Annotated in this window: 55 protein-coding genes and 1 pseudogene (1 of these 56 cut by a window edge); 28 read left to right on the top strand and 28 right to left on the bottom strand. The window is 61.9% G+C overall.

Annotation, left to right across the window (positions count from 1 at the left end; all coding sequences use genetic code 11):
* Positions 1-35: the 3' portion of a purine-cytosine permease family protein gene (locus H7995_RS20785; protein WP_185818793.1), read on the top strand. Its footprint begins 1,291 nt before the window's first position; 35 of the gene's 1,326 nt are visible here — the last part of the coding sequence; its start codon lies beyond the left edge, outside the window; it ends in the stop codon at positions 33-35.
* Between the two features lie 75 nt (positions 36-110).
* On the opposite strand, the gene H7995_RS20780 is transcribed toward H7995_RS20785, so the two are convergent.
* On the bottom strand, positions 111-1,133 hold the full coding sequence (locus tag H7995_RS20780) for a transporter (protein ID WP_166589162.1): 1,023 nt from the start codon (positions 1,131-1,133) through the stop codon (positions 111-113).
* A 206-nt stretch (positions 1,134-1,339) separates the two neighbouring features.
* Between H7995_RS20780 and H7995_RS28890 the strand changes: the two are divergent.
* Together H7995_RS28890 and H7995_RS28885 are read left to right on the top strand one after the other, a co-directional pair.
* Positions 1,340-2,047 (top strand): annotated as a pseudogene (locus tag H7995_RS28890) (methyl-accepting chemotaxis protein); the annotation flags it as partial.
* A complete protein-coding gene (locus tag H7995_RS28885) occupies positions 2,042-2,980 on the top strand; it encodes a methyl-accepting chemotaxis protein (protein ID WP_371927808.1) in 939 nt (312 codons plus the stop codon). The pseudogene H7995_RS28890 and the gene H7995_RS28885, both read left to right, overlap by 6 nt.
* Positions 2,981-2,992: 12 nt before the next feature.
* Here H7995_RS28885 and H7995_RS20770 read toward each other — a convergent pair whose 3' ends face one another.
* A complete protein-coding gene (locus tag H7995_RS20770; RefSeq protein ID WP_166589160.1) occupies positions 2,993-4,177 on the bottom strand; it encodes a GAF domain-containing sensor histidine kinase in 1,185 nt (394 codons plus the stop codon).
* 143 nt (positions 4,178-4,320) lie between these two features.
* Entirely contained in the window at positions 4,321-4,641 is a 321-nt protein-coding gene (locus H7995_RS20765; protein ID WP_166589159.1) for a PepSY domain-containing protein, read from the bottom strand.
* A 153-nt stretch (positions 4,642-4,794) separates the two neighbouring features.
* Between H7995_RS20765 and H7995_RS20760 the strand changes: the two genes are divergently transcribed.
* On the top strand, positions 4,795-5,682 hold the full coding sequence (locus H7995_RS20760; RefSeq protein ID WP_166589158.1) for a sterol desaturase family protein: 888 nt from the start codon (positions 4,795-4,797) through the stop codon (positions 5,680-5,682).
* A 4-nt stretch (positions 5,683-5,686) separates the two neighbouring features.
* Here the strand turns inward: H7995_RS20760 and H7995_RS20755 are convergent, their stop codons facing one another.
* Both H7995_RS20755 and H7995_RS20750 read right to left on the bottom strand, forming a co-directional pair.
* Positions 5,687-6,370, bottom strand: a complete 684-nt coding sequence (locus H7995_RS20755; protein WP_185818792.1) for a helix-turn-helix domain-containing protein — start codon at positions 6,368-6,370, stop codon at positions 5,687-5,689.
* Positions 6,371-7,498, bottom strand: coding sequence for a glycerophosphodiester phosphodiesterase (locus H7995_RS20750; protein WP_166589156.1), 1,128 nt, complete (start codon positions 7,496-7,498; stop codon positions 6,371-6,373).
* A 237-nt stretch (positions 7,499-7,735) separates the two neighbouring features.
* Here H7995_RS20750 and H7995_RS20745 point away from each other — a divergent pair, with 237 nt between their 5' ends.
* On the top strand, positions 7,736-8,062 hold the full coding sequence (locus H7995_RS20745) for a DUF2025 family protein (protein ID WP_166589155.1): 327 nt from the start codon (positions 7,736-7,738) through the stop codon (positions 8,060-8,062).
* Here H7995_RS20745 and H7995_RS20740 read toward each other — a convergent pair.
* A complete protein-coding gene (locus H7995_RS20740; RefSeq protein WP_185818791.1) occupies positions 8,059-8,382 on the bottom strand; it encodes an antibiotic biosynthesis monooxygenase family protein in 324 nt (107 codons plus the stop codon). The two genes, H7995_RS20745 and H7995_RS20740, sit on opposite strands and share 4 nt — an antisense overlap.
* Positions 8,379-9,089: a CTP synthase C-terminal region-related (seleno)protein gene (locus tag H7995_RS20735; protein WP_185818790.1), complete on the bottom strand. Its 711-nt coding sequence runs from the start codon at positions 9,087-9,089 to the stop codon at positions 8,379-8,381. The genes H7995_RS20740 and H7995_RS20735 overlap by 4 nt, the downstream gene beginning before the upstream one ends.
* 14 nt (positions 9,090-9,103) lie before the next feature.
* Here H7995_RS20735 and H7995_RS20730 point away from each other — a divergent pair, with 14 nt between their 5' ends.
* A complete protein-coding gene (locus H7995_RS20730) occupies positions 9,104-10,054 on the top strand; it encodes a LysR family transcriptional regulator (protein WP_182341905.1) in 951 nt (316 codons plus the stop codon).
* 6 nt (positions 10,055-10,060) lie between these two features.
* Here the strand turns inward: H7995_RS20730 and H7995_RS20725 are convergent, their stop codons facing one another.
* The 3 genes from H7995_RS20725 to H7995_RS20715 form a co-directional block, all read right to left on the bottom strand.
* A complete protein-coding gene (locus H7995_RS20725; RefSeq protein WP_166589151.1) occupies positions 10,061-10,600 on the bottom strand; it encodes a DUF1003 domain-containing protein in 540 nt (179 codons plus the stop codon).
* Between the two features lie 57 nt (positions 10,601-10,657).
* Positions 10,658-11,716, bottom strand: coding sequence for a diguanylate cyclase (locus tag H7995_RS20720; RefSeq protein WP_185818789.1), 1,059 nt, complete (start codon positions 11,714-11,716; stop codon positions 10,658-10,660).
* A 188-nt stretch (positions 11,717-11,904) separates the two neighbouring features.
* Positions 11,905-12,513 (bottom strand): TetR/AcrR family transcriptional regulator, encoded by a 609-nt coding sequence (locus H7995_RS20715; protein WP_166589149.1) that lies wholly within the window; start codon positions 12,511-12,513, stop codon positions 11,905-11,907.
* A gap of 203 nt (positions 12,514-12,716) precedes the next feature.
* Here H7995_RS20715 and H7995_RS20710 point away from each other — a divergent pair, with 203 nt between their 5' ends.
* Entirely contained in the window at positions 12,717-13,772 is a 1,056-nt protein-coding gene (locus H7995_RS20710; RefSeq protein WP_166589148.1) for an MBL fold metallo-hydrolase, read from the top strand.
* Between the two features lie 21 nt (positions 13,773-13,793).
* On the opposite strand, the gene H7995_RS20705 is transcribed toward H7995_RS20710, so the two are convergent.
* The 5 genes from H7995_RS20705 to ygfZ all read right to left on the bottom strand — a co-directional run bounded on the left by H7995_RS20705 (position 13,794) and on the right by ygfZ (position 18,943).
* Complete coding sequence (locus tag H7995_RS20705; RefSeq protein ID WP_166589147.1) at positions 13,794-14,111, bottom strand: helix-turn-helix domain-containing protein; 318 nt, start codon at positions 14,109-14,111, stop codon at positions 13,794-13,796.
* Between the two features lie 164 nt (positions 14,112-14,275).
* Positions 14,276-15,235, bottom strand: coding sequence for a hypothetical protein (locus H7995_RS20700; RefSeq protein ID WP_182341897.1), 960 nt, complete (start codon positions 15,233-15,235; stop codon positions 14,276-14,278).
* 207 nt (positions 15,236-15,442) lie between these two features.
* Positions 15,443-16,690, bottom strand: coding sequence for a ribonucleotide-diphosphate reductase subunit beta (locus H7995_RS20695; RefSeq protein WP_166589145.1), 1,248 nt, complete (start codon positions 16,688-16,690; stop codon positions 15,443-15,445).
* Between the two features lie 453 nt (positions 16,691-17,143).
* A complete protein-coding gene (locus H7995_RS20690) occupies positions 17,144-17,965 on the bottom strand; it encodes an HDOD domain-containing protein (protein ID WP_182341894.1) in 822 nt (273 codons plus the stop codon).
* A 36-nt stretch (positions 17,966-18,001) separates the two neighbouring features.
* Complete coding sequence (ygfZ, locus tag H7995_RS20685; RefSeq protein WP_182341891.1) at positions 18,002-18,943, bottom strand: CAF17-like 4Fe-4S cluster assembly/insertion protein YgfZ; 942 nt, start codon at positions 18,941-18,943, stop codon at positions 18,002-18,004.
* Between the two features lie 149 nt (positions 18,944-19,092).
* On the opposite strand from ygfZ, the gene H7995_RS20680 reads away from it, so the two are divergent.
* Both H7995_RS20680 and H7995_RS20675 read left to right on the top strand, forming a co-directional pair.
* The gene (locus tag H7995_RS20680; protein ID WP_095169761.1) at positions 19,093-19,347 is read left to right on the top strand and encodes an FAD assembly factor SdhE; all 255 of its coding nucleotides are present in this window, start codon (positions 19,093-19,095) and stop codon (positions 19,345-19,347) included.
* Entirely contained in the window at positions 19,331-19,780 is a 450-nt protein-coding gene (locus H7995_RS20675; RefSeq protein ID WP_166589142.1) for a protein YgfX, read from the top strand. Before H7995_RS20680 ends, H7995_RS20675 begins: the two co-directional genes overlap by 17 nt.
* Here the strand turns inward: H7995_RS20675 and nadB are convergent.
* A complete protein-coding gene (gene nadB / locus H7995_RS20670; RefSeq protein ID WP_185818788.1) occupies positions 19,749-21,365 on the bottom strand; it encodes an L-aspartate oxidase in 1,617 nt (538 codons plus the stop codon). The genes H7995_RS20675 and nadB overlap by 32 nt on opposite strands.
* Positions 21,366-21,922: 557 nt before the next feature.
* Here nadB and rpoE point away from each other — a divergent pair.
* The 4 genes from rpoE to H7995_RS20650 all read left to right on the top strand — a co-directional run bounded on the left by rpoE (position 21,923) and on the right by H7995_RS20650 (position 25,771).
* Positions 21,923-22,504, top strand: coding sequence for an RNA polymerase sigma factor RpoE/AlgU (gene rpoE, locus H7995_RS20665; RefSeq protein ID WP_003172477.1), 582 nt, complete (start codon positions 21,923-21,925; stop codon positions 22,502-22,504).
* 31 nt (positions 22,505-22,535) lie between these two features.
* The gene (locus tag H7995_RS20660) at positions 22,536-23,123 is read left to right on the top strand and encodes a sigma-E factor negative regulatory protein (RefSeq protein WP_166589140.1); all 588 of its coding nucleotides are present in this window, start codon (positions 22,536-22,538) and stop codon (positions 23,121-23,123) included.
* A gap of 8 nt (positions 23,124-23,131) precedes the next feature.
* Positions 23,132-24,091, top strand: a complete 960-nt coding sequence (locus H7995_RS20655) for a MucB/RseB C-terminal domain-containing protein (protein ID WP_166589139.1) — start codon at positions 23,132-23,134, stop codon at positions 24,089-24,091.
* A 249-nt stretch (positions 24,092-24,340) separates the two neighbouring features.
* Positions 24,341-25,771 (top strand): DegQ family serine endoprotease, encoded by a 1,431-nt coding sequence (locus H7995_RS20650; protein WP_166589138.1) that lies wholly within the window; start codon positions 24,341-24,343, stop codon positions 25,769-25,771.
* Between the two features lie 208 nt (positions 25,772-25,979).
* Here H7995_RS20650 and H7995_RS20645 read toward each other — a convergent pair whose 3' ends face one another.
* On the bottom strand, positions 25,980-28,874 hold the full coding sequence (locus tag H7995_RS20645) for a ribonucleoside-diphosphate reductase subunit alpha (RefSeq protein WP_185818787.1): 2,895 nt from the start codon (positions 28,872-28,874) through the stop codon (positions 25,980-25,982).
* 732 nt (positions 28,875-29,606) lie between these two features.
* Between H7995_RS20645 and H7995_RS20640 the strand changes: the two genes are divergently transcribed.
* Both H7995_RS20640 and H7995_RS20635 read left to right on the top strand, forming a co-directional pair.
* Positions 29,607-30,332 (top strand): response regulator, encoded by a 726-nt coding sequence (locus H7995_RS20640; RefSeq protein ID WP_166589136.1) that lies wholly within the window; start codon positions 29,607-29,609, stop codon positions 30,330-30,332.
* Positions 30,329-31,945, top strand: coding sequence for an ATP-binding protein (locus tag H7995_RS20635; protein WP_166589135.1), 1,617 nt, complete (start codon positions 30,329-30,331; stop codon positions 31,943-31,945). Before H7995_RS20640 ends, H7995_RS20635 begins: the two co-directional genes overlap by 4 nt.
* Positions 31,946-31,961: 16 nt before the next feature.
* Here H7995_RS20635 and H7995_RS20630 read toward each other — a convergent pair whose 3' ends face one another.
* Positions 31,962-32,687, bottom strand: a complete 726-nt coding sequence (locus H7995_RS20630; protein WP_182341879.1) for a 4'-phosphopantetheinyl transferase family protein — start codon at positions 32,685-32,687, stop codon at positions 31,962-31,964.
* 155 nt (positions 32,688-32,842) lie between these two features.
* Between H7995_RS20630 and H7995_RS20625 the strand changes: the two genes are divergently transcribed.
* The 3 genes from H7995_RS20625 (at position 32,843) to H7995_RS20615 (ending at position 35,574) form a co-directional block, all read left to right on the top strand.
* Entirely contained in the window at positions 32,843-33,442 is a 600-nt protein-coding gene (locus H7995_RS20625) for a hypothetical protein (protein WP_166589133.1), read from the top strand.
* A 111-nt stretch (positions 33,443-33,553) separates the two neighbouring features.
* Entirely contained in the window at positions 33,554-34,231 is a 678-nt protein-coding gene (locus tag H7995_RS20620) for a response regulator (RefSeq protein ID WP_166589132.1), read from the top strand.
* Positions 34,228-35,574, top strand: coding sequence for an ATP-binding protein (locus tag H7995_RS20615; protein ID WP_182341877.1), 1,347 nt, complete (start codon positions 34,228-34,230; stop codon positions 35,572-35,574). The genes H7995_RS20620 and H7995_RS20615 overlap by 4 nt, the downstream gene beginning before the upstream one ends.
* Before the next feature lie 9 nt (positions 35,575-35,583).
* Here H7995_RS20615 and H7995_RS20610 read toward each other — a convergent pair whose 3' ends face one another.
* On the bottom strand, positions 35,584-36,582 hold the full coding sequence (locus tag H7995_RS20610; RefSeq protein ID WP_166589130.1) for an AraC family transcriptional regulator: 999 nt from the start codon (positions 36,580-36,582) through the stop codon (positions 35,584-35,586).
* A 336-nt stretch (positions 36,583-36,918) separates the two neighbouring features.
* Here H7995_RS20610 and H7995_RS20605 point away from each other — a divergent pair, with 336 nt between their 5' ends.
* Together H7995_RS20605 and H7995_RS20600 are read left to right on the top strand one after the other, a co-directional pair.
* Complete coding sequence (locus H7995_RS20605) at positions 36,919-38,253, top strand: dicarboxylate/amino acid:cation symporter (protein WP_166589129.1); 1,335 nt, start codon at positions 36,919-36,921, stop codon at positions 38,251-38,253.
* A gap of 176 nt (positions 38,254-38,429) precedes the next feature.
* The gene (locus H7995_RS20600) at positions 38,430-39,611 is read left to right on the top strand and encodes a CaiB/BaiF CoA transferase family protein (protein ID WP_185818786.1); all 1,182 of its coding nucleotides are present in this window, start codon (positions 38,430-38,432) and stop codon (positions 39,609-39,611) included.
* Between the two features lie 78 nt (positions 39,612-39,689).
* Here the strand turns inward: H7995_RS20600 and H7995_RS20595 are convergent, their stop codons facing one another.
* Positions 39,690-40,184 (bottom strand): SprT family zinc-dependent metalloprotease, encoded by a 495-nt coding sequence (locus H7995_RS20595; protein ID WP_166589127.1) that lies wholly within the window; start codon positions 40,182-40,184, stop codon positions 39,690-39,692.
* A 182-nt stretch (positions 40,185-40,366) separates the two neighbouring features.
* A complete protein-coding gene (locus tag H7995_RS20590; protein ID WP_095169745.1) occupies positions 40,367-40,969 on the bottom strand; it encodes a Yip1 family protein in 603 nt (200 codons plus the stop codon).
* 299 nt (positions 40,970-41,268) lie between these two features.
* Between H7995_RS20590 and ttcA the strand changes: the two genes are divergently transcribed.
* Together ttcA and H7995_RS20580 are read left to right on the top strand one after the other, a co-directional pair.
* Positions 41,269-42,093 carry a tRNA 2-thiocytidine(32) synthetase TtcA gene (gene ttcA, locus H7995_RS20585; RefSeq protein WP_166589174.1) on the top strand — a complete coding sequence of 275 codons (825 nt, stop codon included), beginning with the start codon at positions 41,269-41,271 and terminating at the stop codon, positions 42,091-42,093.
* 67 nt (positions 42,094-42,160) lie between these two features.
* Positions 42,161-42,832: a DNA-3-methyladenine glycosylase I gene (locus H7995_RS20580; protein WP_185818785.1), complete on the top strand. Its 672-nt coding sequence runs from the start codon at positions 42,161-42,163 to the stop codon at positions 42,830-42,832.
* A 133-nt stretch (positions 42,833-42,965) separates the two neighbouring features.
* Here H7995_RS20580 and H7995_RS20575 read toward each other — a convergent pair whose 3' ends face one another.
* From H7995_RS20575 to arsC, 3 genes are read right to left on the bottom strand one after another with little or no spacing between them, the layout of a single operon-like run.
* Positions 42,966-43,391, bottom strand: coding sequence for a DUF2069 domain-containing protein (locus H7995_RS20575; RefSeq protein WP_166589125.1), 426 nt, complete (start codon positions 43,389-43,391; stop codon positions 42,966-42,968).
* Complete coding sequence (gene wrbA, locus H7995_RS20570; protein WP_166589124.1) at positions 43,384-44,007, bottom strand: NAD(P)H:quinone oxidoreductase; 624 nt, start codon at positions 44,005-44,007, stop codon at positions 43,384-43,386. The genes H7995_RS20575 and wrbA overlap by 8 nt, the downstream gene beginning before the upstream one ends.
* A complete protein-coding gene (gene arsC / locus H7995_RS20565) occupies positions 44,004-44,357 on the bottom strand; it encodes an arsenate reductase (glutaredoxin) (protein ID WP_166589123.1) in 354 nt (117 codons plus the stop codon). The genes wrbA and arsC overlap by 4 nt, the downstream gene beginning before the upstream one ends.
* Positions 44,358-44,473: 116 nt before the next feature.
* On the opposite strand from arsC, the gene H7995_RS20560 reads away from it, so the two are divergent.
* Positions 44,474-44,941 carry a TlpA family protein disulfide reductase gene (locus tag H7995_RS20560; protein ID WP_166589122.1) on the top strand — a complete coding sequence of 156 codons (468 nt, stop codon included), beginning with the start codon at positions 44,474-44,476 and terminating at the stop codon, positions 44,939-44,941.
* A 58-nt stretch (positions 44,942-44,999) separates the two neighbouring features.
* Here the strand turns inward: H7995_RS20560 and H7995_RS20555 are convergent, their stop codons facing one another.
* The 4 genes from H7995_RS20555 to H7995_RS20540 all read right to left on the bottom strand — a co-directional run bounded on the left by H7995_RS20555 (position 45,000) and on the right by H7995_RS20540 (position 49,865).
* Positions 45,000-45,404: an META domain-containing protein gene (locus H7995_RS20555; protein ID WP_166589121.1), complete on the bottom strand. Its 405-nt coding sequence runs from the start codon at positions 45,402-45,404 to the stop codon at positions 45,000-45,002.
* A complete protein-coding gene (locus H7995_RS20550; protein ID WP_166589120.1) occupies positions 45,404-45,838 on the bottom strand; it encodes a hypothetical protein in 435 nt (144 codons plus the stop codon). The genes H7995_RS20555 and H7995_RS20550 overlap by 1 nt, the downstream gene beginning before the upstream one ends.
* An 81-nt stretch (positions 45,839-45,919) precedes the next feature.
* Complete coding sequence (locus H7995_RS20545) at positions 45,920-46,909, bottom strand: 2-hydroxyacid dehydrogenase (RefSeq protein ID WP_166589119.1); 990 nt, start codon at positions 46,907-46,909, stop codon at positions 45,920-45,922.
* Positions 46,910-47,114: 205 nt separating this feature from the next.
* Positions 47,115-49,865 (bottom strand): response regulator, encoded by a 2,751-nt coding sequence (locus H7995_RS20540; protein WP_185818784.1) that lies wholly within the window; start codon positions 49,863-49,865, stop codon positions 47,115-47,117.
* A 207-nt stretch (positions 49,866-50,072) separates the two neighbouring features.
* Between H7995_RS20540 and H7995_RS20535 the strand changes: the two genes are divergently transcribed.
* The 5 genes from H7995_RS20535 to H7995_RS20515 form a co-directional block, all read left to right on the top strand.
* Positions 50,073-50,795, top strand: coding sequence for a response regulator transcription factor (locus H7995_RS20535; RefSeq protein WP_166589117.1), 723 nt, complete (start codon positions 50,073-50,075; stop codon positions 50,793-50,795).
* On the top strand, positions 50,782-52,143 hold the full coding sequence (locus tag H7995_RS20530) for a sensor histidine kinase (protein ID WP_166589116.1): 1,362 nt from the start codon (positions 50,782-50,784) through the stop codon (positions 52,141-52,143). Before H7995_RS20535 ends, H7995_RS20530 begins: the two co-directional genes overlap by 14 nt.
* Positions 52,144-52,261: 118 nt before the next feature.
* Positions 52,262-53,164 carry a cysteine synthase CysM gene (cysM, locus tag H7995_RS20525; protein ID WP_166589115.1) on the top strand — a complete coding sequence of 301 codons (903 nt, stop codon included), beginning with the start codon at positions 52,262-52,264 and terminating at the stop codon, positions 53,162-53,164.
* Positions 53,164-54,516, top strand: a complete 1,353-nt coding sequence (gene rlmD, locus H7995_RS20520) for a 23S rRNA (uracil(1939)-C(5))-methyltransferase RlmD (protein WP_185818783.1) — start codon at positions 53,164-53,166, stop codon at positions 54,514-54,516. Before cysM ends, rlmD begins: the two co-directional genes overlap by 1 nt.
* Before the next feature lie 122 nt (positions 54,517-54,638).
* Positions 54,639-55,864 (top strand): RelA/SpoT family protein (locus H7995_RS20515; protein ID WP_185818782.1); only part of this gene is annotated, 1,226 nt, incomplete at its 3' end.

Raw genomic sequence — 55,864 nt, 5'->3', positions numbered from 1 at the left:
GGCAGGCGGCAAGCGTGGTGAGCCCAACCCGGTAGCCGCTGCTGGGTGTTCAGAACGCTGGGGGTGAGCCGCCCATAGGGGCGGCTCGATCAGGGCAGGCGTCAGGTGGCTCAGTAATCTGCGCGCTTGCGAAACGCCCAGCGTCCGGCAATCAGCGTGAAGGTGGCGACCAGTGCCACCAGCACCCAGAACCCGTGGGGGTCACCGGACAGCGGTACGCCGCCGACATTCATGCCGAAGAAGCCGGCAATGATGTTGATCGGCAGGGCCAGTACGGTGACCACGGTCAGGGTGAACAGGGTGCGGTTGCTCTGTTCGTTGAGGTTGGCGGCGATTTCTTCCTGCAGCAGTTTGATCCGCTCACCCAGGGCCGTGAGGTCGTTGATGATCAGCGCAAATTCTTCGGTGGATTTGCGCAGCTCCTTGACGTCTTCCTTCTGCAACCACTGCGGCGGGCGGTTGAGCAGGCGCAGCAGGGAGCCGGGTTCCAGGGCCAGCAGGCGTTGCAGGCGCACCAGCACCCGGCGGTTGGCGCCCAGTTCGGCGCGGTTGGTCGACAGCCGCGAGGACAGCAACTGGTCCTCGACCTGGTCCACGCTGAGGCTGGTCTTGCGCACGATCTGGGTCAGTACTTCCCCTTGGTCGCGGAGCAGATGCACCAGCAACTCCAGGGGCGAGCGGAAACACTCGCCGGCCTTGACCGAGGAGCGCAGTTTGTCCACCGAGTGCAACGGTTGCAGGCGTGCGCTGATGATCAGTCGACTGCGGACGCAGACCCACAGGGTCGAGACATCCGAGGACACCAGGTTGCTGAGGTTGAACACCACATCGTTGACCACTGCCAGCAGGGCCGAGTCGACGTGCTCGATGCGGGTCGAACGCGAGCCCTCGTGCAGGGCTTCGAAGAATTCTTCGGGTAAGGCCAGGTGCGTTTTCATCCAGCGTTCGCAGGCCGCGTGGGCCAGGTTCAGGTGCAGCCAGAGAAACTCATCGGCGCTGTCGGGCCGGTGCAGGCGCTGCAGGGCCTGGGCTGAGGTGATTTCCCGACCGGGTTCGCCGGGGCGGAAGCTGAACCCGTAGAGCAGGCCAAAAAGATCGGCGTCGCGGTGGCGTTGGTCGATGCTGTGGTTCATGGCGTCTCGCTGGCGGGAGCGCCCGCCATGCAATTCACAGCGGCGCTTGAGCGGCATCATGGCAAGCCAATCTGACCGTTTTGTGACACCTTTTCGAGCGACAGCGAGGCCTCTAAACCGCTGGTCAGCGCGACTCAAGAAATTCTTGTCAGGGCCGATGACGGCTAGGCTGGTCTGCGCACTTCGGTGTCCGCCTTATTCCTGTCATGAGATATCACTCGATGTTTTTGCAAAAATCCCTGAGAGCCAAACTCCTCGCGTTGCTGAGCGGTAGCCTGTTGGCCATGTTGTTGATCGCACTGGCCAGCTTTCACTTCCTCTCGGCCGGGGTGCAGAGTTACCGCAACCTGATTGAAGGGCCTTTGCATACTTCCCAGTTGATTGACGAGGCCAACCTGCAATTCAAGGTGCAGGTCCAGGAATGGAAAAACGTGTTGTTGCGCGGCAAGCAGCCGGCGGAAGGGGACAAGTACTGGGCGCAGTTCCAGGCGCGCCAGGGCGAGGTGCAGAACATCCTGGGCGAACTGGTGCGCCAGCCTGGCATCGAGCCTGCGCTGAAGGCGCGCATCGACAGCCTGCGCGAAGCCCATCGAGTCCTGGGCAGCGCCTACCAGCAAGGTCGCGCGGCCTATCTGGCGGCCGGTGCCGATCCGGCCGCCGGCGACGCGGCGGTCAAGGGGGTGGACCGTGCCACCAGCGAGCAGATGAGCGAGTTGGTCAGCGAGTTGCGCAAGCGCGGCAACGCGCAATCGCTGCAGATCAGTGCCAGCGCCGATCGCACCGTGCTGCTGGGGATGGTGGTGATGTTGGTGTCGGCGCTGCTGATCGGGCTGTTGAGCCTGTGGCTGGTCAACCGTCATTTGGTGGAGCCGATCCGTCAGTTGATCGACTACGTCGCCCAGTTGAGCATGGGCCGTTTCAGCGCCCGGGTCGCCAATGACCGTCAGGATGAGTTGGGGCGTCTGGCGGTTGCCGCCAACACCTTGCGCGATTTCCTCGCCGAAACCTTTGCCGGCCTGCAGCGCAGTGCCACGGACCTGGACAGCGCCAGCGGCGAACTCAATTCCATTGCTGGGCTGATGTCCCAGGGCACCAACGAGCAGTTCAGCCGCACCGATCAGGTGGCGACCGCGATGAACGAAATGTCCGCCACCGCCCAGGAAGTCGCGCGCCATGCAGCCGCTGCCGCGCGGGCGGCCGATGATGCGGACCAGTCGGCCCAGCAGGGGGAACTGGTGATGCAGAGCACCATCGATTCGATTACCCAGATGCGCGGGGAAATTGCCAACACTGCCACCGTGATCCGCCGCCTGGAAACCGACAGCGGGCGCATCGGCAAGGTCCTGGAAGTGATCCGCGGCATTGCTGAGCAGACCAATCTGCTGGCGCTCAACGCGGCCATCGAAGCGGCGCGTGCCGGTGAAGCCGGGCGCGGTTTTGCCGTGGTCGCCGATGAGGTACGCAGCCTGGCCCAACGCACGGCGGCTTCGATCATCGAGATCAACCAGATCATCCAGAGCGTGCAGACCGGTGCCGTGGACGCGGCGCTGGCGATTGAAAGCGGTCAGTCGCGCAGCAACGAGAGCGTCGAGCAGGTGACTCAGGCCGGGCTGATGCTGGAACGCATCACCGAGTCGGTGGAGGCGATTCGCGACATGAACCGCCAGATCGCCACCGCCGCCGAAGAGCAAACCTCGGTGGCCGAGGATATTTCACGCAACCTGACTGAAATCACCAGTATTGCCAGCACCAACCTGGACAACGTGCAGCGCACGGAAGCGGCAAGCAGTAACCTGCACGGCCTGTCCGGCCAACTCAATGCCGTGACGGCGCGCTTGAGTGCCTGAGGCGCTGGCCGCTCAGTGTTGGGCGGCGAGCGGCAGGCTGAAGGTGAACAGGGTGCCGTCCTGTCTGGAGGACGTCACCACCAGGTTGCCGGCATGGGCGCGGGCGATCTGGCTGGCAATGTACAAGCCCAGGCCGAGGCCGGCTTGCGGCGTACCGCTGGCCGGCCTTGAGTAGGGCTGGAACAACTGCGGCAGGACTGATTCGGCAATCTCGCCCTGGTTTTTTACCCGAAGCACAAAACACCCCTGTTCGACCTGGGCGCTGACTTCGACGGTGCCATCGGCGGCGCCATGGACGACCGCGTTGGCCACTAGGTTGGAGAGCAGTTGCGCGACTCTTTCGCGGTCGCAGTGAATGGCCGTCAGTTCGCCAAAACGGGCGATGATCTGGCGCTCCGGGTGCACGCTGCGCACTTCGCTGATCACCTGCTGCAGGGTTTGCTCGAGGTCCGGGCAGGCGGCGATCACCACCGGGATCCCACCCCCCAGGCGCCCACGGGCGAAGTCGAGGATGTCTTCGACCAGTTGCGAGGCCCGGCGTCCGCTGTTGAGTATGTGCTGGAGCAAGGTGTCCGTGGTCGGGTTGGGGTGTTTGAGCAACACGCGTTCGGCAGCCATGGTGATGGCAAACAGCGGGTTGCGCAGGTCATGGCCGAGCACGGCGATGAACTGTTCACGCAACTCGGCCAAGTGGCGTTCCTCGCGCAGTTGGGCCTCGGTGTGCTGCAGGTTCTCTTCGGCCTCGATCTGCAACGACAGCAGGCGGGCGAAAGATTCCACGGTGTTCTGGAGGGTGCTGGACCTGAGCTCGGCGGGATTGGGGTCGAGTGCGCAAATGGTGCCGAAGAAACGTCCGTCGGTGCGGAACACCGGCACCGAGATGTAGCTTTCAAAGTGGTAGAGCCTGGGGGTGTGGTGCTGGCAATACAGGGGATCGTCACTGGCCTTGTCGATCACCACTGGCTCGTGGCTGGCGCGAACTTCGTGGCACAGGGTGGTGGCGATCTCCAGTTCGCCCCCCACCTGCAGGCCGAAATCCAGCTCGTCGAGCACCGCACAGGCGGTCCAGGAGGTACCGGTGACCCGCGCCACGGCGGCGAAACGCAGGCCGGTCATGTCCCGAATGACCTGGAGCATGGCGGGCACTGCACTGATGCGGCCGATGGTCGCGATGTCGGCTGCCACTGTTGGACTCATGGGCCAAGGGTCTCTGCAATAAAGGGGCTGGACGAAGTCTAGCCAACCAGCGTACGCCTTGTGCGGTTTTGCGGTGTGGCTATTTCGTCCACGTAAAAAAGCCGCACATCCCCAAGGTTGTGCGGCTTTTTTACAGCGTGTTTTTACTTGTCTTGCACGTTGCTCAGGACTGCGCCGGTCTTGGCGTCGAGCTTGACGTCCCACTGGACATTCTTGGCATCACGGATTTCCACTTCGTAGACATAGACGCCGGTGGTGGCGTTCTGGTCCAGCTCGGTGTCGGTGATGTTGGCCGCCGTGGTGCCTGGGTGCTGGGCCAGGGCGGCCTGGTTGAGTTTTTCAAAGTCCATGATGGTGCCGGCCTTGAGCAGCCCCGGGATCTGGTCCGGGCGCACGTCAGCCATGGCAAAACCGGCGGTCAGGGTCAGAGCAGCAGCGGTGAACAGGGTGGTCAACTTCTTCATGGGGTCATTCCTTGGTTGAGCTGTTTAAGTGGGATCAGGTTAACCGGCGCAACTTAATTGATCCTTAATCCACACCGGCCGCGCTTTGCGCCATTTGTTCAATCCTCGCACATCAAAGCGTTTCATGCTGGGCCCAAGTCAAGGGAGGCTCATATGAAACGCTGGTTAACAACGCTGTATGCCCCGCTATTCCTGGGCGGATTCCTCGCGCTGGGTATCGCTGTGGTCGGTGTGGCAGGCCGTTCGCCCGGGTGGCTTGCGGTGATTTTTCTCTGCGCCCTGCTGGTGTCGTTCGTGGCCGAACGGGCGCTGCCGTATGAACCGCAGTGGAACCACAATCAGGGGGATGGCTGGCGCGATGTGGCCCATGCCCTGGTCAATGAAGCCTGCAATGGGCTGGCGTTGCTGATCCTGCCGGGGCTGGTGGCGCTGCTGTCGTTCGAGGGCCTGTGGCCCGGCAGTTGGCCGTTGTGGGGGCAGGTGCTGCTAGCGATCGGGATTGCCGATGCGGGCATCAGCCTGACCCATTACGTCAGTCACCACGTGCCCTGGATGTGGCGGTTGCATGCGGTGCATCACAGTGTCCAGCGGCTATATGGCTTCAACGGTTTGATGAAACACCCACTGCACCAGATGCTCGAGGCGGCGGTGGGGTTCCTGCCCTTGATCGTGCTCGGTGTTCCGCTGGACGTGGCATTGCTGCTGGCGTTCGCCATCAGCCTGCAGTTGCTGTTGCAACACTCCAACGTCGACATGACCCCGGGGGTGTTGTCCCATGTATTCGCCTGGGCGCCGGTCCACCGCTTGCACCATATGAAGTACGGTGCCGCGGGCAACGTGAACTTCGGCCTGTTTTTCAATCTGTGGGACCGTTTGCTGGGCACTGCCTTGCACGCCGGCGCCTATTCGATCAGGCAGGGTGAATTGGGGATTGGCAATCGCGCGGATTTCCCCCAGGGGTATGTCGAGCAACTGCTGGAGCCGTTCCGGCCCGAGCAATTCACTGACGAGCCGCAGGTGCCGGAGGCGTTGCGCCGCTAAGGGCTCAGTCGAGCAGGCGGATGTGCATGCCGTTCAGGCCGTGGCTGGCGGTCACCCCGAAGATTTTCTTCAGGCTGCGCGACAGGTGCGCGGCATCGGCGAACCCGGCAGCGTGGGCGGCCTCCGTGAGATTGCTGCCAGACAGCATCAGTGCCATGGCCAGGCGCAGACGGCGCCAGAGCACCAGGCGCCGAACGGGCAGGCCGACCTGGCGGGTGAACAGCCGTTCCAGTTGGCTCAGGGATACATGGGCCTGCGCGGCCAGGGACGCCGCCGAGACCTTGCCGGCCAGCAAGCTGTCCAGGGCCTGCAGGGCGCGGCCGATACGTGGGTCGGTGAGGGGGCGCCGTGGACACTGCAGCAAGGCCTGGGCAATGGCCGGCAAGGACGGCTCGACGTCGGCCAGACAGTCCTGCAGGGCCTGGGCCTCGAACATCAAGGGCTCGGCGTAGATACACAGGACGTTGTCCGAGCCTTGCATGATGGCGTGGTTGCGCAGCGATTCGATAAACAGCCGGTCGGTGACCTGCGGGGTACCTTCCAGGCTGACCTGCAGCGGTTGACCGCCAGCGATCATTACCTGATGGGCGTAATGTGCATGAGGCGCGGTGCGCCCCAGTTTGCCGTGGACCAGGCCATAGTCGCGGCCCAGCCACAGTTGGCCCTTCCACTCGTGCTCGTTGCTCACTCAGTAGCCGTTGCGTTCAAGCAACTGGGCCACACTGCCGGTTGTCGGGCGCTGGTAGTACTTGAGCAGTTCGCTGGCGCGGTTGGTGAAGATGCCGTCGACGCCAGCGTCCATGACCTTCTTGAAGTCGACGTTTTCGTCGATGGTGTAGGCATGCACCAGCAGGCCCTGGTCGTGGGTGTACTGGTTCATCCAGGGCTGTACCAGGTTGGCGTAACTCTGGTCGCCGAGGTGGGTCAGGGTCGCGGAGGGGCCCGTGCCGATCGCACCCAGGGCCTTGGCGTCGTTGACCCATTGCTCGAAGGCGGCGTTGTCCTTGGGTTGTTGCCGGGCATAGAAGGTGGCCTTGTCCTTGTCTCCGGACTCGGCGAACTTGACCTTGGACTTGGGCTCAATGCTGCCCTCGGCGATCCACAGCAGCAGGATCTTGGGCACCTGGGGCATTTCCTTGTGCAGCATCTGCAGGCTGTTCTTGTCGAAGGTCTGCAGCACCACCTTGCCTTTGCCCTGGCCCACGCTCAGTTCGCTCTTGGCCAGCTTGGAGCCGGCGGGACTCAGCCAGCCGCGGTCTTGCAGCTTGTCCTTGAGGTCACGCTCGATCCCCGGGAATTGCTGGGGCTCCTTGGTCTCGATGTACAGGCCGGGCTTGTGCAGTGGGTTGCCCTGGGCGATGTCGATGACTTCGTCCAGCGTGAGGATTTTCAGGCCTGCGTACGCAGGGCGGGCGCGATCCGGGTAGGCGCTGTTGAACCAGCTGCCGGCATCGAGGGTTTTCAGCTCGGCGAGGGTGAAGGCGTTGGCCGGGCTGTCCTTGCGTTCAGGGAATTTGCTGGCGACGTCGGTGGTGCGTTGCAGGTTGTCGTCGTGCAGGGCGAACAGCACGCCGTCCTTGCTGCGTTGCAGGTCCAGCTCCAGGTAGTCGGCCCCCAGGTCGCGTGCCAGTTTATAGGCGGCGGCGGTGGATTCCGGGGCATCGAAGGAGGCGCCGCGGTGGGCGATCACGGCCGGGTGCGGGATGCCGTTGGCGGTGGCCAGCGCGTTCGGGCCGGGCTGGCTGAGAGCCTGTGCCTGGCCGACGCTGAGCATCAGGCTCAGCAGCAGGGCGCTGTGGGTGAAGTTGACAGGCATGGTCGAAGTCCTTTCGTCAGTCGTTTTGCAAAGGACTACCTTTTAACAACTGAGCGACAGTTGTGCTATCGCAGGACCGACATAAACCCCGCCGCAGACGGTTTTTTCCGCGCTTTTGTGCGCGACTTTGCAGTACTCTTGGCCCCGGCAGTTTCCCCGGCAGAGGGAAACCCGGAGGCTTGCCCTGCGTGTAAACCATTGATCAGCGGTCCATTGGGACCTTTCGTGAGGTTTATCATGCGCATCACTTCGCAACTCATCTGCCAGGCTGCCGACCAACTCCACGGCTTTGTTGGCCTCAACCGCAAGACCGGCCAGTACATCGTGCGTTTCAGCGAAGACTCGTTCGGCATGGATGTCGCCGACGACGGCATCATTCCCACCAGCGAGTTCGTCTGGGCCCCTGGTCCTGCGCAGGCCATGACCCTCAAGCGTCAACTGATCCAACTGTTGCTGGATCAGAACATCGACGAGCGAATCAATATCAGCGAACCTTTGCGGGTGTATATGCGCCGCGCCGATATGCCGGAGATTTCGGCGCTGCGCGAGCGGGTGCCGGGTTAGGTTGCGAAGGCATACGAGCGCTCGACCCTGCACACTCGCGTGTGAAACCCCTGGTACCAGATCGCGCGACCTTGCTCGCGGATGGCGCTGTGTTCGGCGTGGCGCTTCCACGCGAGGATCGCCGCTTCGTCGCGCCAGTAGGAAACCGTGATGCCCAGGCCATCTTCACCGCGCGCCGATTCCACGCCGAGAAACCCCGGTTGCTCGCGGGCCAGTTCGACCATGCGCTGTGCCGCCTGGTCGTAGCCGTGATCGCCCGCCGTGCGCAGCGAGGTAAAGATCACCGCGTAGTAGGGGGCCGTTGGGGTGCTGGCGATCATCGCGGGTTCCTCGCGCAGGCCTCGACAAAGGCGTTGACCAAGGGCGGCAGCCGGCCCTCGAGCGCTGCCCGTTCGGGTTGAAACAGGCTGGCGACGAAGAACGGATGGCCCTGTAATTCGATGGCCCGCGGATCACCGTCAGCATCGTGGCCTGTGGTACGCAGGCCATGGGTCTGCAGGGCGTCGGCGAACTCGGGGTTGATCCCGTAGCGGCAGCGGTAGCCTTCGCGGATGTGCTGGCAGGCGTAGGCAGCGGCAATCCGTGAGCCGTCGCGCAACTCGATAGTGTCGACGGCTTCGACCAAGGCGCAGCTCAGGGGCGTGATCACGGCGCGCGTGGCCTCAGGCGAGGTTTCGCCATGCTCGGCGTCGGTCCAGCCCAGGACATGCCGCGCGAACTCCAGCACCGCGTGTTGAAACCCACCGCAGGTACCGAGGAACGGCCGCAGCTGTTGCCGGGCAAACTGAATCGCCCGTAACGCACCGTCGGTGTTGCGGTAAGGGCTGGCGGGCACGCACCAGAAGCCGTCGAAGTCGGTGAATCGGGTCTGGGCGTCGATCCGCTCGGTGGCCAGCCACTGCGACTGCACGTCCCGCCCCGTGTGCTGGGCGGCCAGGTTCAGGGCCAGGGGAATGGCCTGGTGGGCGAGGACCTGGGGGGCGTAGTCGCCGATCAGGGCTATGCGCAGTGGGGCTGGATTGGACATGGCGTCTCCAAGACTTGTCGGTTGTTGGAGGGCACTATAGATTGGCGTTCACGCAATCAATATTGGCGTTTACCCAAGTGTTCAATGCAGCGACGCACTATCAACTGGACTACCCCGACCTGGTGCTGATCCTGGCGTTGGTCCGCGGCGGTTCTCTGGCCCGGGCCGCAGCGTTGCTCAAGGTTGATGTCTCGACGGTGTTTCGTGCGGTCCGGCGCCTGGAAGCCGGTTTGGGCCAGGCGCTGTTCGAGAAAAGCCGCGCCGGCTACTTGCCCACCAGCCTGGCGCACACCCTGGCCGAACAGGCCGAACGTGCCGAACAGGCACTGGATGCTGCGCGGGTCGGGGTGGAGCAGGGCGGTGAAGTCATCAGCGGCACGGTGCGCCTGACCTGTACGGACTCGGTCCTGCATGCCTTGTTGCTGCCGGCCCTGGCGCAGTTCATGCCGGGCTATCCGGCGTTGACCCTGGAGCTGAGCACCTCCAACGATTTTGCCAACCTCAGCCGCCGCGATGCCGACATAGCCCTGCGCCTGACCCAGGCGCCACCGGAGCATCTGGTGGGCCGTCGCCTGGCGACTGTGTCCTACCGGGTGTGCGCCAGCGTGAATTACCTGCAGTCGGTCGATCCGGGCGAGCTCGCGCGCCAGAGTTGGATCGCGCCGGATGACTTCCTGCCGGACCATCCCACCGTCACCTGGCGACGCCAGCAACTGCCGGGCGTACAGCCGAGCTACCGCTGCAACAGCATGCTCGCGGTGACTGAGTTGGTGCGTGCCGGGCTTGGGGTGGCGGCCTTGCCGGACTTTCTGATCGACCCTGGCCAGGGGCTGCGCCCGTTGAGCGAACCCTTGTTGGGTTACGACACCAGCCTGTGGTTGCTGACCCGCCCGGACTGCCGCGCGCTGCGCTCGGTAGTGACCCTGTTTGATGAGTTGGCGCGAGCCATTCGTTTGCCCGCCTAGGACGCGTCAGGCCTGTGGGGGTGGGGTGCCCAGGACGTGCTGATGCACCTGTGAGGTGAGGTTTTCGATGCGCTCGGTCAGAGTCTTGGTCATTTCCGTGAGTCGGGTGTTCTGCTCCAGCAGTTGCAGCAGTTGGGCGGCATTCTGCGCCGCTTGCGCCTGGCGTTCGGCATTGGCCACGGCCAGGGCCTCACGGTGTTGCGCGTCGGCATCGGACTGGGCCTTGTCGCGCGCGGCCTGACGGGTTTGCGCGAGCAGGATCAACGGAGCGGCGTAGGCTGCCTGGAGGCTGAATGCCAGGTTGAGCAGGATGAACGGGTAGACATCGAAGGAGGTCACGCCGGTGGTGTTGAGGGCGATCCAGATGGCGACGATCAGGGTTTGAGCACCGAGAAAGGTCGGCGTGCCGAAAAAACGCGCAAAGGCCTCGGCTTTCAGGGCGAAGGTGTCGTTGCCGAAGGTCGCGGCCAGATGCGCGTGGGGACGGTGAAAGCGCAGGTGGTCGACCGGGGCTGCGGGAGGTGTGGGCGTTTTGGTTGGGTTCATGAGGGTCTCTGCAGGGCCGGGGGACTGAGGCTCACTATACTCCCCACGGCACTGCACTCATGCCGGATCTGGTGTGCTGACCCGTGCGCTGCTGATTCTGTTGCGGCCATTGCTCTTGGCACTGTACAGCGCCTTGTCGGCAGCTTCGAGCCACTGCCCGGCATCGCTGAAATGCGCTTGATAGGTGGCCAGGCCAATGCTCAGGCTGACCTTCAATTGCGCGATGGCAGGGTGGCGATAATCGGCGAAGACCAGGCGTAGACGCTCCATCACCTCGGTGGCCTGGTCCAGTGACAGGTTCGGCAGGATCACACAGAACTCATCACCGCCGTAGCGTCCCGCCAGGTCGTTTTGCCGCAGGTTGCGCTTGAGTTCGGTGCTGAGCTGGCGCAACACGCTGTCGCCAACGATGTGTCCGTAGGTGTCATTGATGGCCTTGAAGTGATCGATGTCGATCAGGCCAATGGTGGCCTGGACCTGCTGCTGTTGGCACTCGCGGAAGCTGACGTGCAGCAGGTCTTTCCAGGCGCCATGATTGAGCAGGCCGGTCAGGCTGTCGGTGCGGCTCAAGGCACTCAGTGCGCGTTTGTGCTCGGACAGCTTGATCGCCAGTCGATAGCAGACCATGCCCACCGCGAGTGGGTAGAGCGTCAGCATTGGTAGGCAGGCATACACCTGGAGCTGGCTGACCTGCGGTGAGAAACCGGCCCCCAGCAGCGCCCATGAAATGCCGATGCCCAGCAGTTGGGCGAGGATGCCCTGGACCAATAGGCGCAACCCGCCGGCGGCCACGTTGTTCATGGCCATCATCGAGAGGATGGTCACGGTGGCCAGGGGATTGAAATGCATGGTCGCGGCCCAGAAACCGCCCAGCAACGAGTCGATCAGCAGGTTGCGGCGTTCCGCCTGGTAGGGGGACGCCGAGCGGGTCGCCAGTTGATAGGCCAGGTGCGCCCAGCACACGGCATTGAAGCCCAGCAGGGCCCAGACCCAGGTCGGCACCCCCAGGGGATACAGCGCCGCAGCGACACTGATGCAGCCAATGCCCAGGCCAATGATCCGCGGCTTATAGATACGCTTGGCAAACGACAGGCCTTTACCGGGGTGATTTTGCATAGCTCACTGCGCTCATATCGCCCTGAAACACTTTGTTGTGTTTTATCCAGGGCTGCGATCCATCGAACAAACAGGTCAATAGTGTCATTTATTGCAGGCTTGAACATCAGGTAGATGATAGCCCGGTACAGGCTCCGGGCACTGGCCTGCGGCATGACAGCTTAGCTCAGGGGCACTGGCGTGACGGATCAGCGCTGATAGCAGGCCAGGAACATGTCCAGCGCCGACTCGATGACAGTGCTCTGCATCTCGGCGGACAGCGTCGGCTGGTTCATGGAGATCTGTGGCCAGAAGGCGAAGGCCTTGAGCATCCCATGCAACTGCTGCGCGGCGAACTCGGGATCGACCGGCTTGAGTGCGCCGTCAGCCTGGGCCGCACGAATCCAGGCGGTCAGGGCTTCCTCGCGCTCGCCGATGCGCAGGACCATGTCCTGGGCACGCTCGGGTGAATGGATGGTGGCGGCGATAGCCACTCGGGCCAGGTCGAGGAAGCTGTTGTCCGCCAACAGCGCCAGCTTGTCGCGCAGCAACTGCCTGAGCTGCTCGCGCAGCGGTTGCCCGGGGCTGTAGACGCTGTCTTCCTGGGCGCAAATGTTGGTCCACAAACGGTGGAGAATTTCGGCGAACAACTCTTCCTTGCTGGCAAAGTGGTTGTACACGGTGCGCTTGGATACCCCCGCCGTTGCGGCAATCTTGTCCATGCTGGTGATATCGAAACCGTTGCTACGGAATTCGCTGATCGCCGCCTGGACAATGGCTTCGCGTTTACGGTCGGTCAGGCGCTGGGGAGCTGTCATAAATACGCTTCGGCAGAGAGGGTGAGCACTTACACTCAGCAGTTTACTTATTCCAGGGTTTGTTGCAATCTAGAAACTACACCGTGCAGTGTAGTTGTGCGGTGAACAATCAGAGTCTTCGGCTGACGCGTGCGTGCATTGGCCCTTTATTGTCCAAAAAAGAAAATCACCGGCTACAGCGGTTTTTCTGGAGTCATTTGAACATGGCCACTTTCTCTTACCAGGCGGACAGCGCCACAGAATTGAAAACCTCACGCCAGGAGCAGGGCCGCTACCGCAACCCTGCCGCGGTACGCCAACCTGGCTTGCGCAAAACGGTGCAGATCTTCTGGAACATGTTGTTCAACAAGCCGCGCAATACCCGGCCAGCTGGAGCGATTCCGGTGCAGGGCCTGACTCGCGAGCAGTTGCACAGTGCCCCTAATCACAGCGTGTTCCGGCTAGGGCACTCCACTGTCCTGCTGAAACTGCGCGATAAGTACTGGCTGACCGACCCGGTCTTCGCCGAGCGTGCTTCCCCGGTACAGTGGGCCGGCCCCAAGCGCTTTCATCAGCCGCCGATCAGTCTTGATGAGTTGCCTGAGATCGAAGCGGTGATCTTGTCCCACGACCACTACGATCACCTCGACTATCAGACCGTCCTCAAACTGGCAGACAAGACCCGCCACTTCATCACACCGTTGGGCGTGGGTGAGACCTTGATCAAGTGGGGCGTCGATGCCAGCAAGGTGCGTCAACTCGACTGGTGGGAAGGCACGCAGATCAATGGGATTCATTTCATCGCCACTCCGTCCCAACACTTTTCCGGTCGTGGTCTGTTCGATGGCAACAGCACCCTCTGGGCTTCATGGGTCGTGATCGACAGCGACAAGCGCATCTTCTTCAGCGGTGACACCGGCTACTTCGACGGCTTCAAGGCGATCGGCGAACAGTTCGGGCCCTTCGACCTGACCCTGATGGAAACCGGTGCCTACAACGTCGAATGGCCACTGATCCACATGCAACCGGAACAAACCCTGCAAGCTCACATCGACCTCAAGGGGCGTTGGCTGTTGCCGATCCACAATGGCACCTTCGATTTGTCGATGCACGCCTGGCACGAACCCTTCGACCGTATCCTGGCCCTGGCCTGGGATCACAATGTGTCCATCACCACCCCGCAAATGGGTGAAGCCTTCAACCTCAACCAGCCGCTACACGGGCAGGCGTGGTGGCTTGAGGTTGAAGGGCAGGGTGAGCAGGCGGTTGCCAATGGTTAAGGTGGGCAACCGTTGAGTTGATCACTCGATCATCGCGAAATCCGCCCGCCCCACCGGATCCGGTGCCGACCCCCTGACGCCCATGCCCCGACCCGGGGCAAAGCCGGGAAAGAACACCAGGCCCTCGGCCTCCAACCGGTAGGCCAAGGCCAGGCGGGTGACGTCGAGCACTTCGGCGCCGGCTTCGAACCGCGCTATCGCGTCTACGCTGACCCCGGACTCGCGGGATAATTGCTCCAATGACCAATCCAGCATCGCACGGGCCTGTGCGCTGTGTTTGGGGGTGAACTGGAACAGGGCGATACGTTCAAGGGTGATTTTCATCGCAAGAGAGGCCATGGGTTTCTCCGGGCTCGAGAGTGGCAAAGCAATAAGTACTGTGTTTTTGTACAGTTGTTTTGCGCCCGGATCAAACTCATTTTTTGATTGATGCGATATCGCGCGGTCAAGGCAGGCGTTGGACGCCTGTCCCCGTACTCGATGCATTGCGCGTCACGGCGCGATCACTTGGCGTGCAACTGCGGCGCTTGCCGAATGATGAAGTGATCCAGATTCTCGATGTTGGCACTGAATACCCCGAATGTCTGGTCGGGGTTTTTCTTGCTCGGCACCTGCTTCAACTCCGGCGTCACGCCGTAGAAAAAGCAATACAGTTCCTGCTCGCTCTCGATGGCGTGCTTGATCTCCTCGAGGAACGCCTTGCGCTTGCGGTAGCTGTCGATCAGCTTCTTGCCCAGGTACAGGGTCACCGTGTAGGGCTTTTTCTCGAGCCAGGCCTTTTTCTCGAAGTCGATGCGAAAGCTCTGGGTGTAGTCCTTGATCTCCTTGATCCTGCCCCAGTAAATCAGGCCCTTGTTGTCCTGCAGGTATTCGATCTTCTTGAAGAACAAGGCGTAGGACGCCGTGTGCTCGCCAATCTTCAGGGGCATGCGCTTGAGCAGGTCCTTGTTCTCGAAATTGGATACGAAACACTCCACCGGATGGGCAAATACGCTGGTCTTGTCTGGCGCGGACTCTGCTGGCGGGTGCTCGACCTGGCGGATGGCCGGAGCCACTGGCAGCTGATCCTGCCCCCTGTCGGCAGGCACCTCGGCGCTGTCGGGATTGCGCACATACTGACGCCGGGTCAGTAGCAGTTCTGACGGAAAATGCTCCTCAACCCCGTCATCCGATTCCACTCCCTCGGCACTTGACGTCTTGAGGCTGACATACGGACAACCCTCCATATGCCGGGTGCTGGGCACATTCTTGAAGTGCGGCGTGCGGATGTAATTCACGCTCTTGGCATTGATCGTCCCCAACACATTGGCGGTGCCAAAGGCCGAACGACAGGCATCGTTGGGGCACTGGAAGTGTTCTTTCGCAGAGTCGAACGCCATCGTCTCGTCAAAATTCAGATCCCGCACGTCATAGATCGACAGCTTGGTGTCGAGGCTGAGGCAGTAGGCGAGGTCGAATTTCATGGCGGCTCGGGTCCTGGAGGGGAGGGGTATTAATAGCGGGATGCCCTGATGGTTTTCAACCCTGGTGCAGCGATGTCGGAGCGTGGCTTGCCCGCGATTGCGATTATCCGTGAAGCAATCAGGAATGGGCGCACAAAAAAGCCCTGGAGGCATTACGCATCCAGGGCTCTTTCAGATCATCGACTCAGCAGTGATGAGCGTCAGGAATCAATCCCAGCTCAACGCCCCGCCGGTCTGATACTCAATTACCCGAGTCTCGAAGAAGTTCTTCTCTTTCTTCAAGTCCATGATCTCGCTCATCCATGGGAATGGGTTAGTGGTACCTGGGTACTCTTCCTTCAAGCCGATCTGCGACAGACGACGGTTGGCGATGAACTTGAGGTAGTCCTCCATCATCGCGGCGTTCATGCCCAGTACGCCGCGCGGCATGGTGTCGCGTGCGTATTCGATTTCCAGTTGGGTGCCCTGCAGGATCATCTGGCTGGCTTCTTCCTTCATTTCGGCATCCCACAGGTGTGGGTTTTCGATCTTGATCTGGTTGATCACGTCGATGCCGAAGTTCAGGTGCATGGATTCGTCGCGCAGGATGTACTGGAACTGCTCGGCGACGCCGGTCATTTTGTTGCGTCGGCCCATGGAGAGGATCTGGGTGAAGCCGCAGTAGAAGAAGATGCCTTCCAGAACGCAGTAGTAGGCGATCAGGTTGCGCAGCAGCTCTTTGTCGGTTTCGACGGTGCCGGTTTCGAACTTTGGATCGGAGATCGAACGGGTGTACTTCAGGCCCCAGGTGGCTTTCTTCGCGACCGACGGGATCTCGTGGTACATGTTGAAGATCTCGCCTTCATCCATGGCCAGCGATTCGATGCAGTACTGGTAGGCGTGGGTATGGATCGCCTCTTCGAACGCCTGGCGCAGGATGTACTGGCGGCATTCCGGGTTGGTGATCAGGCGGTACACGGCCAGTACCAGGTTGTTGGCAACCAGGGAGTCGGCGGTGGAGAAGAAGCCCAGGTTGCGCATCACGATGCGGCGCTCGTCGTCGGTCAGACCTTCCGGGTTTTTCCAGAGGGCGATGTCGGCGGTCATGTTGACTTCTTGCGGCATCCAGTGGTTCGCGCAACCGTCCAGGTACTTCTGCCAGGCCCAGTCGTATTTGAACGGGACGAGTTGGTTGAGGTCGGCGCGGCAGTTGATCATGCGCTTCTCGTCGACCGCAACGCGGGCAGAGGCGCCTTCGAGTTCGGCCAGGCCTTCGGCGACGTCGAGTGTGTCGAGGGCGGCCTTGGCGCGAATGATCGCGGCCGAGTCGCTGGCGGTTACGGCGCGCGCTTCCAGCGCAGCAGCACCACCGGCGCTGTCGAGGCGGTCCATGTTGGCTTCTGTTGCGTGGCCAGCATTGGCGCCTTTGGCGACAACTTCGCCGTCTTCTTTATCGAATTCGTCCCAGCTCAGCATGACGTGTCGTCTCCTGCGTGAGGGCCAGTTGCCCGTGTGAAAACTCTGAAGGTCGGTTATTCACACGGCCTGGTGGCCGCGGTGGATCTAAAGGAATCGTTTGTTGCAGCGGTACGCAGGCAAAAAACAGAAATGTCTACGGGTGTCCTGAAGTCGCTGAAGGGCGGAGTCGACATGGTCAGCATCCGGCGATGGCTTCAGCATGGCTTTCACCCTCGTGTAAGGAGGTGTTGCAGGCCCGATTTACCGGCGCATTATAGGTGTTTTTTACGGCTTGTGGTGCGACGAAGTAGCCCAGTAAGCAGCCATGAGGTCTGCTTTTTCGGACAGAGCGAGAGTTTATGGGGCTTTGGCCGGCATAGATTTTTTTTGCCGGGTATCGGTAAATTTTTGCCAACAACAGTCAGCTGTCCCGCAAGCTCCGCGCAAAGCCCGCCGGGGCGGGTGTGCGGCTCAATAAAACATTGTGCGCGAGTCTTCCAGTTCGGCGCAGGGGATGGGCTTGTTCGGGTTGATCCCCAGCCGCTTGAAGGCGGGCAGGCTGCTGATATCGATCTGGGCCAGTGGGTGGTGGGTGCCCTGGTGGGCATGCACGGTTGCCACTTGCACCAGGTCGACGTAGTCGACAGCCGCGGGCTGGCGCTTGAGGTCCAGGTACTGGCCCGGCAGGTGGACCAGCATTTCCGGAAACTCCCAGACCTGCAGCAGCTTGTCGCCGAGCAGTGGGTGGATGCGCTCGATCACATGGTTGAGGCTGACCGGGTCCGAGAGCAGGTCGTAGTGGTCTTGGGCGTAGGTCAGGATCGGCAGCACGCCGATCTGGTGCACCAGGCCACCCAGCGCCGCCTGGTCGGGCTTGAGCTGGGTATGGCTGCGGCACAATGAATAGCTGATGCCGGCAATCTCCTGGCTCTTGCGCCAGACGTCGCGCATTTTCTGGCCGACCACATCGGAGCGGGCATGGAAGATCTGCTCGATGACCAGGCCGATGGCCAGGTTGCTGCTGTAGTTGATGCCCAGCCGGGTAATGGCCGTGTACAGGTCGGTGACTTCCTGGGCACCGCGCAGTAGGGGGCTGTTGACCACTTTGATCAGGCGCGCCGACAGGGCGGTGTCGCGGCCGATGACTTTACTCAGGGTGGTGACGCTGATATCCGGGTCTTCGGCGGCCCGGCGAATCTGCAGGGCCACTTCCGGTAACGTTGGCAGAACCAGGTCATCGTTATCGATGGCCTCAACCAAATCCTGTTGGACCTTTTCCGCCAGCTTGCTCATTTCTGTTCTCTAGGTGTTGCGACAAAATGCTGCAGATTAACGCTGGATCTCGCGATCGCGATCCAGTTGGTAAGGCAGGTCGAGCAGGTGCAGGGCCGGGCCTTCGGGCGCGCCCAAGTGCAGGTCGGCGCCTTCGGCGGCTTCGGCTTGCAGCACGGCCAGCAGTTCGATGCCTTGTTCGGCATGGGCGGCGAGGACCACTTCACCGATGGAGCTGCCGTGGGTCGGCGCGAACAGGGGGGTGCCTGGCTCGGGTAGTTCGCTGGCGTCCAGTTGCAGGCGATACAGGCGGCGCTTGAGTTTGCCCAGGTACTGCATGCGCGCGACGATTTCCTGGCCGGTGTAGCAGCCTTTCTTGAAGCTCACGCCGCCTACCGCCTGCAGGTTGAGCATTTGCGGAATGAACAGCTCGCGAGTGGCGGGCATTACCTGGCCGATGCCGGCGCGGATCTGGCCGAGCAGCCAATTGTTGAGGTTGCCTTGGGCGAGGGTGGTCGAGAGTTGCGTCGCCAGGTTCTGTGCCTGTGCGGCCGGGACCCAGAGCTCAGCGCGGCCAGGGGAGACCCGGATGGCGACCAGGCCGTCGTGGCGGGCGACCGAGTCGGTGTCTGGCGGCAGGTCGAGTCCCAGGGCCGTCAGTGCGGCATCGGCCTCGACCAGGCCAAAGCGAACCCAGGCGGCGCTTTCATCGGTGAGTTTGGACTTGGAGAACACGGCGTACTTTTTAAGGTCGGCCAGTTGCGGCTCCAGCAACTCGCTGGCCATTGCCAGCAACACCCCATCACCCTCCAGCACGATACGGAAGCTCGACTGCATGCGGCCCTTTTGGGTGCAGCGCGCGCCGAGGCTCGCCTGGGTGTCGCTCAGGTAGTTGAGGTTGCAGGTCAATTGGCCCTGAAGAAACTTGCTGGCATCGCTGCCGCGGACGGCGAGCACGCCTTCATGGGACAAGGTGCAGAAAAAAGCGGAATCAGCCATGGGTCATCGCAGGGTAAAAAGTCTGGAGGACATCATAAGGGGGCGCTCTGGAAATGGGTAGTTTACAAAAGCCTGGAGGTGCCCGACCAAAGCCGACTGTTCGACCGGGGCCGGGGCTGTATACTTGCGCTCTATTTGAGGAGCGCTCCATGGTCGAAGATGTTGAACTCAATCGCCTCTACTGGCACAGCCGCCGCGGCATGCTTGAACTTGACGTGTTGCTGGTGCCCTTTGTCAAAGAGGTTTATGCGCACCTGAACCAGGTCGATCGCGACTGCTACGTCAGGTTGCTCGAATGCGAAGACCAGGACATGTTTGGCTGGTTCATGGAGCGTTCCGAATCGGAAGATCCCGAGCTGCAGCGCATGGTCCGGATGATTCTGGATCGTGTCCAGCCCAAGTAGTTTCGAATGCCGCTGGCAGGCCTCACGGCAACTGCTGGCGGCCTATCTCCTGGCCCAGCTGTTCGCGCTGGGCTCGCTGTTTCTACTCGATATTCCCCTATGGCCCCGTCTGGCGGGTGTCTTGCTGTGCCTGGCGCACGGCGCCTGGGTGCTGCCGCGGCAGATTCTCCTGAACCATCCCTCAGCCTTCAGTGGCTTGCGTCGCGATGCCGATGGCTGGCAATTGTGGAGTCGGGCCGGTGGCTGGCAGGCAGTGCAGTTGCGCCCCGACAGCCTGGCCTTGCCGGCGATTGTGGTGCTGCGCTTTCGTTTGCGTGGCGAGTGGTGGCTGCGCTCGATCTGTGTGCCGCGCGATGCCCTGGCGCCGGATGTTCACCGGCGCCTGCGGGTACGGCTCAAGTTCAGTCGGCGTAGGTGGGCGGCACCAGGATAGTGTCCAGGGCTTGTGGCAACAGGTCCGGATAATCGAGGGTGTAGTGCAGGCCGCGGCTTTCCTTGCGTTCCATGGCTGACTGGATCATCAGTTCGGCTACCTGGGCCAGGTTGCGCAGCTCGATCAGGTCGCGGCTGACTTTATAGTTACTGTAGAACTCGTCGATCTCGTCCAGCAGCAGGCGCACGCGGTGCTGGGCGCGCTGCAGGCGCTTGTTGGTGCGCACGATGCCGACGTAGTCCCACATGAACCGACGCAGTTCATCCCAGTTGTGGGCGATGATCACGTCTTCGTCGGAGTCGGTGACCTGGCTGGCGTCCCAGATGGGCAGGGCGTTGGGGATCGACACCTGGGGCAGTTGCGCAAGGATGTCCGCGGCTGCCGAGCGGGCGTAGACGAAGCATTCGAGCAGCGAGTTGCTGGCCATGCGGTTGGCACCGTGCAGGCCGGTGAAGCTGGTTTCGCCAATGGCATAGAGGCCGGGGACGTCGGTGCGCCCCTGCTGGTCGACCATCACTCCGCCACAGGTGTAGTGCGCCGCCGGGACGACCGGGATCGGCTGGCGGGTAATGTCGATGGAGAACTCCAGGCAGCGCTCATAGACCGTCGGGAAGTGACTCTTGATGAAGGCTTCGGGTTTGTGGCTGATGTCCAGGTAGACGCAGTCGATCCCCAGGCGCTTCATTTCGTGGTCGATGGCCCGGGCCACGATGTCCCGTGGTGCCAGCTCGGCCCGTGGGTCGAAGCGCTGCATGAAACGCTCGCCGTTGGGCAGCTTGAGGTGCGCTCCCTCGCCGCGCAAGGCTTCGGTGATGAGGAAACTCTTGGCTTGCGGGTGGTACAGGCAGGTCGGGTGGAACTGGTTGAACTCCAGGTTGGCCACGCGGCAGCCCGAGCGCCAGGCCATGGCGATGCCGTCGCCACAAGCGCCGTCGGGGTTGCTGGTATAGAGGTAGACCTTGGCCGCGCCACCGGAGGCAAGGATCACGAACCGCGCGCCGTAGGTGTCGACCTGGCCGGTGCCGCGATTGAGCACATAAGCGCCAAGGCAGCGATCGCCTTCCAGGCCGAGGCGTTTTTCGGTGATCAGGTCAACGGCGACCCGTTGTTCCAGCAGTTCGATGTTCGGACGTAGCCGCGCTTGCGCCAGCAAGGTGTTGAAGATTGCAGCGCCGGTGGCATCGGCCGCGTGAATGATACGCCGATGGCTATGGCCACCCTCACGGGTCAGGTGGAATTCAAAACCGCCGTCTTCGGTGCCGGACTGTTCGTCGCGGGTGAAGGGCACGCCCTGGTCGATCAGCCACTGAATGGCTTCGCGGCTGTGCTCCACGGTGAACCGCACCGCGTCTTCGTGACACAAGCCACCGCCCGCGTTGAGGGTGTCATCGACATGGGATTCAACGGTGTCGGTGTCGTCCAGCACGGCGGCGACACCGCCCTGGGCCCAGTAGGTGGAACCGTTGGCGAGGTTGCCTTTGCTCAATACCGCAATGCGCAAATGATCAGGCAACGTCAGTGCCAGACTCAGACCGGCAGCGCCGCTGCCAATCACCAGAACATCGTGTTGAAACTGTTGGCTCATTTCAGGATTCCGCTCAAAGCGACCCGGGACGGGGTTGGCGCAAGACACCTGAATCGGCGAGTCGAGACAGCCACACAGCGCACTAGTATATAGAGGGGTGGATCGGCACAATAGCCGAGCCTTCGTGGCAATGTGAAACTACTGTGACGGAAAAGACGGATGTCTGTGTCGGGTGTTTTACCTCGTGAGGAGGCAAAATGCTTGGTTTTTCGGCGACAGAGCCTGCTTTTTCGCCTCGTGGTTGCACATTGTTGGTTTCGCCCGGCTATAAAGATTTGGAACTTTTGCCTAGGCTCCAAACTCAATAGAAGGTTGCCTGAAACAAGGGACGACGTCGGTTTCACGCAGGATCTGTGTTCCGGTCATTGCGTATGGATTCGACAACAAGATTATTCGCGCAGCCGGTCAAGCCGTGCTGCGTTTTTCGTGTGTGCCAAATCAGCGCGCGCCGGAAACTTGCTTGGAGGGGGAGAACTTTTGCGAAAAGCCCGAGTCTATGTTTGCAAGCCTGAACGATTAGCCATGCAAGCCTCCTCCGAGCTTATCGAGGAGTGTTCATGCTAACCCAGGAAGAGGATCAGCAGCTGGTCGAACGCGTTCAGCGCGGCGACAAGCGTGCTTTCGATCTGCTAGTGCTGAAATACCAGCACAAAATTCTCGGGTTGATCGTGCGTTTTGTGCACGACACCCATGAAGCCCAGGATGTTGCACAAGAGGCCTTTATCAAGGCTTACCGTGCGCTTGGAAATTTTCGCGGGGACAGCGCGTTTTATACGTGGCTTTACCGCATTGCCATCAACACGGCGAAGAACTATCTGGTTTCACGCGGCCGCCGGCCGCCGGATAGCGATGTCAGTTCTGAAGATGCGGAGTTCTACGACGGCGATCACGGCCTCAAGGATCTCGAGTCACCGGAACGCGCATTGCTGCGGGATGAGATCGAAGGCACCGTCCATCGAACCATTCAGCAATTGCCAGAAGATTTACGTACTGCGCTAACTTTACGTGAGTTTGATGGTCTGAGTTACGAGGACATTGCGAGCGTCATGCAATGTCCGGTGGGTACCGTGCGCTCCCGGATCTTTCGCGCTCGGGAGGCCATCGATAAAGCCCTGCAACCCCTGTTGCAGGAAAACTAAAGACAGCGGCGACAGCCAAGAGAGGAACGCCATGAGTCGGGAAGCCCTGCAGGAATCGCTGTCCGCAGTGATGGATAACGAAGCGGACGAACTGGAATTGCGTCGGGTGCTGAATGCCTTCGACGATGTTGAAACCCGCGAAACCTGGGCGCGTTACCAGATTGCCCGGGCAGTGATGCACAAGGACTTGCTGATCCCCCGTCTGGACCTGGCTTCGGCCGTCTCGCAAGCGCTGGCTGATGAAGCCGTGCCAGCGAAAGTCAGCCGTGGACCGTGGCGTAGCTTGGGCCGCCTGGCCGTTGCGGCATCCGTGACTGTTGCGGTGCTGGCAGGTGTGCGTCTGTACAACCAGGATGAGATCGCTGGCGTCGAATTGGCTCAGCAAAACACTCAACCGGGTCTGACCGTTCCTCAAGTCAAGGGCCCAGCCGTTTTGGCAGGCTACAATGAGAGTTCGCAAGCCACAGGGCCTATGGCCAATGGTGTCTTGCAAGGTCAGCCAGGCTGGCACGATCAGCGCCTGCCGGGTTATCTGCGTCAACATGCTCAACAAGCTGCACTCAAAGGTACTGAAAGTGCCCTGCCTTATGCTCGTGCAGCGAGCCAGGAAACCCGTTAAGGAGGATCATGCGCGCCATCCCTCTACTTACGCTTTTACTCAGTGGCTGGTTCGTTGTTCCAGCCCATGCCGATGAGGCTCAAGACTGGTTGAACCGTCTGAGCCAGGCCGAGCAACAGCAGAGCTTTCAAGGCACTTTCATTTACGAGCGTAACGGTAGTTTTTCTACCCACAACATCTGGCATCGTGTCCAGGATGGCAAAGTCCGCGAGCGTTTGCTGCAGCTCGACGGCTCGGCCCAGGAAGTCGTGCGTATTGATGGACGTACTCAATGCGTGAGCGGCAGCCTGGTGGCAGGGCTGGAGGACACTCCCGACTCGTCCGCTCGAGCACTTGACCCTCAAAAGCTGAAGAATTGGTACGAACTTGCCGTCATCGGCAAGTCGCGCGTGGCTGGACGGCCGGCGGTGATTGTTTCGCTGACGCCCCGTGACCAGCACCGTTACGGTTTTGAATTGCATCTGGATCGGGAATCCGGTCTGCCGCTCAAGTCCTTGCTGCTCAATGAAAAAGGCCAGTTGCTGGAGCGCTTCCAGTTTACCCGCCTGGACACTGCTGACGTGCCGGACGACCAGGACCTGCAGGCCAGTGACGAGTGCAAGATCGTGGCCCTGGACAGCAATAAGGCATCGGCGGCGAAGACGGCCCAGGCCTGGCACTCCGATTGGTTGCCGCCGGGGTTCGAGTTGACCAGCAGTAGCACCCACAAGGATCCGCAGACCAAGGTTCAGGTCAGTAGCCTGATGTATGACGACGGCCTGGCGCGTTTCTCGGTGTTCCTCGAGCCGCTCAATGGCGAAGTGGTCACGGATACCCGCACCCAGCTTGGCCCCACCGTAGCTGTTTCACGGCGCTTGACCACACCCGATGGTGAGATGATGGTGACCGTGGTGGGTGAGATTCCGATCGGCACCGCTGAACGGATCGCGCTGTCCATGCGCAGCGCCCCATCGACATCCAAGCAGTAATTCGATCCAGTGCCGCTCATCGAACGACGGGTGGGTTGGGGTAAAGGTCGATCATGGCTGGTTTCACAATCGAGATGTCGAAATGTTTGGTGAGCATTTCAGTTTGCAAAACTTCTTAAAATTTTCTATAGGTCAGAGCCCCTCGGCTCTGGCCTTGTATAGTTGTTCCCGGAACAAAAGTACCGATGGCTGTTCCCTGGTGTTTCTTGTTCCCTATCGCTTAACCATGCTCGTTGTAACGGGAGCCGTATGTCGATACCACGTTTAAAATCCTACCTGACTATTTTTGCCACCGTGTTGGTGCTGGGTCAGACCGTAGCTGCCCAGGCAGCCGAACTACCGGACTTCACCCAACTGGTCGAGCAGGCATCGCCTGCTGTGGTGAACATCAGTACCTCGCAAAAGCTGCCGGACCGCAAAGTGTCCAACCAGCAGATGCCTGACCTGGAAGGCTTGCCACCGATGCTGCGCGAGTTTTTCGAGCGCGGCATGCCGCCACAGCAGCGTTCCCCTGGCGGTGGCCGCCAGCGTGAAGCGCAATCCCTGGGGTCGGGCTTCATCATCTCCCCGGACGGCTACATCCTGACCAACAACCATGTGATCGCCGATGCCGACGAAATCCTCGTGCGCCTGGCGGACCGCAGTGAGCTCAAGGCCAAGTTGATCGGTACTGACCCACGTTCCGACGTGGCGCTGTTGAAAATCGAAGGCAAGGACCTGCCGGTGCTGAAACTGGGTAAATCCCAGGACCTCAAGGCCGGGCAATGGGTCGTCGCCATCGGTTCGCCGTTCGGCTTTGACCATACCGTGACCCAAGGCATCGTCAGCGCCATCGGCCGTAGCCTGCCGAACGAGAACTACGTACCGTTCATCCAGACCGACGTGCCGATCAACCCGGGTAACTCCGGTGGTCCGTTGTTCAACCTGGCGGGTGAAGTGGTAGGGATCAACTCCCAGATCTACACCCGCTCCGGCGGTTTCATGGGTGTCTCGTTCGCCATTCCGATCGATGTGGCCATGGACGTCTCCAACCAACTGAAAAACGGTGGCAAAGTCAGCCGTGGCTGGTTGGGTGTGGTGATCCAGGAAGTGAACAAGGATCTTGCCGAGTCCTTCGGTCTGGACAAGCCGGCCGGCGCGCTGGTGGCCCAGATCCAGGACGACGGTCCGGCAGCCAAGGGTGGCTTGCAGGTGGGTGACGTGATTCTGAGCATGAACGATCAGCCGATCGTCATGTCGGCGGACCTGCCGCACCTGGTGGGCGCCCTCAAGGCCGGCGCCAAGGCGAATCTTGAAGTGATTCGTGACGGCAAGCGCAAAAACGTCGAGCTGACGGTTGGCGCGATTCCGGAAGAGGGCAAGGAGCTGGATGCACTGGCCAAAAATGGTGTCGAGCGCAGCAGCAACCGCTTGGGCGTGGCCGTGATCGAGCTCAGCGATGAGCAGAAGAAAGCGTTCGACCTCAAGGGCGGCGTGGTGATCAAGGAAGTCCAGGACGGTCCTGCTTCGTTGATCGGCCTGCAGCCAGGCGATGTGATCACGCACCTGAACAATCAGGCGATCGTATCGGCCAAGGAGTTCACGGAGATCGCCAAGGCACTGCCGAAGAATCGTTCGGTGTCGATGCGGGTCCTGCGCCAAGGGCGGGCCAGCTTCATTACCTTCAAGCTGGCTGAATAAGTCGGTTGCAGCAGCACAAAGAACCGCCTCGATTGAGGCGGTTTTTTTCGTCTGGAGAATGCACCCCAGCCAACAATGCGCCGCCCATTGGCTGATCGCGTGCTTGCTTGGCTCCTGCGGTTTGCGCAGGCAAAAGAAAACCCCCGGCAAGTCCACAGGACCTGGCGGGGGTTTTGGGTAAGCGCCGGTTGGCGCCTACGGGCTCAGCTTATTGGCAAGCTTCGCAATCCGGCTCGTCGATGGCGCAAGCCTTCGGTACTGGAGCGGGGCCAGCAGGAGCCGCCAGGGCCGAGTCTTCACCGTGGTTGCCGCCGCTGGAAACAGCGTTCAGCTTGCCGGTGTTGATGGTCGACTTCTCGGTGCTGGTCGCGGCCAGGGCACGGAGGTAGTACGTGGTTTTCAGACCGCGGTACCAGGCCATGCGGTAGGTCACGTCAAGCTTCTTGCCCGATGCGCCAGCGATGTACAGGTTCAGCGATTGGGCCTGGTCGATCCACTTCTGACGACGGCTGGCCGCGTCAACGATCCACTTGGTATCCACTTCGAAGGCCGTCGCGTAGAGCTCTTTGAGTTCTTGCGGGATGCGCTCGATCTGCTGCACGGAGCCGTCGTAGTACTTCAGGTCGTTGATCATGACCGAGTCCCACAGGTCGCGCGCCTTGAGGTCGCGAACCAGGTACGGGTTGATCACGGTGAATTCGCCCGACAGGTTCGATTTCACATAGAGGTTCTGGTAGGTCGGTTCGATCGACTGCGATACGCCAGTGATGTTGGCGATGGTCGCGGTCGGTGCGATGGCCATGATGTTGGAGTTACGAATGCCTTTTTGTACACGGGCACGTACCGGTGCCCAGTCCAGGGATTCGTTCAGGTCAACGTCGATGTACTTCTGGCCACGGGCTTCGATCAGGATCTGTTGCGAGTCCAGAGGCAGGATGCCTTTGGACCACAGCGAACCCTGGAACGTCTCGTAGGCGCCACGCTCGTCGGCCAGGTCGCAGGAAGCCTGGATCGCATAGTAGCTGACCGCTTCCATCGACTTGTCGGCGAACTCGACGGCAGCGTCGGAGCCGTAAGGGATGTGCTGCAGGTACAAGGCGTCCTGGAAGCCCATGATGCCCAGGCCGACCGGACGGTGCTTGAAGTTGGAGTTCTGCGCTTGTGGCACCGAGTAGTAGTTGATGTCGATAACGTTATCGAGCATGCGAACGGCGGTGTTCACGGTGCGTTCCAGCTTGGCGGTGTCCAGCTTGCCGTTGACGATGTGGTTCGGCAGGTTGATCGAGCCCAGGTTGCAAACGGCGATCTCGTCCTTGTTGGTGTTCAAGGTGATCTCGGTGCACAGGTTCGAGCTGTGGACCACGCCCACGTGCTGCTGCGGGCTGCGCAGGTTGCACGGGTCTTTGAAGGTCAGCCATGGGTGGCCGGTTTCAAACAGCATGGAGAGCATTTTGCGCCACAGGTCTTTGGCCTGGATGGTCTTGAACAGCTTGACCTTGCCTGGGTACTCGGTCAGGGCTTCGTAGTACTCGTAGCGCTCTTCGAAGGCCTTGCCGGTCAGGTCGTGCAGGTCCGGAACTTCGGATGGCGAGAACAGGGTCCACTTGCCGTCGTCGAAGACACGCTTCATGAACAGGTCAGGGATCCAGTTGGCGGTGTTCATGTCGTGGGTACGACGACGGTCATCACCGGTGTTCTTGCGCAGCTCGATGAACTCTTCGATGTCCATGTGCCAGGTTTCCAGGTAGGCACACACAGCGCCTTTGCGCTTGCCACCCTGGTTGACGGCAACGGCGGTGTCGTTCACTACCTTGAGGAACGGAACCACGCCTTGGGACTTGCCGTTGGTGCCCTTGATGTACGAACCCAGTGCACGTACCGGAGTCCAGTCGTTGCCCAGGCCGCCGGCGAATTTCGACAGCATGGCGTTGTCGTGGATCGCGTGGTAGATGCCCGACAGGTCATCCGGCACGGTGGTCAGGTAGCAGCTCGACAGCTGAGGACGCAGGGTACCGGCGTTGAACAGGGTCGGGGTCGACGACATGTAGTCGAAGGACGACAGCAGGTTGTAGAACTCGATCGCACGGTCTTCTTTGTGCTTCTCTTCGATCGCCAGGCCCATGGCCACGCGCATGAAGAAGATCTGTGGCAGCTCGAAGCGCACGCCATCCTTGTGGATGAAGTAGCGGTCGTACAGGGTTTGCAGGCCCAGGTAGGTGAACTGCTGGTCGCGCTCGTGGTTGATCGCCTTGCCCAGTTTTTCCAGGTCGAAGGTGGCCAGGATCGGGTTCAGCAATTCGAATTCGATACCCTTGGCGATGTAGGCCGGCAGTGCCTTGGCGTACAGGTCGACCATTTCGTGGTGGGTCGCGCTTTCGGCGACGCCGAGGAAACCCAGGCCTTCGGCACGCAGGGTGTCCATCAGCAGGCGGGCGGTGACGAACGAGTAGTTCGGCTCACGCTCGACCAGGGTCCGCGCGGTCATCACCAGGGCGGTGTTGACGTCGGTCAGGGCCACGCCGTCGTACAGGTTCTTCAGGGTTTCGCGCTGGATCAGGTCGCCGTCGACTTCTTCCAGGCCTTCGCAGGCCTCGGTCACGATGGTGTTCAGGCGGCCCATGTCCAGCGGTGCGAAAGTGCCATCAGCGCGGGTGATGCGGATCGAAGGGTGAGCCTGCACTGCGTCTTCGGCCGGGGCGCGGACTGCGCGCTCCTTGGAGCGGGCGTCACGGTAGATCACGTAGTCGCGAGCCACTTTCTGCTCGCCGGCACGCATGAGGGCCAGTTCGACCTGGTCCTGGATTTCTTCGATATGGATAGTGCCGCCCGATGGCATGCGGCGCTTGAAGGTCGCAGTGACCTGTTCGGTCAGGCGCGCAACGGTGTCGTGGATTCGCGACGAGGCGGCAGCGGTGCCGCCTTCAACTGCGAGAAACGCTTTGGTGATGGCGACGGTGATCTTGTCATCGGTGTAAGGAACGACAGTGCCGTTACGCTTGATCACGCGCAGTTGGCCTGGCGCAGTGGCGGACAGATCGGAGCTCGAATCTGCGCCCTGCGGCAAGGTGCCCTGCGGGTTCTCGCGAGTTGTGTCGGTTTGCATGGGTGTCTCCACATTCTCTATGTTTGTTTGGGCACCATGAAGGTGCCCACCGTTCCGTCCTGAAGCACTACAACCGGCAAGCGCCGGGCATAACAACTTCGGGACAGTAGGAAGGGGCCATCGGGCGCCGCTTCCATGCCGAAGTCTTTGGTTTCAAGCCAGGAGGCTGGAAACCGAATTCCGTTGGGGTGACAGTGAACGACTGCAACACCCGTACCGTTTTTACCGTTTTGAGCGGAAAAACAGTTGCCAACCGCGGGAGCGGTTTGGGCTTCTGAAAAAGAGTTTGGTTCAACCAAATACATGCAAGAAAAGCGCTTGAGTTTCTTGTCTGATTTGTGTTTGGTTTTTGCCTCAAAACCCTATATGTAGGGTTTTTCTGAGCGCGAGCTACAAGATAATGCGTTTCAGGGGGTGATTGCAACGTACTACCTGTGGATAAAGCTGTGCGTAAAATGTGTATGAAACAGCCAATCGTCGTGTAGGCCGCGACCCTGCTGGGGTCGACCGTTTGTCACTGTTTATTACCCAGAAAAATAGCCTGGGGGGATTTTTGCGGGCGCGAACCCTATCACAAAAAATCCCGGTTACCGAGCGCATTTGCCTGCTTGTGCTCTCAAGGGTGGGCGTTGCTACAATCGGGCGCTGTGTAAGCAGTCTTATCCACTCCAATGATGACAAAAAGATGGGTGGAGCCTTCCTTAATAGTGTTCTGGCAAGCAGAGGTCACCCGTGGAGCAAGAAGCCTGGCAGGTATTGATTGTCGAGGACGACCAGCGCCTGGCTGAGTTGACTCGTGAGTACCTGGAAAGCAATGGATTGCAGGTAACGATCGAAGGCAATGGTGCATTGGCGGCGGCGCGGATCATTGCCGAGCAGCCGGACCTGGTGATCCTTGACCTGATGCTGCCCGGTGAAGACGGGCTGACCATCTGCCGCAAGGTTCGTGACCACTACGAGGGGCCGATCCTGATGCTCACGGCGCGTACGGACGACATGGATCAGATCCAGGGCCTGGACATGGGCGCCGATGACTACGTGTGCAAGCCGGTGCGCCCACGCCTGCTGTTGGCGCGCATCCAGGCCCTGCTGCGGCGCAGCGAGGCGCCGGAACCGGCCGCACCGGAAAAACTGCGGCGCCTGCAGTTCGGCCCGCTGGTGGTCGACAACGCCCTGCGCGAAGCCTGGCTGCATGATCAGGGCATCGAATTGACCAGTGCCGAATTCGACCTGCTCTGGCTGCTGGTGGCCAATGCCGGGCGGATTTTGTCTCGCGAGGAAATTTTCACCGCGTTGCGCGGCATCGGCTATGACGGCCAGGATCGCTCCATCGATGTGCGCATTTCGCGCATCCGCCCGAAAATCGGCGATGACCCGGACCACCCGCGCCTGATCAAGACCATCCGCAGCAAAGGCTACCTGTTCGTTCCTGAAGCCTGCGTAGACCAGTCGCTGTGAACTCGATCTTCCTGCGAATCTATGGCGGCATGTGTGCGGCGCTGATTCTGGTGGCGGTCCTCGGGGTGCTGGCCTTGCACCTGCTCAACGAAGTACGCAGCGAGCAATACCGCGAGCGCCTGGCGCACGGTACGTTTTCCCTGATGGCCGACAACTTGCAACCCATGAACCCGACCGAGCGCCGGCGTGCGCTATTGGTGTGGGAGCGCTTGCTGGGTATTCCCCTGAACCTGCAGACCTTCAGCCAGACCGGCCTCGATCTGGGCGAACGCACGCGGGTACTGCGTGGCCAGGCACTGGTGCAGCAGACCGGGCCCCATGCAGCAAAGGTCTACCGGCTGGTCAGCGAACAGGAACAGTTGGTGCTGACGGGGGAAGTGCAGCAGATCAGCGAGCAACTGGCACGGGCGACTATTTATCTGTTGGCCGATGAGCTGGTGCGCTACCCGGTGGCCGAGCAGCCCAAGCGCCTGGCGGCCCTGAAAAAGGACAAGGGGTTTGGCTTCGAACTGCAACTGGTCACGGTGGACCAGGCAGACATGGACGAAGACCAGAGCCGCCGGGTATCCGAGGGCGATACCGTGATGGCGCTGGGCAAGGAGGGCGATTCGATCCGGGTGTTTGCCGGGATGGTGGGCACGCCATGGGTGCTGGAAATCGGCCCCCTGTATCAGATGAATCCATATCCGCCGCAGTGGCTGGTGCTGATTGCGGCCCTCGGGTTGAGCCTGATCGGCTTGATCGTCTACCTACTGGTGCGCCAGCTGGAGCGGCGCCTCAGCGGCCTGGAGTCGGCCGCCACGCGCATCGCCAAGGGCAGCTTGGAAACCCGCGTGCCAACCCGGGGGGCGGACTCGGTAGGGCGGCTGGCGGCGGCATTCAACGGCATGGCCGAGCACTTGCAGCAATTGCTGGCGATCCAGCGCGAACTGGTGCGTGCGGTCTCCCATGAGCTGCGTACGCCGGTGGCGCGCTTGCGGTTTGGCCTGGAGATGATCAGCACGGCGACCACCGTGCAGGCGCGGGACAAGTACCTCGAAGGCATGGACCACGACATCCAGGACCTCGATGGCCTGGTGGATGAGATGCTCACCTATGCACGGCTGGAGCAGGGGTCGCCGGCGCTGAATTTTCAGCGAGTCGACCTGGATGCCCTGGTCAATCAGGTGATCAGCGAGCTGGCACCGCTACGCGCCGAGATCCGGGTGCAGCGCGGGTTGTGCCTGTCGGCAGCCGATTGCGACGGGGCCTGGGTCGAGGCCGAGCCGCGATACCTGCACCGGGCGCTGCAGAACCTGGTGGGCAATGCCATGCGCCACGCCCAGGGGCAGGTCGCGATCAGCTATCAGGTCGGGCAGCAGCGCTGCCGGGTGGATGTCGAGGACGACGGCCCGGGAGTACCGGAAAGTGCCTGGGAAAAAATCTTCACACCCTTTCTGCGCCTGGACGACAGCCGCACCCGAGCTTCGGGGGGGCATGGCCTGGGGTTGTCCATCGTGCGCCGGATCGTGCACTGGCACGGCGGGCGGGCGTTGATCAGCAAGAGCAAGAACCTGGGCGGGGCCTGTTTCAGCCTGAGCTGGCCACGCAACCAGGAAAAACCCGAGCGCTGAGCCCGAGGAAGGCCAATCAGGCCCTGATACTCACCAGGCTCAGCAACTGCCCCTCTTTCACCGCGAACTGCGCGTCCAGTTCGCTACCATTGCGCCATTCGCTGGACAGGTCCGTCAGTAGGCGCAGGCGCACCTGCCCGCGATCGGTCCATTCCAGCACTTCGGCATGTTCGAAATAGAAACGTTGCTGGACGATGGGGTACAGGGCCTTGAACAGGCTCTCCTTGACCGAGAACGTCAGGGTCACCGTCAAGGCCCGTTGCTCACGCCGGCCGGCCGCCATGCGTTTGAGCTCCGCCGGGGTGAGTATCTCGCCGGCCAGGCGTTCGGCGCGCTCGGCGTTGAGCAGGTTTTCCAAGTCCATGCCCAGGCCGCGCCAGTCTGCCTTTTGCGCAACGATGGCGGCGGCGTGCCCGGTGCTGTGGGTGATCGAGCCGCAGATGCCTGATGGCCAGACCGGTGCACGGTCTTCGCCAATTGCCGGACTGCAGTCCAAGCCCTGCAATTGAAGCAACGCAGCGCGTGCACACAGTCGCCCCGCGAGAAACTCGGCCTGACGCTTGGCCACCGAGCGCTGGACGCTCGGAGGTGGCTCAATCTGGCTGCGACGGAAATCGTCGGGCACCAGTAATGAGGGATCGAAGCGCGTACTGAGCAGGACCGTGTCGGGCAGTGCATCAGGCAACGGCCAGTGGTCGTCGAGGGGCGTGCAGCAGGCGGGCAGGGCGGGGAGCGGATTCATAGCGGCATTTTGCCGATTAGTCGCGAGGCTGGGTAGTGCTCAGGCGTGTCGAGCTTGTTCAGCCAGGGTTCAGCGTGTGTTCAGGGGGAGTTCAGTGGGGGGTGGTTAACCTGAGCGCATCACCCAAAAGCACATTGCGAACGAGGAATCTCAACATGACTCACTTCAAAAAGCTCATTCTGGCCATGACTGTCCTGGGCGCCAGCGCCGTGGTTCACGCTGCTGATGATAACTTCGCCAGCCTGACCCTGGGGCAAACCAGCGACAAGGTAAAAAAATCCAGCCTGCTGAACAGCAACCTCGATCACCCGAACGCCAATGGCGTGATTGGCAAGGACACCACCTGGGGTGCGCGTCTCGGTCAGCAGAACAATGACCGTCGTTACTACGCCACCTACGACAACGTTTCCGGCAGCCACAACGGCATCAAGCTGCGCCAGGAAAACCTCCTCGGCAGTTACGACCTGTTCCTGCCCGTGACCAGCAGCACCAAGCTGTTCGGTGGCGCTAGCGCCGGCTTGACCAAGCTCACCCAGGATTCTCCGGGCTACAGCCGCGACAGCGACATCGGTTATGCCCTGGGCGTGCAGGGCGGCGTCCTGCAACAGGTTTCCAAGAACGCCTCGGTGGAATTGGGATACCGTTACCTGCGCAGCAATGCCAGCACTGAAATGAGTGCCCAGGGCACCAAGCGGGGCTCGTTGAGCCTGGACAGCAGCGCCCAGACCTACCTGTCCGCCAACTACGCTTTCTAATCAGCAAGCAGGACCTGAGCCGGATCGGCCCCAGAGGTGATCCGGCGCAGGCATGTCTGTAAGCTGGGTGCATGGCACCCGTGGAGTGGTTAATTTGCCTGGGAGAGCGTTATGAAATTACTGGTCGTCGAAGACGAGGCGCTGTTGCGCCATCACCTGCATACCCGTCTGACTGAAAATGGCCATGTGGTCGAGGCCGTGGCCAACGCTGAAGAGGCCTTGTACCAGTCCGGTCAGTACAACCATGACCTCGCGGTGATCGATCTCGGGCTGCCGGGCATGGGTGGGCTGGACCTGATTCGCCAGTTGCGATCGCAGGGCAAGACCTTCCCGATCCTGATCCTCACCGCACGCGGCAACTGGCAGGACAAGGTCGAAGGCCTGGCCGCCGGTGCCGACGATTACGTGGTCAAGCCGTTCCAGTTCGAAGAGCTGGATGCGCGCCTGAATGCCTTGCTGCGCCGCTCCAGCGGTTTTACCCAGTCGACCATAGTCGCCGGCCCGCTGTTGCTGGACCTCAACCGCAAGCAGGCAAGCCTCGACGAGCAGCCGTTGGCCCTGACCGCCTATGAATACCGGATTCTCGAATACCTCATGCGTCATCATCAGCAGGTGGTCGCCAAGGACCGCCTGATGGAACAGCTCTATCCGGATGACGACGAGCGCGATCCGAACGTGATTGAAGTGCTGGTGGGCCGTTTGCGGCGCAAGCTTGAAGCGCCGGCCGGGTTCAAGCCGATCGAGACCGTGAGAGGCCTGGGCTACCTGTTCAACGAGCGCTGCCAGTGATTCGCTCCCTTCGCCTGCGCCTGATGTTGGCAGCCACTACCCTGGCGGTGCTGTTCATGCTGGCGCTGTTGCCCGCCATGCAGGGCGCCTTCAGCCTGGCGCTGGAAGACTCGATCGAACAGCGCCTGGCCTCGGACGTCACCACGCTGATTTCTGCGGCACGGATCGAGAACAAACAATTGATGATGCCTTCGCAGTTGCCGGACGAGCGTTTCAATCTCGCCGACAGTCGCCTGCTGGGCTACATCTACGACCGCGAAGGGCGACTGGTCTGGCGCTCGCGGGCGACCCAGGACGAACACATCAATTACAAACCGCGTTATGACGGGCGCGGCAATGAGTTTGCGCGTATTCGTGAGGCCGACGGCCAGGAGTTCTTCGTCTACGACGTCGAAGTCAAACTGCTGGGCGGCAAGAGTGCGGCATTCAGTATCGTCGCGCTGCAGCCCGTGCGTGAGTACCAGCAGACCCTCGAAGGCCTGCGGGAAAATCTCTACCTGGGTTTTGGCGCCGCCTTGCTGGTGTTGCTGGCGCTGTTGTGGATCGGCCTGACCTGGGGCTTGCGCGCATTGCGGCGCCTGAGCCAGGAGCTCGACCAGATTGAAAGCGGTGCCCTGGAAAGCCTCAGTGAAGAACACCCGCGTGAACTGTTGCGCCTGACCGGCTCGCTGAACCGCCTGCTACGCAGCGAGCGTGAGCAACGCAGCCGCTACCGTGACTCGCTGGACGATCTGGCCCACAGTCTGAAAACCCCCCTGGCGGTCCTGCAAGGCGTCAGTGAGGACATGGCCCAGCGTCCCGAGGAGCGGGAGCAGGCGCGGGTCCTGCAATCGCAGATCGAGCGCATGAGTCAGCAGATCAGCTACCAGTTGCAGCGTGCCAGCCTGCGTAAAAGCGGGCTGGTGCGGCACCAGGTGCAGCTACAGCCGGTACTCAAGAGCCTGTGCGATACCCTGGACAAGGTCTATCGCGACAAACAGGTGCGCACCAGCTTCGACTTGCCGCAGTCCTGCTATGTGCCGATCGAGCAGGGTGCCTTGCTGGAAATGCTCGGGAACCTGTTGGAAAACGCCTATCGCCTGTGCCTCGGCGAAGTGCGTATCAGCCTGCGTCAGACCCGGGCAAGCATCGAAGTCTGCGTCGAAGACGACGGGCCGGGCGTCCCCGCCGATCAACGGGCTCGGATCCTCCAGCGTGGCGAACGCCTGGATCGCCAGCATCCGGGCCAGGGCATTGGCCTGGCCGTGGTCAAGGACATCATTGAAAGCTACGGTGCCCAACTGACCCTGGGTGATTCGGCCCTGGGCGGGGCGGCATTCCGGATTCATTTTCCGCTGGCGTAGAGCCGCGGTTCAACTGTCCTGGGCGCGATAGGCGCCCGGTGTCAGTCCGGTCCATTTCTTGAACGCCCGGTGAAACGCCGAGGGTTCGGAGAAGCCCAATTGCCAGGCGATCTGTTGCAACGACAGGTCGGCGCGACGCAGATGATAGATCGCGATGTCGCGGCGCAACTGATCCTTCAATTCCTGAAAACTCGAGCCCTCTTCGCGCAAGTGCCGACGCAGGGTTTGCGGACTGATGTGCAAGTGCGCCGCCACGGCATCCAGGTCGGGCCAGCGGCTGCTGTCACGACTGAGCAGGCGGCGCAACCGACTGCTCAGGCTGTCGCCGTCATCCGGGCGCGACAGCAGGTCGGCCGGTGAGTGCTCGAGAAAATGCTTGAGGGTTCGTTCGTCCTGCAACAGCGGCATGCCCAGGTAGCGACTGTGAAACAGCAGGCTGGTGCGCTGGGCGCCGAACTCGAGCGGACAAGGGAATAGCAGGTCGTACTCGGCGCTATGCCCGGGTTTCGGGTAGCTGAAACTGGCCTGCTCGAGGGCGATGCGCTGGCCGATCAACCAACTGCCAAGGCGATGCCAGATCACCAGCAGGCTTTCACTGAGAAAGTGATCGGGGTCGCGCAGCTGCGAATCATCCAGGCTCAAGCGCACCCATTGCTCTTCCCGGGCCAGGGTCAGGCCTGGCGAGTCGGGGAACAGGCTGTAAAACAACAGGCCGCGCCCCAGGGCTTTCTCCAGCGTGCTGCAGTGAATCAGGGCGTGGCACATCATGGCGAAAGTCCCGCGCTTGCTGGGACTGCGGGCCAAACCCAGGTATTCGTCATCCAGCGCCAGCCACAGGCCTTGCAACAGGGCGCTGAACTGTTCCGGCGCGATCCGGGCACGGGGCTCGTCGAGCAATTCGGCGCTGATCCCGAGCCGGTGCAACAGCTCTGCGTAGTCATAGCCCATCCGCCGGGCGCCACCGGTGGCAGCGCGGGCGAAATGACTGGCGATAGTGCGTTCGCGCATGGGGAGTGGGGTCCGACCATTGAGTGGCGGATCTTAGCCAGCCCTCACGGGTGGAACAAGGCGGATTTCCGCCAAATTGCAGGACTCGATTCGGGCATTGGGCGGGAATCCGCCAGGCGAGTCGTGGGTGCCGCGTCATGAGAAGGGCTGTAGCCCTTGTGGCGCGTGGCTTGTAGGGGATTTGGCAAAGGTGGCACGAGCTCTGCAATGAGGCCAAGAGGTCTGCCAGCGCGCAGCTCGACACAACAAATCCCTCCAGTGCAGGAGGGTTCGCACTTTAGGCGTCGTTTGCCTCAGATGGATGATGGCAACGCGGTGCTCTTGAGGAACTTTGCAATGACGACTCGTCAGCCATTCTACAAAACCCTGTATTTCCAGGTAATCGTTGCCATTGTTATCGGCATCTTGCTCGGTCACTTCTATCCGCAGACCGGGGTGGCACTCAAGCCACTGGGTGACGGGTTCATCAAACTGATCAAGATGGTCATTGCACCCATCATTTTCTGCACCGTGGTCAGCGGTATCGCGGGTATGCAGAACATGAAGTCGGTGGGCAAAACCGGCGGCTACGCGCTGCTCTACTTCGAGATCGTTTCCACCATCGCCCTGCTGATCGGCCTGGTCGTGGTCAACGTGGTGCAACCGGGCGCCGGCATGCACATCGATGTAACGACCCTCGACGCCTCCAAAGTCGCGGCCTACGTCACGGCCGGCAAGGACCAGAGCATCGTCGGTTTCATTCTCAACGTGATCCCGAACACCATTGTCGGTGCGTTCGCCAACGGTGACATCCTGCAGGTCCTGATGTTCTCGGTGATCTTCGGTTTCGCCTTGCACCGCCTGGGTGCCTACGGCAAGCCGGTACTGGACTTCATCGATCGTTTCGCCCACGTGATGTTCAACATCATCAACATGATCATGAAACTGGCGCCCATCGGTGCGCTGGGTGCCATGGCCTTCACCATCGGTGCCTACGGTGTCGGCTCCCTGGTGCAACTGGGCCAGTTGATGATCTGCTTCTACATCACTTGCGTGTTGTTCGTGCTGCTGGTGCTGGGCGCAATCTGCCGCGCTCACGGCTTCAGCGTACTGAAACTGATCCGCTACATCCGTGAAGAACTGTTGATCGTACTGGGTACTTCCTCGTCCGAATCGGCGCTGCCACGCATGCTGATCAAAATGGAACGCCTGGGCGCACAGAAATCGGTGGTGGGCCTGGTGATTCCGACGGGTTACTCGTTCAACCTGGACGGTACCTCGATCTACCTGACCATGGCGGCCGTGTTCATCGCCCAGGCGACCGACACCCACATGGACATCACCCACCAGATCACCCTGCTGTTGGTGCTGCTGTTGTCCTCCAAAGGTGCTGCAGGCGTGACCGGTAGCGGCTTCATCGTGTTGGCTGCGACCCTCTCGGCTGTTGGCCACCTGCCGGTTGCCGGCCTGGCGCTGATCCTCGGTATCGACCGCTTCATGTCCGAAGCGCGTGCCCTGACCAACCTGGTAGGTAACGCTGTGGCTACCCTGGTGGTGGCCAAGTGGGTCAAGGAACTGGACGAAGACAAGCTGCAAGTCGAGCTGGCTTCCGGTGGTCGTGGAATCTCCGACAATCGTGAAATGGATGACCTGGGTGTGGCCGAAGGCCCGGCCCCGGCTGCCTTGAAGTAATTCACAGGCGACAACAAAAAACCCGCTACGGCGGGTTTTTTGTTGTCTGCGACGCGGGAGCCAAACCTGCTCGCGGCAACCCCCTGAGCGTAAAAGTCACCCGCGCTGGCGGTTAAGGTGATTGCCGTCAGGCGGACGGCTGCCTAGTCTGCTGGTATCGCTCAAGGAGATGGCTTATGCAGGGTCCACTGGCATCACTCAAGGTTCTGGATTTCTCGACACTCTTGCCGGGGCCCTTCGCCTCGCTGTTGCTGGCGGACATGGGCGCTGAGGTGCTGCGCATCGAATCGCCAACCCGCATGGACCTGCTGCGGGTGCTACCGCCCCATGACCAGGGCATCTCGGCCAGCCATGCCTACCTCAACCGCAACAAGCGCAGCCTGGCGCTGGACCTCAAGCAACCGGCGGCGCTGGAGGTGGTCAAGCAACTGATGCAGGACCACGACATCCTGCTGGAGCAGTTCCGTCCCGGCGTGATGGAGCGCCTGGGGCTGGGGTATGAAGCCCTGAAGGCGATCAACCCGCGACTGATCTACGTGTCGATCACCGGCTACGGCCAGACCGGCCCCTACAAGGACCGCGCCGGCCACGACCTCAACTACCTGGCGCTGGCCGGCCTGGCCAGCTACACCGGGCGTGCCGACAGCGGGCCGTTGCCGCTGGGGTTCCAGGCGGCGGACATCGCCGGTGGTTCTTTGCACGGGGTGATCGGCCTGTTGGCGGCGGTGATTGCCCGTCAGCAGAGCGGGCAGGGCCAGCACCTGGACGTGAGCATGACCGATTGCGTATTCAGCCTGAACGCGATGGCGGGGGCCGGCTACCTGGCGTGTGGTGTGGAGCCGGGGTGTGAGGAGCAGATGCTCAACGGTGGCAGCTTCTATGACTACTACCGCAGCCGCGACGGACGCTGGATGTCGGTGGGCAGCCTTGAGCCCAACTTCATGCAGCAATTGTGCGCCGCCCTCGGTCGTCCCGAGTTGGCGGCCCTGGGGCTGTCGCCCAAAGCAGAGCAACAACAGGCCCTGAAGCAGGCCTTGCAGATCGAATTCGAAAAGCGCGACTTCAGCGACCTGTGTGCGCTGTTTGCTGACGTCGATGCCTGCGTCGAGCCGGTACTCAGTGTGGCCGAAGCGGTGGCCCATCCCCAGCTCAGGGCACGGGAACTGGTGACCCAGGTGCCGCGCGGCGATGGCAGCAGCCAGGCGCAGATGGCCTGTCCGTTGAAGTTCTCCGAGGGCTTGCCGCAGCCACGGCATATCGGCGCGACGCTGGGGGCACATACCCGCCAGGTGTTGAGCGAGTTGGGCTACAGCGAGCAGCGGATCGACGAACTGCGGCGGACCAAGGTCATCCTCTGAACGTGACGCGGGGTGGCAGCGAGCCGGGCGGCGCTCCGTCTGCTCGCAATGGGGCCGGTCGAAGCGCTGCAGATCCCGCTATTCGACCCGCGACTCGCCGGTAAACACCAAGGTCTGCCGACAACGCCGACACAGGTAGCGCCGGCCTTGGCGCACCAGGCTATGGCGCTGGGCCGAGAACGGGAAGTCGCTGTTGGCGCACGGGCAGCGGTAAATGTAACGGGTCACGCTGCGGCGTTTAATGGCGTAGGTGTGGCAACGATCGGGTGGCAGCTCGTAGACGCCGCGCATGATCAGTTGCCATTCCTCGCCGTGGGGCGCAATGCGCTCGCCAAACAGTTGGTGGGCGATCAGGTGCGCGACTTCGTGGGCCACGGTCTGCTTGAGGAAATCTTCGCTGTTCTCGCGGTACAGCTGCAGATTGAAGCGCAGCAGGTTTTCATGCAGGTGCGCCACGCCAGCCTTCTGCCCACGCAGCTTGAGGCTGACCACTGGGCGCTTGAAAGGGCGTTTGAAAAAGGATTCGGCTTGTTGGAAACAGTCTTCGACGCGGGTATTGAGTTGCTCGGGCATGCTTAACGGATCTCCAGAGGCCACGAGTATGCTGCAAACCCGGGTCGTTGCGAATCGCCCAGCTGCCGAATGGTTGTGGTCCCAGCAAAAGGCCGCCTTGCGGCGGCCGGTATTGGCAGATCCTCGTTTGTTTTATGGGCGGCGTCCCTTGCTCGCTCCAGCGGCTTGCCTTGAATGCCTGTTCAGTTGGTATAGACCGGGCCGACGCCCAGGCCCCAGACAATGACGGTGAAGGCCATGATCGCCACCAGCACCACCAGCCCTACGGCAAGCACTGAACTTGAGAACAGAAACCCTTCGTCCGTTGGAATGTTCATGAAGGTCGGCAAGCCGACGTACAACAGGTAGACCGTGTAGCAAATGGCCGCGGTGCCGACGATCATGCCCAGCCACATATGGGGATACAGCGCCGCCAGGCCGCCGATGAACAACGGGGTGGCGGTGTAGGTGGCAAACGCGACACAGCGCGCCAGGCTCGGTGTGGCGTCATAGGTGCGGGCCATCCAGTGAATGAACGCCCCCATCACCGCGACCCCGCCCAGCATCGCCAGGTACGACATGATGGTCATCCAGAGCGCGCTTTCCATGGTCAGCATGACGGGCGCCCGGCTGCCGATTACCCAGCCCACCTGGGTCGTGCCGATAAACGCGGAAACCGCCGGGATCGCCGCCAGGATCAGCGTGTGGGTGAGGTACATGTGGCTGATGCTTTCCTCTTGGTCGCCACGGATTTCTTTCCATTCTTGATCTGGGTGGGTGAAAAGCCCCACGACGTGATGGATCATAATCAGTCACTCCTACGTGATTGCTGTCGCCCCCCAACGGAGCGCCTACGGGCCAGCGGCCAAGTCGGTAAAGGTCATTGGGTCTGCGACCTTATGTCGCAGTATAGAAAGGACTGGAACACGCCGGTGCAGGGGCTTTAGAGCAAATCGCGCTGTAAACCACGGGCTTAATCGCTGTGCTGCATGACGGTGGCCCTGGGGCTTGGCCGATGGCACCCGAAGACGCAGGGCACTTCGCCCGCCCGGGGTTTTTGCGTAAAATGCCGGCCTTTCGTCACACCTCGCGGATTTCAAGCGCCATGGGCACTCTTACGGTCAACCAGAACAAACTGCAGAAACGTCTACGCCGCCAGGCCGGGGAGGCCGTTGCCGACTTCAACATGATTGAGGACGGCGACAAGGTCATGGTCTGCCTGTCCGGAGGCAAGGACAGCTACACCATGCTCGACGTGCTGCTGCACCTGCAAAAGGTGGCGCCGATCAAGTTCGAGATCGTCGCGGTGAACATGGACCAAAAGCAGCCGGGTTTTCCCGAGCATGTCTTGCCCGCCTACCTCAAGGAACTGGGGGTGGAGTACCACATCGTCGAAAAGGACACCTATTCGGTGGTCAAGGAACTGATCCCGGAGGGCAAGACCACCTGCTCGCTGTGCTCGCGCCTGCGTCGCGGTACGCTCTATACCTTCGCCGACGAAATCGGCGCGACCAAGATGGCCCTGGGTCACCATCGCGATGACATCGTCGAGACCTTTTTCCTCAACATGTTTTTCAACGGTTCGCTCAAGGCCATGCCGCCGAAATTACGCGCCGATGATGGGCGCAACGTGGTGATTCGTCCGCTGGCCTACTGCAACGAGAAAGACATCCAGGCCTACTCGGACTTCAAGCAGTTCCCGATCATTCCGTGCAACCTGTGTGGCTCCCAGGAAAACCTGCAGCGCCAGGTGGTCAAGGACATGCTCCAGGACTGGGAACGCAAGACCCCGGGCCGCAGCGAAAGCATCTTCCGCAGCCTGCAGAATGTGATCCCTTCGCAGCTGGCGGACCGTAACCTGTTTGACTTCACCAGCCTGAAAATTGACGAAACCGCGGCCTCGCGCTTCGTCAATGTGGTCAATCTCTGACGCGATCAGCGGTGAGTCGTGACGGCGCTCGCGGGCGCCGTTTTTATTTGTTTGCAAAGGAGAGGGCATGCGCGATTACAAGTGGCTGCACGAATACTGTCTGAATCGCTTTGGTTCGGCAGCCGAACTGGAAGCCCATCTGCCGGTCCCCAAGACCCCGGCCCAATTGCGCAAGATCAGCGATGATCGCTACCTGTCGACCATGGCCCTGCGGGTCTTCCGCGCCGGCCTCAAGCACAGCCTGGTGGACGCCAAGTGGCCGGCATTCGAAGAGGTGTTCTTCAAGTTCGACCCCGAAAAGGTGGTGTTGATGGGCGCCGAACACCTGGAGCGCCTGATGCAGGACGCGCGGATCATCCGTCACCTGGGCAAGCTCAAGAGTGTGCCGCGCAACGCCCAGTTCATCCTCGACGTGGCCAAGGACAAGGGCAGCTTCGGCGAGTTGATCGCCCAGTGGCCGGTGACCGATATCGTCGGCCTGTGGAAGTACCTGGCCAAGCACGGGCATCAGATGGGCGGTTTGTCGGCGCCGCGGTTTTTGCGCATGGTCGGCAAGGACACCTTTGTGCCCAGCTATGACGTGGTCGCGGCGTTGAATGCCCAGCAGATCATCGACAAGGTGCCCACCAGCCTGCGGGACCTGGCGACAGTGCAGAACGCCTTCAACCAGTGGCACGCCGACAGTGGCCGACCGATGTGCCAGATCTCGATGATGCTGGCCTTTACCGTCAACCATTGAGCCAGTCGCTCCAGTCGCGGGCAAGCGGAGCGCCACCCGGCCAGTTCCCACATAGAGTTCGGCCTCCTGGTCGGCCCACCGATGCAACGTCGCACCATAGTTATGTAGATACCTATGCCGCGATGAGGCCCTGTCAGCCGGCGCAGGTTTCGCCTTCCCCCGCCAACTTGCGGTTGAGCTGGAAGCGCCAGCGCACATACAGCAATGCCGAGCAGAACACCGCCAGGCTGGCGCCCATTTCCAGCAGGCCGAACAACTGGCGATTGGGATCGAACGCGGCAATCGCGCCCTTGATGAAGTACAGGTTCACCACAAAACACATCCATGAGTGCCCGCGCGCGCTGCCGCTGATCATCCCCGGTGCCAGCAACAGCAAGGGCACCAGTTCGATCAGCAGGATCACCCAGGGCCGTGCGCCGTGCAGGTCGGCAAACACCAGGTAGTAGGCGCAGAGCAGGCCGACCAGGGCGAAGAAACACAGCAGGCTGGCGGCACGGCTGATCCGCACGCGGGGTTCGAGCCACTCGATGGGCGGCAGGATCTTGGGCTTTTTAGCCACGGTGGTTCTCCATTGGCTGGGCGCTGGCCAGTAGCTGTGCGGTTTTCGCCAGGCGCAGGCCCAGGGCTCGGCACAGCGCCACTTCATGTTCGTTCAAGCCGCTCTTGCCGTCGGCCCCGGCGTGATGGCTGGCGCCATAGGGCGTGCCGCCGCCACGGGTTTCCAGCAGGGCCGACTCGCTGTAGGGCAGGCCGGTGATCAGCATGCCGTGATGCAGCAAGGGCAGCATCATCGACAACAGGGTGGTTTCCTGGCCGCCATGCAGGCTGGCGGTCGAGGTGAATACCCCGGCCGGCTTGCCCACCAGTGCGCCGGTCAGCCACAGGTTGCTGGTGCCGTCGAGGAAGTACTTGAGCGGTGCCGCCATGTTGCCGAAGCGGGTCGGGCTGCCGAGGGCCAGGCCCGAGCAGTGTTTCAGGTCGTCGAGGCTGGCGTACAGCGGGCCTTCGTCAGGAATATCCGGCGACACGGCTTCGCATTCGCTGGAAATCGCCGGCACCGTGCGCAGACGCGCTTCCATGCCAGACTGTTCAACGCCACGGGCAATCTGCCGCGCCATTTCATTGGTCGAGCCGTTGCGGCTGTAATACAGGACCAGGATGTACGGCGCGCTCACGGCAGGATCTCCAATACTTTTTCCGGCGGCCGGCCGATCACGGCCTGGTTGCCGACTTCGAGGATCGGGCGTTCCATGAGCTTGGGGTGGGCGGCGATGGCGGCGATCAGCTGTGCTTCGCTGAGGTTCTCATCGGCCAGGTTCAGGCTCTTGTATTCGTCTTCACCGGTGCGCAGCAATTGCCGGGCGCTGATGCCCAGCTTGCCCAGCAGGCTGTGCAATTGCTCGGCATTGAGTGGGGTTTCCAGGTAGCGCACCACGGTCGGCGCCAGGCCACGGGCCTCCAGCAGTTCCAGCGCACCGCGGGATTTCGAGCAGCGCGGGTTGTGATAAAGCGTCAGATCGGTCATGAGCGGGTCGCATCTTGCGTAAGGTGGCGGCTATTCTACCTGTGCGGCGAGCAGTCCAGAACCTTCAGAGGCGATGGGTCGCAGCGCAATTTATTTATCGAGTAAGGATCAGCCCCATGACAAGGCGATTGAGCGCGGCATTGGCACTTTTCACCACCCTGCTGCTGGCAGGCTGTGGCTACGACTACGGCACCGATCAGTTGGGCCAAAAGGTGGCCTCGGAGCGCCTGGACGGCAAATGGTTGGTGCTCAACTACTGGGCTGAGTGGTGTGGTCCCTGCCGGACCGAAATCCCTGAGCTCAATGCCTTGGCCGAACAGCTCAAGAGTCAGAAGATCAATGTGTTCGGGGTCAACTTCGACAACGTGCAGGGCGAGGAACTCAAGAGCGCCAGCAACAAACTGGGCATCAGCTTTACCGTCCTGGCCCAGGATCCGGCCGAGCGTTTTGAGCTGCCACGCAGCGAAGCGCTGCCGGTGACCTACATCATCGACGACAAGGGCAAGGTGCGTGAACAATTGATGGGCGAGCAGACGGCAGCAGGGCTGATGGCCAAGCTGCAAGCGTTGCAAGCGAAGAACTGAAGCGACGCCTGGTATCAGTTGATCGTTCCCGCAGGGCGCGGGAACGATCATCGGCCGGTCAGCCCTCTTCCGGCCACCAGCGCAGGGGCTTGCCGGTGGCGGGCCAGAAGCGCACTTGCTCGATGGGCGAGATGTCCCAGCGTTGCACGGTTTCCAGCGCCTGCAGGAAGCGTCTTTCCTGCTCCATCAGGGCCGGTGCACACAGCTTGCGGGTGCTGCCGACTTTACCGAAGCTCAGTTGGTTGCCGTCCAGGGTGTAGGGGGCGAACCAATGGTTGCAGCCACCGTTGCCGTAGGCCCGACCGTCTTCACCCAGGGTGAGCGTCAGGTGGCTGTTGTCGATCAGCGGACGCTCACCAATCCACTCCAGGACGTAGCTGCGCTCCTGTTGCAGTTTCATTGGCTGGGCTGCGCAGCCCAACAGGCCCGCAGTCGCCATCCCCGCCAGCACAAGGTGTTTCATCACGCGGGCTCCTGGCATTTCGGGCACAGGTGCTTCTCGCCGGCGGTGGTCCAGCCCAGTTCGGCGATCCGCGCGGTGGCGGCCGGCTTTTCGGCCTTGATACCCAGCGAGGTGTCGACTGCAAACTCGAACTTGAGCTCTTTGGCGCAGCTGTCGCAGTTGACCTGCCAGCTGTGGATCGCCAGCTCGCCGAACACCGGACCGCTGGCCATGGCAACCCACTGGCCCATCGGCTTGAGCAGGTGACGCACGTTTTCGACGGTCAGGCGCATGGACAAGTCCTTGCTGCCCTTGAGGGTGACCAGCAACACGTCGGCGTTGCGAATCGAGCCACCGTTGCCGGTGACTTGATAACGCCCCGGCGCGAGGGTGCGGCATTCGATCAGGGTGTGTTGCGGGTTCATCAGGCTGTAGCGGAAATCGTGTTCGACCATGGGTCCTCCAAATATGGCCGATATGCTAGCACGCGAAACCCTCGCCCATGGCCCGTGGATGTGACCTTCGATCAGCCCACCTCAGCCTTCGACGCGGTTTTGCGGGGTGCCTGCCGCCCACTCGGCAATGTTCTGCAAGGTAGTCGCGGCAATGGCCGCCAGGGCCTCGCGGGTCAGGAATGCCTGGTGGGCGGTGACGATCACGTTGGGAAAGGTCAACAGCCGCGCCAGGACGTCGTCCTGCAATGGCAGGTCGGAGCGGTCTTCGAAGAACAGTTGGGCTTCTTCTTCATAGACGTCCAGCCCCAGGTAGCCCAGTTGGCCGCTTTTCAGGGCTTCGATCAGCGCCGGGGTGTCCACCAGGGCGCCGCGCCCAGTGTTGATCAACATGGCCCCGGGTTGCAGGTGCGCCAGCGACTGGCTGTTGATCAGGTGCTTGCTGTCGGCGGTCAATGGGCAGTGCAGGCTGATGATTTGCGCTTCGGCGAGTAATTCGGCCAGGGGCAGGTAGCGTGCGCCGAGGGCCTGCACCTCAGGGTTGGGGTAGGGATCGTAGGCCAGCAACTGGCAGCCGAAGCCGGCCATGATTTTGGCGAACGTGGCGCCGATCTGTCCGGTACCGACTACCCCCACGGTCTTGCCATACAGGTCAAAGCCGGTCAGGCCATGCAGGGTGAAGTCGCCTTCGCGGGTGCGGTTGTAGGCGCGGTGCAGGCGCCGGTTGAGGGCCAGGATCAGCGCCACGGCATGTTCGGCCACCGCATGGGGCGAGTAGGCCGGCACGCGGACCACGCTCAGGCCCAGGCGCTTGGCGGCCGCCAGGTCGACGTGGTTGTAGCCGGCCGAGCGCAGGGCGATCAAGCGAGTGCCGCCAGCCGCCAGGTGCTCCAGCACCGGCGCGCTGAGGTCGTCATTGATAAAGGCGCAGACCACCTCGAACCGCTCGGCCAGGGCCACGGTGTCCAGGCTCAGGCGGGCCGCCTGGAAGTGCAGCTCGATACTGGCCTCGGTCGGCGCGGCGAGAAAGCTGTCGCGGTCGTAGGTCTGGCTGCTGAAGAGAATGGTGCGCATGCGGTCCTCCTGGAATCGACGGATGTAGCAGCTGCCGCAGGCTGCGTTCGGCGGCACAGCCGTCGTAAGTCCGGCACACGCGGTCTGCCTGACAAACCGCGGCGTCTGAATTCACGACGGCGCCGCCGCCGAACGCAGGCTTTGCCAGCTGCTACAGGTGAGCGTTGAGTTTAATGCCTGGTGCGCCCGGCGCCATTGCCCTGGATCAGGCGCCGATCCGGGCCTCCAGGGCCAGACGGTTGATCGCGCGCTCCAGCTCTTCCAGCGCCGCTTGGGCCTTGGGGTCTTGCTGCTTGAGCAGGGTTTCACTGCGCTGGCAGGCCGCCCGCAGTTGCGGGACTCCGCAATAACGCGTGGCGCCGTGCAAGCGGTGGACGCGCTCGATCAAGGCATTGTGGTCATGGCTATGGCGGGCAGCACGGATTGCCTCGCGGTCAGCCGCAAGCGATGCCAGCAGCATGGCCAGCATGTCCGCGGCCAGGTCAGCCTTGCCGGCGGCCAGGCGCAGGCCCTCATCCGGGTCGAGCACCAGCAGGTCGCTGGTGCTGCCATAGGTGTCGGCGCGCTCCGGCGCATGGTTGCGCAGCGCCAGTCCCGTCCACTTCAATACCACCTGCGCCAGTTGGCGCTCACTGATGGGTTTGGTCAGGTAATCGTCCATGCCGCTTTGCAGCAGCGCGCGTTTTTCATTGGCCATGGCGTGCGCCGTGAGGGCGACAATCGGCAACGGCGTGCAATGCCGTTCACTTTCCCACTGGCGAATGGTTTCGGTGCTCTGACGCCCGTCCATGCCAGGCATCTGTACATCCATCAGCACCAGGTCGAAGGTTTCGGTCTGCACCGCCTTGATCGCCGCGTAACCACTTTCCACCGCCAGAACCTTGGCCCCCATGTCTTCGAGCAGGGTCTGTACCAGCAACAGGTTGGCCGGGTTGTCGTCCACGCAGAGCACTTTGGGTGGACGGCTGGACAGCGGCTCGCCAGGTTCGCTGCGCACCTGGCGTGGAGTGACCAGGTCAGACAAGGCTCGGCGCAACTTGCGGGTGCAGGCCGGCTTGGCCTGCAACTGGCTGTGGGGGTTGGGCACCGAGAGGTGGAACAGCGTCTGTTCGGTGGTCGGGCACAGCACCAATACCTTGCAGCCCAGGTGTTCGAGGTCCCAGATATGCTGGTTGAGCCGCTCCGGGGGCATGTCGTTGGAGGTGATGCCCAGGACCGCCAGGTCGATCGCCTGCTCGGTCTGGTGCGCCAGGGTGACGCCGTTGGCCAGGCTTTCCAGGGTGTTGAACGGGGTGACTTCCAGGCCGCAGTCCTGCAATTGGTGCTGCAAGGCCTGGCGCGCCAGCTCGTGGTTTTCCAGGACCGCGACGCGTCGCCCCAGCAGTGGCGCGGCAGGCAGGTCTTCGATGTCATCACGGGTCTTGGGCAGGCTCAGGCTGATCCAGAACTCCGAGCCTTCGCCCGGGGTGCTGTCGACTCCGATCTCGCCCCCCATCTGTTCGATCAGCCGCTTGGAGATCACCAGCCCCAGTCCGGTGCCGCCGGGCTGCCGGGACAAGGAGTTGTCGGCCTGGCTGAAGGCCTGGAACAGGGCGCGGACATCCTGGTTGGACAGGCCGATGCCGGTGTCCTGAATGCTGATGCGCAGTTGCACGCTGTCTTCGAATTCATCTTCGAGCATGGCGCGGGCGACGATGGTGCCTTCGCGGGTGAACTTGATGGCGTTGCTCACCAGGTTGGTCAGGATCTGCTTGAGGCGCAGCGGATCCCCCACCAGCGACAGCGGCGTGTCGCGGTACACCAGGCTCACCAGTTCCAGCTGCTTGGCGTGAGCGGCGGGGGCGAGGATGGTCAGGGTGTCCTGCAGCAGGTCACGCAGGTTGAACGGAATACTGTCGAGCACCAGCTTGCCGGCCTCGATTTTCGAGAAGTCGAGAATCTCGTTGATGATCCCCAGCAGGCTGTCGGCGGACTTTTCGATGGTCCCCAGGTAATCGAGCTGGCGTGGGGTAAGTTCGCTCTTTTGCAGCAGGTGGGTAAAGCCGAGGATGCCGTTGAGCGGGGTGCGGATCTCGTGGCTCATGTTGGCGAGGAATTCGGACTTGATCCGGCTCGCTTCCAGGGCTTCCTTGCGCGCCAGGTCCAGCTCGATGTTCTGGATCTCGATGGTCTCCAGGTTCTGGCGCACGTCTTCGGTGGCCTGATCAATGCTGTGCTGCAATTCTTCCTGGGCATTTTGCAGGGTGCTGGCCATGCGATTGATGCCCGAGGCCAATTCATCCAGTTCCTGGCTGCCCAAGAGGGGCAGGCGGGTTTCCAGGTGGCCGTCCTTGAGTTGGGCCACGGCCTGCTTGATGCTGTTGAGCGGGTTGTTGATGGTGCGACCCATGCGCAGGGCGAGCAGGGCGGTGCAGATCAGCCCGCCGACGATCAGCATCAGGCTGGCGAACAGGCTGCGATAACCGCGCAGCAACATACCGTTGTGGGACAGCTCCAGTTCGACCCAGCCCAGCAGGCGCTCGGCTTCATCGGGGATCACTTCGCCGGCCAGGTTGCGGTGCTTGCCGAACACCGGCAGCAGGTAACGGGTGGCATCGCTGCCGGAGCGGCGCAGCAGGTGCGAGCTGTCGCCGGTCGGCGCCGGGTTGAGCATCAAGGGGCCGGCGTGCGCCACCAGGCTGCGGTCGGGGGCCAGGAACGACACGGCGCGCACATCCTGCTGTTCCAGCGATTGGGTGGCGATACGCTCCAGCAGGTCTTCGTTCTGATGGCCCATGGCCGGCGCCACCAGGGGGGCCAGTTGTTCGGCGATCATTTCACCGCGCTTGAGCAGTTGGGTCTGCAGGTCGGATTGCTGCATCCAGGTGAAATAACCACCCAGGACCAGGGCCATCAGGCTGGTCGGCAGCAAGGTCAGCAGGAGCACGCGACCCTTGATCCCCATTTTCTTCAGCACGCCACTCTCCTGCTCTCACGTCGTTCATCGATCACCGATGCGCCCATCTGGCACGCAATACCTGCGCAGTGTAGCGATTTGCAGGCAGGCCATCTCGGCAAATTGCCCGGCACCGCCTGCGGCTTCGTGGCGTCGGGCAGCCTCGCGGGTTGCTCATGACCGGGCAATCTTGAATAATCACTGATTGAGAATTACTTGCAGAAGCTAATGACTCCCGTACCTGTTGGCGCTCCCCGGATCCTGGCGATAGAAGACGACCTTGTGCTCGGTGCCTATGTGCATGAGCACCTGGGACGTTGTGGTTTCCAGGTCACCTGGTGCCAGAATGGCAAGGAAGGGCTGGCGCTGGCCCGTGCCCAGGCCTTCGACGTGGTGTTGATGGACATCCTGTTGCCGGGCATGGACGGCCTGGCGGTACTGACCGACCTGCGCACCAGCGACTCGACGCCCGTGCTGCTGATGTCGGCGCTGGGTGCGGAAGCGGATCGCATCAGCGGTTTTCGCCTGGGGGCCGACGATTACCTGCCCAAGCCATTCAGCATGGCCGAATTGCGGGTGCGCATTGAAGCCATCCTGCGGCGGGTGGCCCTGGACCGCCGCCACGTGCCACCGACGCTCAACACTGAAGCCCACAGCCTGCGGTTCGACGACGAGCTGTGCGATGTGCATTTTGGCCAGCAGTGGGCTGGCCTGACCCGCAGCGAGTACCGGCTGCTGGAGACCTTGAACCGCAATGGCGACGAAGTCCTGAGCAAGGCCTTCCTTTACCAGCACGTATTGCAACGCGGCTACGCGCCCCACGACCGCAGCCTGGACATGCACATCAGCCAGATCCGGCGCAAGCTCAAGGCCATTGGCTACAGCGAGCGCGAAGTGCGCACCGTGTGGGGCAAAGGTTACGTCTTGAGCGCCGTCGATGAAGTGGTCTGACGTTCCCGGCAAACAGTCGCTGTTCTGGAAACTGGCGTGTCTGTTGGTTGCCTTCTGCCTGCTGATGATCTGGTTGAGCTGGTCCTGGGGCCGCTACATGGAAAAGCAGGACCAGTTCCTGTCCCCCGAGGCCCGGGCCACCCTGATGAGCTACGCCGCCGAGGCCGAGCAGGCCTGGCAGCAGGGCCAGCACGCGGGCGTCGACGCCTGGCTGCTGGCCATGGGGCAGCGCGAGAAAGGCTGGGTGGGGGTCATCAGCAATGAACTGCAGTCCTTGGGCAGCCATGAACTGACCGACCCGCAAATCCAGCGCCTGACGTTCTTGCGCGACATGGAATGGCCGATCCACAGCAAACGCCTGCCCGGGCTGCGCATTCCTTTTCCACAGGATCCGAGCGTCGGCAGCCTGGTGCTCGAATTGCCCGAGCGCTTCATGCCCGGGCGCTACCAGGTGTTCTGGCGGGTGATCACCAACGGGGTGATTCCCGGGCTGTTCACCTTGCTCCTGTGCGTGGGCCTGTACCGCTTGCTGGTGGTGCCACTGAACAACCTGCGCGAGCAGGCCAACGCCTGGCGCGCGGACCAGTTGGGTGTGCGCCTGTCGAGCCAGACCACCAACCGCAAGGATGAGCTGGGTGAACTGGGGCGCGCCTTCGATCACATGTCCGAACGCCTGCAAAGTACGGTGGCGCTGCAACAGCAGTTGTTGCGTGACCTGTCCCACGAGCTGCGCACCCCGCTGAGTCGCCTGCGGGTGGCCAGCGAAAGCGAGCAGGACCTGGCGCAACTGCGCGAACGCATCGGCCGTGAAGTCGATGGCATGCAGCGCCTGGTCGAAGACACCCTGCAACTGGCCTGGCTCGACACCGAGCGTGCGCCCCTGCCGGACGAGGCAATCCAGGTGCAGGCCCTGTGGGAAATGCTCACGGAAAACGCCTGCTACGAAAGCGCCTGGCCCAGCACCCAGCTGCAATGTGCGGTGGATGCCGAGTGTTGGGTGCGCGGCAACCTCAACACCTTGGCCCAGGCCCTGGAAAACATCCTGCGCAACGCCATCCGCCATTCGCCCCAGGGCGCCAGCGTGCGTCTCGACGGCCGTCGCGACGGCGAGTTCTGGCACCTGTGGCTGGAGGACCAGGGCGGCGGGGTGGCGGAAGCCGACCTGGAGCGGATTTTCCTGCCCTTCACCCGCCTCGATGGCTCGCGCCCCGGCAATGGCGGTTTCGGGCTGGGCTTGAGCATTGCCAGGAATGCCGTGCAACGCCAGGGCGGGCAGCTGTGGGCGCAGAACACCGGAGTGGGATTACGCCTGCACCTGCGCTTGCTGGCTCATGCGCCGGCCCCTTGATGGGGCATGGGGGCGGTGCTTATAGCTATCAGCCATAAGCACCGTACTTTGCGTGATATGGCCCGCGCACGTTTGCCGGTATGATGGGCGCCCCCGCAGTCTGGATTGCGAATACGCCATGACCTTGCAGTACCCCACTATCGCCGATTGCGTCGGCAACACCCCGTTGGTCCGTTTGCAACGCCTGCCTGGCGAGACCAGCAATACCCTGCTGCTCAAGCTCGAGGGCAATAACCCGGCGGGTTCGGTCAAGGACCGTCCGGCGTTGTCGATGATCACCCGTGCCGAACTGCGCGGGCAGATCCATGCCGGCGACACCCTGATCGAGGCGACCTCCGGCAACACCGGGATCGCCCTGGCCATGGCGGCGGCGATCAAGGGCTACAAGATGATCCTGATCATGCCCGACAACTCCAGCGCCGAGCGCAAGGCCGCCATGACGGCCTACGGTGCCGAGCTAATCCTGGTCAGCCAGGAAGAGGGCATGGAAGGCGCCCGTGACCTGGCCCAGCGCATGGAGGCCGAAGGCCGTGGCAAGGTGCTGGACCAGTTCGCCAACGGTGACAACCCCGAGGCGCACTACACCACCACCGGTCCGGAAATCTGGCGCCAGACCCAGGGCACCATTACCCACTTTGTCAGTTCCATGGGCACCACCGGGACCATCATGGGCGTTTCGCGCTACTTGAAAGAGCAGAGCGCCAGCGTGCAGATCGTCGGTTTGCAACCGATGGAAGGCTCGGCGATTCCGGGCATCCGGCGCTGGCCCCAGGAATACCTGCCGAAGATCTACCAGGCCGAGCGCGTCGATCGGATCGTCGACATGGCCCAGAGCGAAGCCGAAGACGTGACCCGTCGATTGGCCCGCGAGGAAGGCATCTTCTGTGGCGTGTCCTCGGGTGGTGCGGTGGCGGCGATGTTGCGGTTGTCGCGGGAAGTCGAAAATGCGGTGATCGTCGCGATCATCTGCGACCGGGGCGACCGTTACTTGTCGACCGGCATTTTTGATGCGCCCAACTGATGGCCAAGCAACAGAGAGGCCTGCGTTTCCAGCCCACGGGCGGCAGCAAGGCCCCGCAAATCCCGACCGGTAAAAAGCAGCGCTTGAGCATCGAGCGCTTGGCCAACGACGGTCGCGGCATCGCGTTTTTCGAAGGGCGCACCTGGTTCGTCCTCGGCGCCCTGGCTGGCGAAGAGGTCGAGGCACGGGTTCTTGGCGCCCACGGCAAAGTGGTCGAGGCCCGCACCGAACGGGTGTTTGTCGCCAATGACCTGCGCCGTCCCGCCCCCTGTGCCCACGCCGGGCGCTGCGGTGGCTGCAGCGTGCAGCATCTGCCCCATAACGAACAACTGGCCCTGAAACAGCGCATGCTCGCCGAGCAGTTGTCGAAGGTGGCAGGCGTCGAGCCTGAAGAGTGGGCCGCGCCGTTGAGCGGGCCGGAATTTGCCTACCGGCGTCGCGCCCGAGTGGCGGTGCGCTGGGATCTCAAGGCGAAGAAGCTCGAAGTCGGGTTCCGCGCCGCGGGTAGCCAGGACATCGTCGGCATCGATGATTGCCCGGTGCTGGTACAACCCTTGCAGCCGATCATGAGTCGTTTGCCCGAGATGCTTCGCCGCTTGAGCAAGCCCCAGGCCCTGGGGCATGTCGAATTGTTTGCCGGTTCTTCGCTGGCTGTGTTGTTGCGGCATATGGCACCGCTGTCCGAAGCCGACCTGAATATCCTCAAGCAATTCTGCGCCTTTCATGACGCCCAGTTGTGGCTGCATGGCGAAGGCGAGCCACAACCGGTGGATGCCGGCCAGGCGCTGGGCTATCGACTGGAGCGCTGGAACCTGGAGCTGGCGTACCGGCCGGGAGACTTTGTCCAGGTCAATGCCGCGGTCAACGAAGCGATGGTGGCCCAGGCCCTGGACTGGCTGCAACCGACGGCTGAGGAGCGCGTGCTGGATCTGTTCTGCGGCCTGGGCAACTTTGCCTTGCCGCTGGCCCAGCAGGTGCGCGAAGTGGTGGCCGTGGAAGGCGTGCAGACCATGGTCGAGCGCGCTGCTGCCAATGCTGCTAGCAACAATCTGCATAACGCCAGGTTTTTTCAGGCCGATTTATCCCAGCCTTTGGCTGATGCCAAATGGGCCGAGGAACGCTTTTGTGCGGTACTCTTGGACCCACCGCGTGATGGTGCTTTCGAGGTGGTGCGCACACTCGCCTCGCTCGGCGCCAAGCGCCTGGTATACGTGTCGTGCAACCCGGCAACGCTGGCGCGCGACACGGTCGAATTGATCAAACAGGGCTACCGGTTAAAACGTGCCGGGATCCTCGATATGTTTCCTCAGACGGCACATGTCGAGGCCATGGCGTTATTTGAAGCGAGCTAGGATGCTCGTCTGGTCCGACTGGACCGCCCATGCCGCCCTCGCAGCAGCCCAGCGAGGGCGCATGGGCAACGAAGGTCAGCGATTTGACGCATTGAATCTGCGTCGTAGGGAAGGTAAGCAAGATGGTACAGGTGAGAGCACACCAGCCGATCAACACCGACGGCAGTATCAATCTCGAGGCTTGGCTCGATCATGCGGTCAGTGTCGATCCGGCACTGGATCGCGAAGCCTTGAAAGAAGCCTGCGAGTTCGCTCGCCAGGCCGAACAGCAAGACAATGCGGCGAAGAATCTGTGGTCCGAAGGTACGTCGAGTTTTCGTACCGGGCTTGAGATCGCGGAAATTCTCGCCGACCTCAAGCTCGACCAGGACTCCCTGGTCGCGGCGATCCTTTACCGTGGCGTGCGCGAAGGCCAGATCCAGTTGCCCAACGTCAGCCAGCGCTTTGGCCCGGTGGTCGGCAAGCTGATCGACGGCGTGCTGCGCATGGCGGCCATCAGCGCCAGCCTGAGCCCGCGCCAGTCTATGGTGCTGGGCACCCAGGGCCAGGTGGAAAACCTGCGCAAGATGCTGGTGGCCATGGTCGATGACGTCCGTGTGGCCCTGATCAAGCTCGCCGAGCGTACCTGCGCGATCCGCGCGGTGAAAACCGCCGACGACGAAAAGCGCAACCGGGTCGCCCGGGAAGTGTTCGATATCTACGCACCGCTGGCGCATCGCCTGGGCATCGGTCATATCAAGTGGGAGCTGGAGGACCTGTCCTTCCGTTACCTGGAGCCGGACCAGTACAAGCAGATTGCCAAGTTGCTGCATGAGCGGCGCCTCGACCGCGAGCGCTTCATCAGCGACGTGATGAACCAGTTGCAGAGCGAGTTGCAGGCCACCGGTGTCGATGCCGACATCAGCGGCCGGGCCAAGCACATCTATTCGATCTGGCGCAAAATGCAGCGCAAGGGTCTGGAATTCAGCCAGATCTACGACGTGCGCGCGGTGCGCGTGCTGGTGCCGGAAATGCGCGACTGCTACACCGCGCTGGGCATCGTCCACACGCTGTGGCGGCACATTCCCAAGGAATTCGACGACTACATCGCCAACCCCAAGGAGAACGGCTACCGCTCGCTGCATACCGCGGTGATCGGTCCCGAGGGCAAGGTGCTGGAAGTGCAGATCCGCACCCACGCCATGCACGAAGAGGCCGAGTTGGGGGTCTGTGCGCACTGGAAGTACAAAGGTACCGACGTCAAGTCCGGTTCCAACCACTACGAAGAGAAAATCTCCTGGTTGCGCCAGGTGCTCGAGTGGCACGAGGAACTGGGGGATATCGGTGGCCTGGCCGAACAGTTGCGGGT

It is taken from the genome of Pseudomonas kielensis, from assembly GCF_014236655.1.
Classification (GTDB): domain Bacteria; phylum Pseudomonadota; class Gammaproteobacteria; order Pseudomonadales; family Pseudomonadaceae; genus Aquipseudomonas; species Aquipseudomonas kielensis.
Note: the sequence above shows the minus strand (reverse complement) of the source record. Positions and strands in the feature narration are given on the sequence as shown.

Coding starts and splice junctions, on each gene's coding strand:
- H7995_RS20710 (WP_166589148.1), top strand. CDS start 12,717: ATGGCCACTTTCTCTTACCAGGCGGACAGCGCCACAGAATTGAAAACC.
- H7995_RS20600 (WP_185818786.1), top strand. CDS start 38,430: ATGCAGGGTCCACTGGCATCACTCAAGGTTCTGGATTTCTCGACACTC.
- H7995_RS20695 (WP_166589145.1), bottom strand. CDS start 16,690: ATGCTGAGCTGGGACGAATTCGATAAAGAAGACGGCGAAGTTGTCGCC.
- H7995_RS20740 (WP_185818791.1), bottom strand. CDS start 8,382: ATGATCGCCAGCACCCCAACGGCCCCCTACTACGCGGTGATCTTTACC.
- H7995_RS20680 (WP_095169761.1), top strand. CDS start 19,093: ATGGTCGAAGATGTTGAACTCAATCGCCTCTACTGGCACAGCCGCCGC.
- H7995_RS28885 (WP_371927808.1), top strand. CDS start 2,042: ATGGGCCGTTTCAGCGCCCGGGTCGCCAATGACCGTCAGGATGAGTTG.
- H7995_RS20610 (WP_166589130.1), bottom strand. CDS start 36,582: ATGCGCGAACGCACTATCGCCAGTCATTTCGCCCGCGCTGCCACCGGT.
- H7995_RS20760 (WP_166589158.1), top strand. CDS start 4,795: ATGAAACGCTGGTTAACAACGCTGTATGCCCCGCTATTCCTGGGCGGA.
- rlmD (WP_185818783.1), top strand. CDS start 53,164: ATGGCCAAGCAACAGAGAGGCCTGCGTTTCCAGCCCACGGGCGGCAGC.
- rpoE (WP_003172477.1), top strand. CDS start 21,923: ATGCTAACCCAGGAAGAGGATCAGCAGCTGGTCGAACGCGTTCAGCGC.
- H7995_RS20555 (WP_166589121.1), bottom strand. CDS start 45,404: ATGAAACACCTTGTGCTGGCGGGGATGGCGACTGCGGGCCTGTTGGGC.
- H7995_RS20645 (WP_185818787.1), bottom strand. CDS start 28,874: ATGCAAACCGACACAACTCGCGAGAACCCGCAGGGCACCTTGCCGCAG.
- H7995_RS20620 (WP_166589132.1), top strand. CDS start 33,554: ATGAAATTACTGGTCGTCGAAGACGAGGCGCTGTTGCGCCATCACCTG.
- H7995_RS20780 (WP_166589162.1), bottom strand. CDS start 1,133: ATGAACCACAGCATCGACCAACGCCACCGCGACGCCGATCTTTTTGGC.
- H7995_RS20655 (WP_166589139.1), top strand. CDS start 23,132: ATGCGCGCCATCCCTCTACTTACGCTTTTACTCAGTGGCTGGTTCGTT.
- H7995_RS20770 (WP_166589160.1), bottom strand. CDS start 4,177: ATGAGTCCAACAGTGGCAGCCGACATCGCGACCATCGGCCGCATCAGT.
- H7995_RS20720 (WP_185818789.1), bottom strand. CDS start 11,716: ATGCAAAATCACCCCGGTAAAGGCCTGTCGTTTGCCAAGCGTATCTAT.
- H7995_RS20705 (WP_166589147.1), bottom strand. CDS start 14,111: ATGGCCTCTCTTGCGATGAAAATCACCCTTGAACGTATCGCCCTGTTC.
- H7995_RS20560 (WP_166589122.1), top strand. CDS start 44,474: ATGACAAGGCGATTGAGCGCGGCATTGGCACTTTTCACCACCCTGCTG.
- H7995_RS20750 (WP_166589156.1), bottom strand. CDS start 7,498: ATGCCTGTCAACTTCACCCACAGCGCCCTGCTGCTGAGCCTGATGCTC.
- H7995_RS20605 (WP_166589129.1), top strand. CDS start 36,919: ATGACGACTCGTCAGCCATTCTACAAAACCCTGTATTTCCAGGTAATC.
- H7995_RS20725 (WP_166589151.1), bottom strand. CDS start 10,600: ATGAACCCAACCAAAACGCCCACACCTCCCGCAGCCCCGGTCGACCAC.
- cysM (WP_166589115.1), top strand. CDS start 52,262: ATGACCTTGCAGTACCCCACTATCGCCGATTGCGTCGGCAACACCCCG.
- H7995_RS20595 (WP_166589127.1), bottom strand. CDS start 40,184: ATGCCCGAGCAACTCAATACCCGCGTCGAAGACTGTTTCCAACAAGCC.
- nadB (WP_185818788.1), bottom strand. CDS start 21,365: ATGAGCCAACAGTTTCAACACGATGTTCTGGTGATTGGCAGCGGCGCT.
- H7995_RS20745 (WP_166589155.1), top strand. CDS start 7,736: ATGCGCATCACTTCGCAACTCATCTGCCAGGCTGCCGACCAACTCCAC.
- H7995_RS20690 (WP_182341894.1), bottom strand. CDS start 17,965: ATGAGCAAGCTGGCGGAAAAGGTCCAACAGGATTTGGTTGAGGCCATC.
- H7995_RS20550 (WP_166589120.1), bottom strand. CDS start 45,838: ATGGTCGAACACGATTTCCGCTACAGCCTGATGAACCCGCAACACACC.
- arsC (WP_166589123.1), bottom strand. CDS start 44,357: ATGACCGATCTGACGCTTTATCACAACCCGCGCTGCTCGAAATCCCGC.
- H7995_RS20700 (WP_182341897.1), bottom strand. CDS start 15,235: ATGAAATTCGACCTCGCCTACTGCCTCAGCCTCGACACCAAGCTGTCG.
- ttcA (WP_166589174.1), top strand. CDS start 41,269: ATGGGCACTCTTACGGTCAACCAGAACAAACTGCAGAAACGTCTACGC.
- H7995_RS20530 (WP_166589116.1), top strand. CDS start 50,782: ATGAAGTGGTCTGACGTTCCCGGCAAACAGTCGCTGTTCTGGAAACTG.
- ygfZ (WP_182341891.1), bottom strand. CDS start 18,943: ATGGCTGATTCCGCTTTTTTCTGCACCTTGTCCCATGAAGGCGTGCTC.
- H7995_RS20715 (WP_166589149.1), bottom strand. CDS start 12,513: ATGACAGCTCCCCAGCGCCTGACCGACCGTAAACGCGAAGCCATTGTC.
- H7995_RS20535 (WP_166589117.1), top strand. CDS start 50,073: ATGACTCCCGTACCTGTTGGCGCTCCCCGGATCCTGGCGATAGAAGAC.
- H7995_RS20650 (WP_166589138.1), top strand. CDS start 24,341: ATGTCGATACCACGTTTAAAATCCTACCTGACTATTTTTGCCACCGTG.
- H7995_RS20580 (WP_185818785.1), top strand. CDS start 42,161: ATGCGCGATTACAAGTGGCTGCACGAATACTGTCTGAATCGCTTTGGT.
- H7995_RS20765 (WP_166589159.1), bottom strand. CDS start 4,641: ATGAAGAAGTTGACCACCCTGTTCACCGCTGCTGCTCTGACCCTGACC.
- H7995_RS20735 (WP_185818790.1), bottom strand. CDS start 9,089: ATGTCCAATCCAGCCCCACTGCGCATAGCCCTGATCGGCGACTACGCC.
- H7995_RS20660 (WP_166589140.1), top strand. CDS start 22,536: ATGAGTCGGGAAGCCCTGCAGGAATCGCTGTCCGCAGTGATGGATAAC.
- H7995_RS20630 (WP_182341879.1), bottom strand. CDS start 32,687: ATGAATCCGCTCCCCGCCCTGCCCGCCTGCTGCACGCCCCTCGACGAC.
- H7995_RS20590 (WP_095169745.1), bottom strand. CDS start 40,969: ATGATCCATCACGTCGTGGGGCTTTTCACCCACCCAGATCAAGAATGG.
- H7995_RS20625 (WP_166589133.1), top strand. CDS start 32,843: ATGACTCACTTCAAAAAGCTCATTCTGGCCATGACTGTCCTGGGCGCC.
- H7995_RS20545 (WP_166589119.1), bottom strand. CDS start 46,909: ATGCGCACCATTCTCTTCAGCAGCCAGACCTACGACCGCGACAGCTTT.